This window comes from Bremerella sp. P1 (assembly GCF_028748185.1).
In the GTDB taxonomy this organism is placed as follows: domain Bacteria; phylum Planctomycetota; class Planctomycetia; order Pirellulales; family Pirellulaceae; genus Bremerella.
The window spans coordinates 3,573,652-3,631,322 of record NZ_CP118164.1 but is presented as its reverse complement, the minus strand read 5'-3'; the positions used below and the strand labels follow the sequence as shown (position 1 = coordinate 3,631,322).

At 55.3% G+C, this 57,671-nt stretch carries 39 protein-coding genes and 1 pseudogene (2 of these 40 only partly in view); 26 read left to right on the top strand and 14 right to left on the bottom strand.

The annotated features are described in order from the left end of the window. On the top strand, window positions 1–202 hold the 3' portion of the coding sequence (locus PSR63_RS15235; RefSeq protein WP_274326531.1) for an alpha/beta fold hydrolase. The gene continues 581 nt to the left of window position 1, outside the view; only the last 202 of its 783 coding nucleotides appear in the window; its start codon lies off the left edge, out of view; its stop codon occupies window positions 200–202. Between the two features lie 48 nt (window positions 203–250). After that, on the top strand, window positions 251–739 hold the full coding sequence (locus PSR63_RS15230; RefSeq protein ID WP_274326530.1) for a hypothetical protein: 489 nt from the start codon (window positions 251–253) through the stop codon (window positions 737–739). Here the strand turns inward: PSR63_RS15230 and PSR63_RS15225 are convergent. The 4 genes from PSR63_RS15225 to PSR63_RS15210 form a co-directional block, all read right to left on the bottom strand. Continuing rightward, window positions 736–1,539 (bottom strand): SDR family NAD(P)-dependent oxidoreductase, encoded by an 804-nt coding sequence (locus PSR63_RS15225; protein ID WP_274326529.1) that lies wholly within the window; start codon window positions 1,537–1,539, stop codon window positions 736–738. The two genes, PSR63_RS15230 and PSR63_RS15225, sit on opposite strands and share 4 nt — an antisense overlap. 73 nt (window positions 1,540–1,612) lie before the next feature. Then, a complete protein-coding gene (gene sdhB / locus PSR63_RS15220) occupies window positions 1,613–2,470 on the bottom strand; it encodes a succinate dehydrogenase iron-sulfur subunit (protein ID WP_274326528.1) in 858 nt (285 codons plus the stop codon). 83 nt (window positions 2,471–2,553) lie between these two features. Then, complete coding sequence (gene sdhA, locus PSR63_RS15215) at window positions 2,554–4,542, bottom strand: succinate dehydrogenase flavoprotein subunit (RefSeq protein ID WP_274326527.1); 1,989 nt, start codon at window positions 4,540–4,542, stop codon at window positions 2,554–2,556. An 80-nt stretch (window positions 4,543–4,622) separates the two neighbouring features. Next, window positions 4,623–5,429: a succinate dehydrogenase cytochrome b558 subunit gene (locus PSR63_RS15210; RefSeq protein ID WP_274326526.1), complete on the bottom strand. Its 807-nt coding sequence runs from the start codon at window positions 5,427–5,429 to the stop codon at window positions 4,623–4,625. Between the two features lie 506 nt (window positions 5,430–5,935). Here PSR63_RS15210 and PSR63_RS15205 point away from each other — a divergent pair. Continuing rightward, window positions 5,936–6,337, top strand: a complete 402-nt coding sequence (locus PSR63_RS15205; protein WP_274326525.1) for a response regulator — start codon at window positions 5,936–5,938, stop codon at window positions 6,335–6,337. A gap of 234 nt (window positions 6,338–6,571) precedes the next feature. Here PSR63_RS15205 and PSR63_RS15200 read toward each other — a convergent pair whose 3' ends face one another. Both PSR63_RS15200 and ftsH read right to left on the bottom strand, forming a co-directional pair. Then, window positions 6,572–7,078 carry a hypothetical protein gene (locus PSR63_RS15200; RefSeq protein ID WP_274326524.1) on the bottom strand — a complete coding sequence of 169 codons (507 nt, stop codon included), beginning with the start codon at window positions 7,076–7,078 and terminating at the stop codon, window positions 6,572–6,574. A 143-nt stretch (window positions 7,079–7,221) separates the two neighbouring features. Beyond that, a complete protein-coding gene (ftsH, locus tag PSR63_RS15195) occupies window positions 7,222–9,285 on the bottom strand; it encodes an ATP-dependent zinc metalloprotease FtsH (protein WP_338000648.1) in 2,064 nt (687 codons plus the stop codon). Window positions 9,286–9,702: 417 nt separating this feature from the next. Here ftsH and PSR63_RS15190 point away from each other — a divergent pair, with 417 nt between their 5' ends. Then, window positions 9,703–11,355 (top strand): hypothetical protein, encoded by a 1,653-nt coding sequence (locus PSR63_RS15190; RefSeq protein ID WP_274326523.1) that lies wholly within the window; start codon window positions 9,703–9,705, stop codon window positions 11,353–11,355. Between the two features lie 9 nt (window positions 11,356–11,364). Here PSR63_RS15190 and PSR63_RS15185 read toward each other — a convergent pair whose 3' ends face one another. Together PSR63_RS15185 and PSR63_RS15180 are read right to left on the bottom strand one after the other, a co-directional pair. Continuing rightward, on the bottom strand, window positions 11,365–12,570 hold the full coding sequence (locus PSR63_RS15185; protein ID WP_274326522.1) for a XylR family transcriptional regulator: 1,206 nt from the start codon (window positions 12,568–12,570) through the stop codon (window positions 11,365–11,367). Between the two features lie 237 nt (window positions 12,571–12,807). Further along, entirely contained in the window at window positions 12,808–14,637 is a 1,830-nt protein-coding gene (locus PSR63_RS15180; protein ID WP_274326521.1) for an alpha/beta hydrolase, read from the bottom strand. A 317-nt stretch (window positions 14,638–14,954) separates the two neighbouring features. Here PSR63_RS15180 and PSR63_RS15175 point away from each other — a divergent pair, with 317 nt between their 5' ends. Then, window positions 14,955–23,162, top strand: a complete 8,208-nt coding sequence (locus PSR63_RS15175; RefSeq protein ID WP_274326520.1) for a DUF6340 family protein — start codon at window positions 14,955–14,957, stop codon at window positions 23,160–23,162. 27 nt (window positions 23,163–23,189) lie between these two features. Here the strand turns inward: PSR63_RS15175 and PSR63_RS15170 are convergent, their stop codons facing one another. Continuing rightward, the gene (locus PSR63_RS15170) at window positions 23,190–24,326 is read right to left on the bottom strand and encodes an LptF/LptG family permease (protein WP_274326519.1); all 1,137 of its coding nucleotides are present in this window, start codon (window positions 24,324–24,326) and stop codon (window positions 23,190–23,192) included. A gap of 191 nt (window positions 24,327–24,517) precedes the next feature. Here PSR63_RS15170 and PSR63_RS15165 point away from each other — a divergent pair, with 191 nt between their 5' ends. The 21 genes and pseudogenes from PSR63_RS15165 to PSR63_RS15070 all read left to right on the top strand — a co-directional run bounded on the left by PSR63_RS15165 (window position 24,518) and on the right by PSR63_RS15070 (window position 52,298). Further along, the gene (locus PSR63_RS15165) at window positions 24,518–25,273 is read left to right on the top strand and encodes a ComF family protein (RefSeq protein WP_274326518.1); all 756 of its coding nucleotides are present in this window, start codon (window positions 24,518–24,520) and stop codon (window positions 25,271–25,273) included. A 203-nt stretch (window positions 25,274–25,476) separates the two neighbouring features. Then, window positions 25,477–26,436: a DUF502 domain-containing protein gene (locus tag PSR63_RS15160; protein ID WP_274326517.1), complete on the top strand. Its 960-nt coding sequence runs from the start codon at window positions 25,477–25,479 to the stop codon at window positions 26,434–26,436. 274 nt (window positions 26,437–26,710) lie between these two features. Beyond that, window positions 26,711–27,649: a hydroxymethylbilane synthase gene (hemC, locus tag PSR63_RS15155; protein WP_274326516.1), complete on the top strand. Its 939-nt coding sequence runs from the start codon at window positions 26,711–26,713 to the stop codon at window positions 27,647–27,649. A gap of 238 nt (window positions 27,650–27,887) precedes the next feature. Continuing rightward, window positions 27,888–28,655: a flagellar hook-basal body protein gene (locus tag PSR63_RS15150; protein WP_274326515.1), complete on the top strand. Its 768-nt coding sequence runs from the start codon at window positions 27,888–27,890 to the stop codon at window positions 28,653–28,655. A gap of 51 nt (window positions 28,656–28,706) precedes the next feature. Further along, window positions 28,707–29,507, top strand: a complete 801-nt coding sequence (flgG, locus tag PSR63_RS15145; protein WP_274326514.1) for a flagellar basal-body rod protein FlgG — start codon at window positions 28,707–28,709, stop codon at window positions 29,505–29,507. A 17-nt stretch (window positions 29,508–29,524) separates the two neighbouring features. Continuing rightward, a complete protein-coding gene (gene flgA, locus PSR63_RS15140) occupies window positions 29,525–30,424 on the top strand; it encodes a flagellar basal body P-ring formation chaperone FlgA (protein WP_274326513.1) in 900 nt (299 codons plus the stop codon). After that, a complete protein-coding gene (locus PSR63_RS15135) occupies window positions 30,421–31,122 on the top strand; it encodes a flagellar basal body L-ring protein FlgH (RefSeq protein ID WP_274326512.1) in 702 nt (233 codons plus the stop codon). Before flgA ends, PSR63_RS15135 begins: the two co-directional genes overlap by 4 nt. A 45-nt stretch (window positions 31,123–31,167) precedes the next feature. After that, the gene (locus tag PSR63_RS15130; RefSeq protein ID WP_274326511.1) at window positions 31,168–32,292 is read left to right on the top strand and encodes a flagellar basal body P-ring protein FlgI; all 1,125 of its coding nucleotides are present in this window, start codon (window positions 31,168–31,170) and stop codon (window positions 32,290–32,292) included. Window positions 32,293–32,312: 20 nt separating this feature from the next. Continuing rightward, on the top strand, window positions 32,313–32,738 hold the full coding sequence (locus PSR63_RS15125; protein WP_274326510.1) for a rod-binding protein: 426 nt from the start codon (window positions 32,313–32,315) through the stop codon (window positions 32,736–32,738). A 54-nt stretch (window positions 32,739–32,792) separates the two neighbouring features. Beyond that, the gene (flgN, locus tag PSR63_RS15120; protein ID WP_274326509.1) at window positions 32,793–33,305 is read left to right on the top strand and encodes a flagellar export chaperone FlgN; all 513 of its coding nucleotides are present in this window, start codon (window positions 32,793–32,795) and stop codon (window positions 33,303–33,305) included. Window positions 33,306–33,343: 38 nt separating this feature from the next. Further along, window positions 33,344–35,044, top strand: coding sequence for a flagellar hook-associated protein FlgK (gene flgK, locus PSR63_RS15115; protein WP_274326508.1), 1,701 nt, complete (start codon window positions 33,344–33,346; stop codon window positions 35,042–35,044). A 69-nt stretch (window positions 35,045–35,113) separates the two neighbouring features. Then, window positions 35,114–38,851: a flagellar hook-associated protein FlgL gene (gene flgL / locus PSR63_RS15110; protein ID WP_274326507.1), complete on the top strand. Its 3,738-nt coding sequence runs from the start codon at window positions 35,114–35,116 to the stop codon at window positions 38,849–38,851. Between the two features lie 117 nt (window positions 38,852–38,968). Next, window positions 38,969–39,409, top strand: a complete 441-nt coding sequence (gene fliW, locus PSR63_RS15105; protein WP_274326506.1) for a flagellar assembly protein FliW — start codon at window positions 38,969–38,971, stop codon at window positions 39,407–39,409. 214 nt (window positions 39,410–39,623) lie between these two features. Beyond that, window positions 39,624–39,848, top strand: a complete 225-nt coding sequence (gene csrA, locus PSR63_RS15100; protein ID WP_105354695.1) for a carbon storage regulator CsrA — start codon at window positions 39,624–39,626, stop codon at window positions 39,846–39,848. A gap of 693 nt (window positions 39,849–40,541) precedes the next feature. Further along, window positions 40,542–41,279: pseudogene (locus PSR63_RS28210) on the top strand (flagellin); the annotation flags it as partial. 429 nt (window positions 41,280–41,708) lie between these two features. Continuing rightward, a complete protein-coding gene (locus tag PSR63_RS15095) occupies window positions 41,709–44,111 on the top strand; it encodes a flagellin (RefSeq protein WP_443111097.1) in 2,403 nt (800 codons plus the stop codon). Between the two features lie 202 nt (window positions 44,112–44,313). Further along, window positions 44,314–48,081 (top strand): flagellar filament capping protein FliD, encoded by a 3,768-nt coding sequence (fliD, locus tag PSR63_RS15090; protein ID WP_274326504.1) that lies wholly within the window; start codon window positions 44,314–44,316, stop codon window positions 48,079–48,081. Window positions 48,082–48,183: 102 nt separating this feature from the next. Next, on the top strand, window positions 48,184–48,747 hold the full coding sequence (gene fliS / locus PSR63_RS15085) for a flagellar export chaperone FliS (protein ID WP_274326503.1): 564 nt from the start codon (window positions 48,184–48,186) through the stop codon (window positions 48,745–48,747). A 146-nt stretch (window positions 48,748–48,893) separates the two neighbouring features. Beyond that, window positions 48,894–49,757 (top strand): MqnA/MqnD/SBP family protein, encoded by an 864-nt coding sequence (locus PSR63_RS15080; RefSeq protein WP_274326502.1) that lies wholly within the window; start codon window positions 48,894–48,896, stop codon window positions 49,755–49,757. A 113-nt stretch (window positions 49,758–49,870) separates the two neighbouring features. Continuing rightward, window positions 49,871–51,139, top strand: coding sequence for a M20 metallopeptidase family protein (locus tag PSR63_RS15075; protein ID WP_274326501.1), 1,269 nt, complete (start codon window positions 49,871–49,873; stop codon window positions 51,137–51,139). A gap of 10 nt (window positions 51,140–51,149) precedes the next feature. Then, entirely contained in the window at window positions 51,150–52,298 is a 1,149-nt protein-coding gene (locus PSR63_RS15070) for a carboxylate-amine ligase (protein ID WP_274326500.1), read from the top strand. A 13-nt stretch (window positions 52,299–52,311) separates the two neighbouring features. On the opposite strand, the gene PSR63_RS15065 is transcribed toward PSR63_RS15070, so the two are convergent. The 5 genes from PSR63_RS15065 to PSR63_RS15045 all read right to left on the bottom strand — a co-directional run. Beyond that, window positions 52,312–52,905: a thioredoxin family protein gene (locus tag PSR63_RS15065; RefSeq protein WP_274326499.1), complete on the bottom strand. Its 594-nt coding sequence runs from the start codon at window positions 52,903–52,905 to the stop codon at window positions 52,312–52,314. Between the two features lie 103 nt (window positions 52,906–53,008). Next, window positions 53,009–53,791, bottom strand: coding sequence for a TatD family hydrolase (locus PSR63_RS15060; RefSeq protein ID WP_274326498.1), 783 nt, complete (start codon window positions 53,789–53,791; stop codon window positions 53,009–53,011). An 82-nt stretch (window positions 53,792–53,873) separates the two neighbouring features. After that, complete coding sequence (locus tag PSR63_RS15055) at window positions 53,874–54,314, bottom strand: hypothetical protein (RefSeq protein WP_274326497.1); 441 nt, start codon at window positions 54,312–54,314, stop codon at window positions 53,874–53,876. Window positions 54,315–54,336: 22 nt separating this feature from the next. Beyond that, window positions 54,337–56,022 (bottom strand): NADH-quinone oxidoreductase subunit N, encoded by a 1,686-nt coding sequence (locus tag PSR63_RS15050; RefSeq protein WP_274326496.1) that lies wholly within the window; start codon window positions 56,020–56,022, stop codon window positions 54,337–54,339. Window positions 56,023–56,039: 17 nt separating this feature from the next. Further along, window positions 56,040–57,671, bottom strand: the 3' portion of a protein-coding gene (locus PSR63_RS15045) for a complex I subunit 4 family protein (protein ID WP_274326495.1). 129 nt of this gene lie beyond the right edge of the window; the window shows 1,632 of its 1,761 coding nt (coding positions 130–1,761); the start codon falls outside the window, past its right edge; it ends in the stop codon at window positions 56,040–56,042.

Genomic DNA, 57,671 nt, shown 5'->3' with positions numbered 1-57,671 from the left:
GCACCTGCATCGGCTGGACGGCCCGGTACAAGTCATCTGGGGCCGTCATGACAAGCTGATCCCATTGGCCCACGGCGAGTACTACACAGAGCATTTGCCCAATGCCAAGCTGGCCGTCCTGGAAGAGTGCGGGCACATGGTCCCCTACGAAAAGACGGACGAAGCCGCCGCAATCACGTTGGATTTCTTGGGTTCGGTCTAGTAGCATTGGAGCTAGTCTCCAACCATCGACCGCTCACCCAACGCCACTATGACCAAGAACGACTTCATCATTCCGGCTGTCTTCGGGCTGATTCTTGTCGTGATCTATCTTGCGTCGCTGGATTGGATTTCGCCACCGTCACTTACCGTAAAAGTCTTTGGCAAACCTGTCGCGAACGCTCCGGTTGGGTTCTTCAATTCTCAATACGGTCATGCCGTGACCGACGCAAATGGTACCGTCCATTTGCCAAGCACGAGAGGTCCCGATACTAGTATCCGTGTTTCCCTTCCCGATGGCACCGGAGTATACATTCGTTTTCCAACATACGGAAATAAGACGGTCGACATCCAAGGCCCAAAAACGATCACCCGAACCGAGATCTATTACTTTGGAATAATCAAGTCGACAGAAGAAAGCTCGATGTACAGGTTCACCGGCAAGCAGGCCGATGCCATCAAGGGCAAGAAAATGACGATCGAAGAACTTCAGGAGCAGATCGATCGCAAAGTCGAACAGCAAATGTATCCCGCGACCTAAACATACCGATGCATCGGCAAGTCATAGTGCGGTGCCCAGCCCAGCGGCAGCGTGACGCCGGTGATCCAGCTGGCTTCTTCCGAGACGAGAAACGCGACGGCGTTGGCTACGTCGTGCGGCACGCCAACGCCCAACGGATGACAGGCTTCGATATCCTGGCGTAGCTGTTCGACTTCCTCGCGGGTTTCGCATTCTTCGGCGAAACGCATGGCCATCGGCGTGGTGACGATACCAGGAGCGACGGCGACGACGCGGATCTTCTTCGGCCCCAGTTCCCAGGCCAACGACTGCGTGAAGCCGTTGAGGCCTGCTTTACTGGCACTGTAAACCGAGAAGCCAACGCACCCACCCAGCCCCAGGGCTGAGGCCACATTGAGGATGACACCGCCGGGCGATGGCAGCAGCGGCAGAAATGCCCGGGTCATGCGAATCGCACCGGTCAGGTTGATATCCAACAGTTGTTGCCACTGACCTTCAGCGTAGTCTTCCAGGTTCTGGCAAAGCTCGATGCCGGCGTTATTGATCAGGTAATCGATCTTGCCGAACTTTTCCTCGGCCGCGGTCTTCAGTGCCGCAATCTGCTCGTCGCTGGTGACATCGCAGTTTTGATAGAGAAACGGGGTGCCTTGTCGCTCGAGCCGCTTGAGAACGCGTTTGGGCTCGTGGCGATTGGCAACGACAATCGAGGCTCCTTCTTTCGAGAGACGCTCGACAATCGCTCCGCCGATACCGCGATCGCTGGCCCCGGTAATCAGGGCCACCTTGCCGTCGAATCTTAAAGAACTGGAAGCATCTGTCATGCGCGGCAGCCGTGTACCTTCGTCGCCCCTCACCCTAGCCCTCTCCCCTAAGGGGCGAGGGAACCGGAGTGGCTTAGTGCTTGCTCGCGGGGCGATCGAACCATTTGCGAAGCGTGTTGAAGGTCGTATCACGCCCGATCTTGCCGATGCTCATCGTCAGCGGAATCTTCTTTGGGCAGACGGCCACACAGTTCTGGGCGTTACCGCAAACCTGAATACCACCTTCGTCGGTCAGTGCGTCGAGGCGTTCTCCAGCCATCATCTTGCCGGTGGGGTGCAAGTTGAACAGCACCACCTGGCTGATCGCCGCGGGGCCGACAAAGCCATGGCTGTAGGCATCGAGCTTACGCTTCTCGAAGTCGGCATCTGATTCGCCGGAATGCGGCATCAATTCGATCTTCGAGTACTGCGGGCATGCTTCCACGCAGCAGCCGCACGTCATGCATTCGCTCAGCGGGTAGGCCATTTCCTGGTTCCCGCGCGACTGCTTCGGACCTGGCCCCAGGTCGTAGTAACCGTCGGCCGGGATCCAACCTTTGACCTTCTTCAGGGCGTTGAACATGCGGCTACGATCAACGAACAGGTCCCGCACGACCGGGAACTTGGTCATCGGACGAAGTTCGATCTCGTTGCCGTCTTCCAGCAGCTTGTCGACCAGGCACGAGCAGGACTGACGAACCTTGCCGTTGATCACCATCGTGCAGGCACCGCAAACTTCTTCCAGGCAGCCACAATCCCAGCAAACAGGCGTGGTCTTCTCGCCGTTGGAAGTCTTCGCCTTGGCGGCGATCTTCTGCAGCACGCTGATCACGTTCAGTTCGGATTCGTAGTCGAGCTCGAACCGTTGCCAATAGCTTGGTTTCCCCGGACCATCCTGGCGAAGGATTTTCACGAAGAACGTTTTTGGCGTATTTTGCGAATGGGCAATCATATTCTTAGCTTTTCAGGTTCCAGTTTTCTGTGCTGTACGCTTGGCCTAAGCCAAGCCATCTCTGACACATTCGAAGGCGGAAACTAACCAGTCGCAGCGGCGGGATCGCCTTGGGCTGCGGCTTTCTTCTTCGCTTTCCGTTCCTTCCAAACTTCACTGATCTGTTCGGCTCCAACGAGGCCGTACAGGCGAGGCCGTGGTGGCTCGATGCTTGTATCGACTTCTTCGTAGCTGATATTGACGTCTTTTCCATCGTAGGTCGCGATGGTGCTCTTGAGGAACTTATCGACGTTTGCTTCAAACTTGTCGCACCACTCTTCGGCCTGACGACGATGTTCGACGGGATCGGTAGCGGTGAGGCCTGGTAGTTCAAACTCGGGCTTGTAGTGAGCACCGCGGCATTCGTCACGCTGCAACGCACCCTTGAGGATCGCCTCGGCGATCGGGAACATGTCTTGCAGGGCCTTGGTGAACAGCACGTTCTGGTTTGACCAGTTGCCCGTATCGCTCAAAGCACACTTCCAAGCTCGCTCCTTTAGGTCGGCCAGCTTGCCGATGCCTTCTTCGAGCTGCGCGTTCTTTCGCACGACCGTCGCAATGTTGGTCATCATATTGCCCAGCTCCTGATGGATCAGGTAAGGGTTTTCGTCCCCCTTCTGCTTGAGCAAGTTGTCGTGACGTTCCTGGTGTTCCTTGACGGCCGCCTCGTAAAGCGAAGCTGGCTGATCGGCAGCCGAGGTGCCTGGGGACATGCTGCTCAGCAAGGTCTCCAGACCCGGTGCGATGAACAACCCCGAGAAGATACACGACAACAGCGAGTTCGCCCCCAACCGGTTTGCACCGTGGTAGTGGTAATCGACTTCGCCGATGGCGTACAAGTTCGGGATATTCGTCTGCTGGTTGATCGGCGAACCGGCAACCAAACCGCCGCTTTCTTTCTTCTCGTAGTTAGTCCACAGGCCACCCATGCTGTAGTGAACCGCCGGGAAAATCCGCATCGGCGTGTAACACGGGTCGACACCTTGGAACTTGCGGTAGATATCGAGAATACCGCCCAGCTTACGATTGAGTTCGCTCGCTTCGATGTGCGTCAGGTCAAGGTAAACGCACTGTCGATCGGTCTCAACGCTGAGTCCGCCGTTCACACAGACATCGAAGATTTCACGCGTGGCGATGTCGCGAGGAACCAGGTTGCCGTATTCCGGATAACGTTCTTCCAGGAAGTAGTAACGTTCCGATTCGGGAATGTCTTTCGGAGCGCGAGAATCATGAGGGGTCTTGGGAACCCAAACACGTCCCCCTTCACCACGAGCCGACTCGCTCATCAGGCGAAGCTTATCCGCACCGGGGATGGCCGTCGGATGCACCTGGATGCACTCACCGTTACCGTACTTGGCACCGGCCTGCACGCAGCGACTGGCGGCCGAACCGTTACAGGTCATGCTCATCGTGCTGCGGCCATAGATCAAACCGCACCCGCCGGTCGCGACGACAACGGCGTCGGCCTTGAACGAGCGGATTTCCATGCTGTATAGGTCTTGAGCAACCGCACCGACGCACGTTCCGTCTTCGTTCTGGATTGGGCCAAGGAAGTCCCACATCTCGTACTTCTTGACCAGGCCTTCGACTTCCCAGCGGCGAACTTGTTCGTCCAGGGCGTAGAGCAGCTGCTGTCCGGTGGTAGCACCGGCGAAAGCCGTTCGCTTGTAGAGCGTACCGCCGAAACGACGACGGTCGATGAAACCTTCCGTCGTTCGATTGAATGGAACGCCCAGGCGATCCATTAGGTCGATGACCTTCGGAGCCCACATGGCCATTTCGTAGACCGGAGGCTGGTGATTCAGAAAGTCGCCACCGTAGACGGTGTCGTCGAAGTGCTTATATTCGTCGTCACCCAGTTGGCGAGTGGCGTCGTTGACACTATTAATGCCACCCTGAGCACACACACTGTGCGAGCGTTTGACCGGCGTGAGGCTCATCAAATCGACTTTGATGCCCAACTCGGCCAGCTTCATGGTGGCAGCCAGACCGGCCAAACCACCACCGACAACTAGAACTCGCTTCTCTGCCATTCCCGTCCACCTTTGGCTCTTGGGTTTTCAATTGGCGGCGTCTCTCCTTTCAGGGGTTAACCGAAAGGAGTCGCGTGGCTTTAACGCTTCGACTCGGCCTGGGCGGCGTCGTCCGATTCTTCCGCGTGGTAGTACTTCGACTCTTTGGAGTGCTTATGATCGTTCGGCACAATGTCGCCTGTTTCGACCAGCAGCTCGTAGGCTTTGTCTTCTTCCTTACGCACTTCGGCGATCTTCTCTGAACTCATCGAGTAAAGCCCGATGATCGAAGTCATGCCAACGACGGCCAGAACAACGAACAGCACGTTGGCCACAATCTTGGCCTTCTCCTGGGCCTTGGCACTGATCCAGAAACCCCAGGTAATCCCAAAGGTGAACAGACCGTTGGTGAAGTGGAACGTGGCCGCCAGCACGCCGATCGCGTAGAGAATCGGCACGATGATCGAGGCCTGCATCGCTTCGGCACCGCTACTGGCCGCGTTGTACGGCGAGAACTGAGCACCGAACAGCGGATGAGCAATGTTATTCACCCAGAAGCTGGCATGAATCCAACCGTGCATGTGAAACACGTGCCAGGCAATAAACAGGAACGCAATCAGCCCTGTTGCCCGCTGCATCGTGTAGCGGAAGTTGCTGTTATAGGGGTAGCTTTGCGTGTTCGGGTTGCCATCTTTCGTGATGATCAAGCCGTACACGGCGTGAAAGATGATCGGCAGAAAGATCAGCGACCATTCGACCAGCGGCAACAGTGGCCCCAGCGAATGGATATGAAACACTAACCGCTGAAACAACCGCGGCGAGCCGAACACGCTGGCGTTCACCGAGAGGTGCACCACCATGTAGGCACCGATGGGGATCAGGCCGGTTAAAGAATGCAGGCGACGCAACAGGAACTCGTTGCGTTGTAAAAAACTAGGTGCCGAGCTCACCACAGACCCTTTCCGAAATCGACATTTCGCTGGTAGGGCGAAATATCGCTTACAAGTGTTGTCTTCAGATCGCTTTTTGACGCAATCAGCGCCCTTCGGCCGCTACTCCGACCATCCATCGAAAGGGGCCGCTCGCATGTCACAAGTTATAGCGGAATCACGACTTAGTTATAAGTACCCCTTCATTAAGAGACCGAAAATCGAGGGTAGTATCAACATTGCTGATAAAGTGGGCAGGTTTTCCACATGTTCCTGTCAGATTGGCAGCAGCTGTCGGTAAAGTTGCCCTTAGCCGAATGTGAAAATGGCCGGAAGATACCGTTTTCTGTCGTATTTTCCGCATCCGATCGATCGGTATTGCACCTGGTGGGCTTTCTAGCCAAAAATGGGAACTACATTTGCATGTTAAAGCGTCGAAGCTTTTGTCCTGCCAACACGTTACGCGTGCGTAGCGACTCAGTGCCATGCGAAATTCTGAACATCCCACAATGTTGATCACCGACGACGATCGCGCCTTCCGCGAGACGATGGCGGAGGTGTTTGCTCGTCGCGGGTTTGAACCCATCCTGGCAGCCAACGGCGACGAGGCAATCCACGTAGCTCAGGGAACTACAGTTCACGTCGCACTATTCGATTTCCACATGCCCGAGCGAACCGGTTTGGAGTCGATTTCGGCCTGTCGCAGCCTGGGAATCAACATTCCCTACATTCTTTTGACCGGCGGACTCGACCAAGCCATCGCCAATCAGGCCGAGAGCGTGGAAGTCTTCTCACTGCTGGAGAAGCCTGTCAGTATTCAGATTGTGACCGGCGTAGTGAAAGAAGCGATGGCCAGCCATTACTCATGGTATGAAGCAGGGCGATAATGCCCGACCGTTGGAAATTTCTCTGTGCGGGCCCGGAAGACTCCCCGCTAGAAATCGAGGGCGTTCGCATCTGGCAGCACAAATGGTTACGTGTTGCCCAGGACCAAGTTGAAGTAATTGATCCGTTATACGGTCAAACCTATCAGCTTGAAATCTACGAGATTCACCACGATGACAGAACAATAAAGTTCGCCGCGGGTGAGTTCTCTGCCTCGGTATGGGGTTTCTATGTTGTCACGGATGAGTGTTAGCTGTTATCGCCGCAGCAACTTTCCAGACTCCATCATTCTGCTCGACGCGGTAACCGGTTAGATCTTCATCGCCAGCTAAGCCAATCAATGGTTTATCCTGCGAGTCATCCCCGCCGTAGACTTTGCCGATAGCCAGAATCGTCGTGTCGTCAAATCGTCTGGCCGACTTGATCATGAAGAGAACGATATCACCATCCGGATCGACTTCGCCGAACGATTTAATGACTTGTGGAAAATCTTGGAACCGGGCGACAAACTCGTCCGAGGGCGTATCACCAAAGACCATAAACAGCCACTGTGCCTTTTTGGCCTTACGTCCTGAAACCTCGTTCTCGATCTGATAACGCAGTATTGCCTCCGCAACGTCCAGCGCTTCTTCGTCCGAGATCGACCACGTATCGTAAGGTGGAGTTGGTCCAGGATTCAGTTGCCAAATGCTGATTGCAACACCCAAAAAGATCGACCCAACCGCTCCGATAACTCTCCACATAATCATCCTCGCTGAATCTCTAGGTGAGGGAATGAGCTCCTCGAGCGTCCGAACGTTGGCTTCGACCATACCTAAACAAAGAGCCAAGGGCTATTCCCTTGGCTCTTTGTTTTTCGTGATTAATCGTGGTGAAGCTGGTTCGACTAGCTTCCTTGATCCGCCGCACCGGCAGGCGGGATGTCGTCCGAGTTAATCTCCTTAGGCGTTCCGTGCCGCTTCACTTCGGTGCCTGGCACAATGCGAGGACCGCCGGAGGTTTCTTCGATGACGCGTTTCAGTTCCTCGGCATCGACGACTTCCAGTTCCATCAGACGTTCGGTCAAAGCAACTAATGCTGCTCGACGATCTTCCATCATCTCCTTGGTGCGTTTGAGCAACTGGTCGATGATGCGTTTGATTTCGAGGTCGATCTCGCGATAGGTTTCTTCGCTGTGCGACCGGGCTCGTTCTTCCGACTGCTCCGGAATGAAGGCCGAACGTCCGCTGGCACGGAAGTTCACCCGGCCTAAGCCGCTCATACCGTAGTCGGTGACCATGCTCCGAGCGATTTCGGTCGCCCGCTCCAGGTCGTTTTGGGCACCCGTCGAGATCTCTTCGTAGACCATTTCTTCGGCCAGCGTTCCGGCAAGCAGCACCTGAATGCGGCTTTCCAGTTCACTTTGCGTCATCAGAAAGCGATCTTCGGTTGGTCGCTGCATCGTGTAACCCAGGGCCGCCAAACCGCGAGGAATGATCGAGACCTTGTGCACCGGGTCGGTATTGGGAAGACAGTACGCGACCAGAGCATGGCCACTTTCGTGATAGGCCACACGCAGTTTTTCGTCTTCGTGCATCACACGCTGCTTCTTCTCGAGACCAGCGGTAACACGTTCGACCCCTTCATCGAATTCTTCCATACCCACAGCCGCTTTGCCCTTACGAGCGGCAAGCAGGGCCGCTTCGTTGACCAGATTGGCCAAGTCAGCACCGGAGAAACCGGTGGTGATCGCGGCAACACTCTTCAGGTTGACCGTATCGTCGAGCTTCACGCTGCGTACGTGGACGCGGAGGATGTCTTCGCGTCCGCCTGCGTCGGGTCGGTCGACCAGCACCTGGCGATCGAATCGACCAGGGCGGAGCAGGGCAGGGTCTAACATTTCGGGACGGTTGGTTGCCGCGATGATGATGATCCCGGCATTCGCTTCAAAGCCGTCCATCTCGACCAGCAGGGCATTGAGCGTTTGTTCGCGTTCGTCATGCCCACCGACAATGCCGCCGCCGCGGGCCTTACCCAGGGCATCCAACTCGTCGATGAAGATGATACAAGGGCTCTTCGCTGCGGCTTGTTGGAACAAGTCACGCACACGGGCCGCACCGACACCGACGAACATTTCAACGAAGTCGCTTCCGCTCATGCTGAAGAACGAGACGCCTGCTTCGCCGGCGATGGCCTTGGCCAGCAGCGTCTTACCCGTTCCTGGAGGGCCGACCAGCAGCACCCCCTTGGGAATGCGTCCACCCAGTTCCTGGTACTTTTCGGGCGAGCGGAGGAAGTCGACGATTTCCTTCACTTCGTCCACGGCTTCTTCGATGCCGGCAACGTCGTCGAAGCTGATGTTCAAATCGTCCTGCATGTGCAGCTTGCCGCGGCTTCGACCGAAGGCGATCGCACTGCCAGTCCCGCCGATACGGCGAATCATGAAGTAGCAGAACGCAATCCCCAGCCCAATCATCAGCAGCGGACCGCCATAGATTTCAAAGAAGTTCGGGGGGCCGGTCGCCTTGTAGTCGGTGAAACCCACTTCATCGAGCATCGTTTGGATCTTGCCGGCCGCGTTTTCGCTGCGGACCAGGTAGGTCACAATCTTCTGCCCGTCGGTCTTCGCGGTGCTTGGATCCTTACTGTCGTTGTTGTATCGATCCACAACGGCCGTGACCGAGCTGGGACCGATTTCGACATTTCGCAAATTTGAGTAGCGGATACTGGAAACTTTGCCGTCGCTATCCTTTCGCTTGACGGTTACGCCAGGCTCGACGCCTTCGGCGGGCTTATCGTCGATCGAAGCGATCAGTTTCTCCAGGTCAGGCTGGGCAAGCTCTTCGGAACCCGACTGCAACAAGTACATAGCAAGCAGGAACACGAGTGCCCCTGCCACCAAGATGTACCAGAGATTGCCAGAATTACCTTTATCGCCCCGCCGTTTGGGAGAATCGTCGTTGTTATCCATGGGCTTTCGCTTGGTTTATGTAGATTTAACGGGCTGCCCAGCGACTCGCGCTGCCTAGTGGGAATCTCATAGTATACCGGGCATGTCCTTACGACTATCTTCGCCATCAGGCAAAACAGGACAAGCTGCTAGCTCGCAACCGGAGGATAAGGGTTGGTCCGATTGTGCGGACCAGCAGCGAGATTAAGGGCTCTGAATGCGGCGCTGAACACGATCGAGAGCCACGAAACTTCCGTTTTGATACGTGCAATACCGCGCAAGCATCGTTATATTGAATAGCTTATCCCATGCCCCCAATGAGTTGCGATGACGACCAAATCGCGACTTCCTATCTTCTCAGGATGCTTACCCCACGTTCGGCGATGGAGTGCCGCTCAGTTTGTTTGAGACTCACGCACTTTTTTCGTAGGTTTCCCGATGCTACGCCAATATCTCTGCCCAGGTATGTTGCTCGCTGGCGTTCTTTTATTCAGTTCGCCCCTTGCAGCGGAAGACCGTTTCCTGACGGTCGGTGGTGGTCCGGTTGCGGACGGAAACCAGATCTCGCTGGAAAACAATGTTCTGTATTTCCAACGGGTCCTTTCGCAACTGGGACTCGAGAAAGCCGAGCACCGGATCTTGTTCGCCGATGGCTCGAATCCTGATGTCGACCTGCAATACGAAAATGTCGATCGCGACGACGAAGAGATTCATCGACTGATGGCTGAGATTGTCGGCCCAGGGCAGGGGATCAAGTTCGATTACCGCTCCAGCACCATTCCCGGCATCAACGGTGAAGCGACGCCTGAGAGTATCGAGAAGACACTGGCTGACCTGTCGCACCGCCTAAACTCGGGTGACCGCGTCTTGTTCTACTTCACTGGACACGGCGGCAAGGACCACAGCAAACCCGCACCACCGCCGAAAGCCAAGCCGGAAGATAAAGACAAGAAGAAAAAGGAAGAGGGAAAGTCGGACGACGCCGAAAAAGAAGACGCCAAGAAGGACGTTGCGAAAGAGGAAAAGTCCGACTCCCAAAAAGAAGAGAAGCCTGCCAAGAAGCATCGCACCGAACCAACCTACAGCGGCAACATCACGCATCTCTGGTACAAGGACAAGATGACGGCCAAGGATTGGACCGAGAAACTGGATGAATTGCCGGCCGATGTCCCGTTTGTGGCCGTGATGGTGCAGTGCTACAGCGGCGGCTTCGGCAACCTGATTTTCCAGGGTGGCGATCCGGACAAAGGCCTCGCTGACCATCTCCGCTGTGGCTTCTTTTCGACGGTGCCTGACCGCGTCGCCGCGGGCTGCACGCCGAATGTCGATCAGGCCGAGTATCGCGAATACTCCTCCTATTTCTGGGAAGCGCTGAGTGGTGTGTCGCGAACAGGCCAATCAATCGAGAAGCCTGACTTCGACCAAGACGGGATCACTTCGTTTTTGGAAGCACACGCTTACACCGCACTGCATGCGGACACGATCGATATTCCGACACGCACGTCAGACTTCTTCCTTCGCGAGTACTCGACGCTCAAAGGGGAGAAGGACCTGTCCACGATTCATACGCCAATCGATCAACTGATGGCCGGTGCCGACGCCAGTGAACGAGCGGTGATTGAGGGCCTCAGCAAACGATTCGAGTTTTCCGACGCCGACCGAGGCAAACAGGTTGAAGAAGCGATCCGCGACAAAAAGGGCGCCAAACGGAAAGTAGACGGGGACGTTCGCCGCAAGCTCGGGGAAATCAGTGGGTTCAAGCGAAAGATCCGCGACTCGCTGGAAAAGAAGTGGCCCGAGATTACCAACCCGTGGCATCCCAAGACGGTTACTCTGCTGACCGAAGAACCGGACGCGCTGCGAACGATCATCCTTGAGCACGAGCAGTACCCATCGCTGAAGAAAGCTGCCACCGAGGTGAAAGAACTCCGCCAAGACCAGGAAGCCCTGGATCTCGAGATCGTCAAACTGGAACGTCTCAAGTTCTGGCTCGAACGCCGTGCCAGAGTTCTGAACCTGGAGAAGACCGCCGACAGCGACCTGGTCCAGCGACTGCACGACTTGGTGAAGCTCGAGTCGCAATCCATTTAGCGATCATTCCTACCGCTCTTTGTGATACTCGCTACGTCGATTCTGCCGACGATATTGGCTCGGCACGTCTCCCATGGTTCGTTTGAAACTGCGGATGAACGACTCGGTGTGATTAAAGCCACACTGGTAGGCGATCTCTGGGATGGCCAGCTCCGTATCTCGTAGCAGCACGGCGGCGCGTTCCAAGCGAACACGACGAAGGATGATTGCCGGCGATCGGCCGACGGTCCGCTCGAAGCGGTTTTCCAGCACACGCCGCGAGACATTGATTGCCTTTTCGATGTCGTGAATGCGAATCGGTCGAGAGGCGTTGTCACGGATGAATTTGATCGCTTCGGCGACCACCTCATCTTGAAAACCGGTCGCATCGGATGACTTCCTTGCCAACACGCCGCGGGGAGGAATCTCGATCGGGTGCTCGGGAGCTGGCTCGCCTTGAATCATTCGGTCTAACAATTCGGCTGCCAGATAACCGACCGTACGCCCTGCCTGATCCAGGCTTGATAGTTCGACCGGGGCAAGCGCCGACATCAGTGCATCGTCCTCGATACCCAAGATCGCTACATCGTCCGGCACTTCTATTGTCGCATTGGCGCACTGCGTCATCACGGCCCGCCCAATCATGGCACTCCAGGTGATGACGCCCACCGGCTTGGGCAACTCGAGTAACCACTTACGCAAGAGGTGCTCGTTGGAGCGAATGCCGTGCTCGCGCGACTGCGTCTCTTGTTTGCCGTAGGAAAAGACGTGCAGCCTGGCCTCGTCCGCATCGGCCTTCTCGCGAATGGCATCTTCCAGCACCGTTCCATACGGCATATGCGGAGCGGGACCGATATAGGCAATATTGCGGAAGCCCCGATCGAGGAAATGCTGGGCGGCCATATGACCACAGGCACGCTGATCGGACACGACATTCGGATAACGCTGAGAGTGCTGACGCGTCCAGGATACGTTTACGCACGGGATCTTCCGTCGGGCAATTCCTCGCACGAGACCCGGGTTGGTTAACCGTCCAATGACGCCATGCCCTTTCCAATCACGCGGCAGTTGCAAGGTATCCCAGAATCCATGCGGCTCGATGAAGCAGTCCCAGCCTCCTTGTTCGCCGGCATAATCGGCCACGCCGCGCAAGACTTCGCGGCTCCACTCGGTCGCCGTTTGTACGACCAAGGCAATCGATCTACGGGCAGGCACACCCAATAGAGAAGTACTCATCACCCCAAACTCCGAACCGATCGCCATCCGTCGTGACTGGCATTTCGTTCGAATTGTCGTTCAACCCGAGGCCCAAGGGTCATAATGTTTCTCTTGGTGAGGCGAGAACCGCCAGTGCATTTCGTCAAACTCTATACACATTTTTTCACCTCGTAGATCTTGCTTCAAGGCGGCTATCAGCAGATACCGGGGAAACGAGCGACCAAGAAGTCTCGGGTGGCGACGGTACCCAACTGGCTACCGCAGCGGTGGGCTCGAAGGCGTTCGAGTCACCGCATTGTTGTACTGCGGGTCGAAGTACCAATACATGCCGCCTGGGCTGGAGATATCTCGCAGCCACTGGCGCTGCGTTGGCATCCGAGCATTTTGCATCAGCGCGTAGATATCGCTGATGACCGTCGTGTTGTCACCGTAGTAGGCGTGCCCCATCAAGCTGGTATCGATCTTCGTAACATCGATGGTGTCGATGCCGTTGAGAATCAGGATGTTCGCACCAACATCGCCGGCTCGTGGATAGCCATTGACCGCACGAGAGGCCATCAGGGCCATGTCGTTCTGAGAAGCGTACAATGTCACGTGCTGGGCCAAGCCGGTCAGGTTGGGCGCGATCTTTTCTTTGAAGACACGAGCGTCAACGTCGGGGGCTGCCAGAATGACTTCATTGAAGATCTTCTGATTCTGCTGAAGGTCCTGAGCCAAAGATTCCACCGCGGCACCAAACGCACGGTTCCCCATGCTGTGGGCGATCAGGTGCACCGACTGGGCGCCACTGTGTTGATGGACTTTCAGCAAGAACTCTTTCAGGTGGGAAGCTGTCCAAAACGAGTTACCACGATCAGTGACGTAACCGAGCAGTTCTCCCTGCGAGGGCCAGCTGAAGAAGACCGGAGCGCCTTGGAAGTCTAAGTCATGCGCGATCTGAGCCGTTCGTCTGGCCGCATCTTCAAAAGTCACGTTGTAGCCGTGGATGAAGATCAGCAGGTCGCGGTTGGGAGACTCTTCGACACGCAGTTTGAGCATATCAAAGAATTCCTGCTCCTCTTTTGATTTCACTTCCATCAACATGACGTGCTCTTCAGGCTTCTCCTCGAATTCAAAGTGGATGACCGAAGGAGATTCAAGCTGACCTGCCTGATGCGACTTAGGAATGCTGACCTTACAGGTACCCAGCTGCAGGTCGCCTTGCTCTTTGCCGTAAACAACGGAGTCACTGGAGAGGAAGCGGTCATATTTGTGGTACTGCACCCAACCTTCCTGCCCGACAACGACGGCTCCGCTGACGGCAACCACCATGGTCAGTCCCGCGATGACGTACTGCTTGAATTTGGTAAGCAGCAGCGCGACCGCAATGCCCAAGATGACGCACGTGATCGCTGGCAGCAGGGCATGGAACTTATGAGGCAGCACACCGCCGGGCCAGATCATCGGCGCGCGGTCGGTCCCGTAAAACACTTCGACGACGTCAAATGGATCTTCACTTTCCGCTTCCATCTGCATGGCTTCCACCTGCACCGGTTCAGGCTGGGCCTCCGCAACCATGGGCTGCATCTCGCCAGGTGCTTCCATCATGCGGGGCTGCTCCAGGGGAGCTTCGATACCGTACGGCTGCTGCATCTCCATCGGAAGAGATTTGGGCTGCGGAAACGGAACGTCCTCCGAGGCAGGACCTCGACGAATTTTCGGAGAACTACCTGGGGCCTGTGGAGACAGGCTCCGCGGAGTATATTGCGGCAGGGGACCGGTTTCGATTGGATCGGAATATCCGAACTCAACATCTGGCTTAGGCTGCGGCGCAGTCCCTTCTGGAACCATCTGTGGTTCGACGATCTCTATATTGAATGGCTGCTGCTGGGGCGGTTGAGCCGGATCTTGGACCGGTGCGGCATCGGCTGGAATGGACGGTTCAACGTATGGAGTGTCATCCGGGTCGCCTGACGCGACCTCTTGTTCCCCCTTATCTTGAGCACAGCCCAAGATAATCGCTAAGAGGAACAGACTAAGCGAAACCGTTTCCCAGTAGCTAAAACGTGATGGCGAGTTCTTAGCGTGCTTTTCGTTATTGGACATGGTCCAAACCCCTATTCGCATCCATGCATCCAGACCCCCGTCTGGTCAGAGTGGGGGTGAATCTTAGCGGCGTTATGCTGCAGGCAAAAGATCGATTTTCTTGACGACCCGGCCATGGAAAGGGGCGGCAAAGCCCCTCTGCAGATTGCATTAAAACATTGCTACTTCGCTACTTATGACCTAGAAATGAGGTAGACCAACCGACGACGTTGCCATCAAAAACGACGAAAACCATTTCCTGGCCCAATTCGTCTATGTCTGAGATAAAGAACCTAGTCGCGACACTCTTCTATCCTTTAGCCCCGGGGACTTCTCTGATGTTGCCGCTATTTCGACCGCTGGCGTGGAGTTTCGTATTTGCCCTCTGCCTCCCAATCATCGCGACAGCCGCAGAAGGGGACATTGAGGACGTAACCAAGGTTGACCAAACGCTTTACGTCCTGGCACCGACCGCCATTCGTGATGCCTTGCAGGATCGCAATTACGACGAAGCAATCCAGCTGATCGACGCGGATCTGGCCAAAGATGGGGGCGACAAAGAGCAGTTGCTCTACCTCAAAGGCCGAGCGCTGCATTTCGCAGGCAAGTATCAAGATGCCGTGCGCGTCTTCGAAGAACAGCTAAAGCGGTTTCCAGAGTCGAAATGGTCGCGTAAAGCTAAGTTTGCCATAGGTTTAGCCCATGCACGCCGGGGCGATTATCGCAGTGCCGAGGTGGCTTATCGTGAACAGGCTCGCTATCTCCTCTCGCTCGACCGCAAAGAAGAAGTCGCCGAGATCTACCTCAACCTTGCCAGCGTTGCCTACGAGTGCGGCGAGGAAACCAAAGACAACAACGAATACTCCAAGGCGTTACAGTTCTATCAAAAGGCCCTCGAGGTCGGACCAAAGCCGAAAACACGCGACAAAATCAACCTTCAGATCGCGCGAAGTCAGAAGCACCTCGGGCGTCATGGCGATGCGATCAACGTCTATGCGAATCTGGTTGCCAAGAGCACCGATCGTCCGATCCAACTGACCGCTCGTTACGAACTGGGTGACCTCTATCTCGCGGCAGGCCAACACGCCGCAGCCCGCAAGACTTGGGAAGACCTGCTGGCACTGCACGAAGGGGAAGATTCCAAACTGCTCCCGAAAGCAGCATTTCGCTTGGCCGAGACCTACAGCTTTCCCAATCCCCCTTCCGAACAAGACTTGGAACTTGGTGTCGCAGCCTTGGAAGAGTATTTGGCCAAGTACCCCGAACATGAAAGCGTTCCGGAAGCACACTTCCAACTCGCACGTGCTTTCTCGAGTCGCGGTCGTGGTGATGACGCGGTCAACGCACTGCAGTCGTTCCTGAAGATCGAGCAGTACGCCAGTACCGATGCCTACGCAGATGCCCGGTTCTTACTTGGTTCGATCTACGCCCAGCAACATAAATTCGACGAAGCGATCGCTGCCTGGAGCGAGTACCTTTCGAAGCACCCCACCCACTCGAAGTGGAGCGAAGCCCAGCAGCGGATTATCAACACGCAGTACCAGAAGGCCGAGTTCGCCTACGCCGAAGAGAACTACGACGAAGCTCGCAAGCTCTGGCGTGAATTCCTGGTGAAGTACCCGGTCGATTCGCGTTCGCAGCAGATCCAGTTCCGTATTGGCGAAAGCTTCCATCGAGAAGAAAACTGGTCTGAAGCGATTTCAGCCTGGGAGCAATTGGCCAGTAAGTTTCCTGGATCGCAGATTGCAGCCCAAGCGAAGTACAACATCGCACTCACCACCGAGCAAAAGCTAGAGAAGCTTGCCGAAGCAATTGAACTGTATAAAGAACTTGCCGGGACCCCTTTCGCATCGCAGGCGCAGCAGCGTATCACTTTGCTGACCGGCGAACAGTTGGAACTCGCGACGCTTCGTAAGTTTCGCTCGAACCAGAAGCCTTCGATTCAGCTGAAGACACGGAACCTCGAAAAGGTAACCGTACAGATCTATCCGATCGATCTGGAAACCTACTTCCGCAAGATGCAAACGACCGGCGGCATCGAAAGCCTCGACATCGCGTTGATCGATCCGGCTGAGAGCTTCACGTTTGAAGTGCCCGAGTACGAGAAGTACCGCCTCGACACACACAATGTCGAGATCCCAATCCCGATGCCGGGTGAGAAAGATGGCGATAAGGTCGCCGAAGCAGGTGTCGTCGCCGTCACCGTCACGGGCGATACGAAGGAATCCACAACCGTCGTGCTGCAAAGCGATCTGGACATGATCGTTAAAAGCTCGCGTGACGAGGTGTTTGTCTACGCTCAGAATATGAAGACCGGTAAGCCTTGGGCTGATGTTCGCCTGTTGATGTCCAACGGCAGCGAGGTCTTCGCCGAGGCAACCACCGGCGAAGATGGCGTTTTTCGGGCAAGCCGCGATGAGCTTCACGGCTCAGGCGATATCCGCGTACTGGGTGTTATCGAGGGGCATTCGGCTGCCAACATCGTGAACCTCAGCGGACTTGATGTCGCTCGAGGTCTCGAAAGACGCGGTTATCTTTACACTGATCGCCCGGCGTATCGCCCCGGTCAACTCGTGCACGTTCGCGGCATTATTCGTCACGTGAAAGACGACCGCTACACGGTTCCTGCGGGAGACACCTACCAACTGGAAGTGCTCGACCCACGCGGCCGTTCGCTGCTTTATCGGGAGGTGAAGCTTTCCGACTTTGGTTCCGCAGGCGGGCATTTGCTGCTGCCTGGTCAGTCGCCGGTCGGTTCTTACCAAGTGGTGATGAAGTCGGTTAAGAACAAAGACGAGGCTTACTACGGCAACTTCCAGGTCGCCGAGTTCCAGCTGCCACGCATCTTCCTGGAAATTGAAACGGAAGAAGACGTCTATTACCGCGGCGAGGTCGTCAAAGGAACGATCACCGCGAAGTACTACCACGGCGATCCGGTCATCAAACGCAATCTGCAGTACTTCCTGGATGGTAAACAGATCGACGCCCAGACCAACAACAAGGGCCAAGTCGAATTCGAATTGCCAACACGCGATCTGCGAGATTCCAAGGTCGTGCAGATTCAGGCCCGAATGCCCAGCGAGAACGCCTCGACGGCGAAGAGCGTGTTCATCTCGGCTGTTGGCTTCACGATCAATGCCTCAATCGTTCGCGACACGTACTTGAGCGGCGAATCGTTTGATGTTTCCGCCAGCGTCAAAGACCTGGAAGGGGAACCACTGGAAACCGATCTGACGCTTTCGGTAATGCGGCTGGCCGATGATCAGCCTGGCCGTGCTCAGGAGGTGCTCGTCTCGAAGCATGAGCTGAAGTCAAACGACAAAGGGGAAGCTCGACATACGTTGACCTTGGAGAAAGGGGGACGCTATGTCCTACGTTTCACCGGCGTCGATCGCTTCAAGCACGATATCTCAGCCCAGACCGCGGTGAACATCTCGGACGAAAACGATCGGATTCGTCTGCACATCTTGGCCGACAAGCATCTGCTGAAGTCGGGCGAGAAAGCCTCGATCGATGTCCACTGGCGTGGCGAACCAACGATGGCCCTGGTGACGTTCGAGGGTTCCAAGATACTCGACTATCGCCTGGTGGAACTGAAGTCTGGCAAGAATGCTCTGAAGTTCGACGTCGATACGTTCCTGGCCCCGAACTTCCAACTCGCGATTGCCGCGATGACCGATGTGAAGAAGAACATCAAGGCTGACGACGCGGAGGCCCCCATCCGGTTCCATACCGCCGAGAGTGTCTTCCAGGTTGAACGCGATCTGCGAATTCAATTGAAGCTGCCGAAGAATGCCCAGCCTGGCGATACGGTGAAAGCCGAGCTCAAGACAACCGATGCCCTCGGCAATCCGCTTCCCGCGGAACTAAGCCTGGCGCTGGTCGAAAAGAGCCTGCTCGATCAGTTCCCGCCCAGCTGGCCCAAGCCAAGTCACTTCTGGCAAGGCAATCCACGCGTCTTCGCGATGCGGGCAACGTCCAGCATCGACTTCCACTACCAGCCAGCGACCGAACAGATTGACGAGCAACTGTTAGCGGAAGAGGAGCGTCTGGAAGCGGTCGAGGAAATTCGTCTCGAACTGAGCGATTTCAATCGATCCGGTATGCGTGACTTTGATGGTGCCGCACCTGATCCATTCGGTGTCCCTGCAGATGCCGAAGCCGATGATTATGGCACCAATAGTAACTTCGGAGGTTACGCTGGTGGTGGTTTTGGAGGCAGTGGAGGATTCGGTGGCATGGCAGGACGCCCTGGAGAACCGGTGCCGAATGCTGCTCCAGCAATGCCACAGGGCGTACCAGAACTTGCGCAAATGAAACGGCGGCAATTGGCCAGTGGGCGAGAAAAAGAAGCTGGCAAGAAATTTATCGCTGATCAGCAATCGATGTACGACTTCCAACTGGGCGAACAACAACTGGGTTGGGCCGCCAAAGACGTGCGTTGGGACGACATGTCGACCTTCCAAGATCGCAGTTGGTACTTCGATTCCAAGGGGAATGCCAATCTTGGCGTGCAGGTTCTCGATGCGCGAGGTCGCTACTCGAATCGTGCCATTCAGCTGGAAGACGGCAAAGTCGCCAACAAGGCTTTGATGAAGTTAATCGACGAAGCCGAGAAGAATGGCGATCTTCTCTTGCCGGGCCTACCACCTCAGGAAACCGCCTTCTGGGCACCTAACCTCGTCACCGACGAGAAAGGGCTGGCCAGCGTTGACATCACGCTTCCTCCTAATTCCACCACGTGGAAACTGCTATCCAAAGGCATCACCGTCGAAACCTTGGCCGGCGAAGCTGAAGCGGAACTAACGGTCGCCAAGCCGCTGTTTGCTGACCTGACGTTGCCCATGGCACTGCAAAGTGGTGACACGATCCAGATTCCGGTACGGGTCTTCAAAACCAATGGCAAGCCAGCCAAGGTTGAACTCGCCCTCGAAATCAGCATCGGTGAGAAGAAAGTTACCCAAAAGAAAACGATCGAATTCAAGGATGAGACGGAGAAGGATCTCCTCATTCCACTAGAGCTCGATCCGGCGTCGGTGAAGAGTGCCGATCCGGCCGTGGCCGAATTCCGCTTGGAAGTTCGATCGGGCGACATGGCGGACGTGAAGCGTCAGTCCGTACCGATTCGCCACCGCAGCTATCGGATTGTCCGCTCTGCCGCCGGTCAGGCGACCAGTGATATGACGGCCGTGGTCAAGTATCCCGAAGGAATGCCTTGGGAAAACCCAATGCTCGATATCGTGATCGGTCCCAACGTCCGATCTGACCTACTCAGCGTGCTGGATCCTCCGGTGATTCCCATTTATCGTTGTGCCCCCATCGCAGTCACACCGATCGATACGCTGACGAGCGATATCCTCGCTGGCATCGCTTTGGAAAACTTGCTGAAGCAAAGCCCCGACCAAGGCGGCCCTTCGCTCGATACTGTGAAGTCGAAAGTCGATGCCGCGATCGCATCGTTGATCGTGATGCAAAACGACAATGGTGGCTTCAGCTGGAGCGGCTCGCAGTCGGGAACCAACCGTTACTCGACGGCTCGGGCTCTTTGGGCCTTGGCCGCCGCTCGCAAGGCAGGGCATCGGGTTGATCCCGACCTGATCCAGAAGACGGTCCATGCAATCAAGAACGAGATTCCTAAGTTGCCAGTCGGCGACTACGACAGCAAGGCCACCCTGCTGCATGCGTTGACGATTGCCGATGCAGGCGACTTCTCGTTGGCTAACCAATTGCATCGCAATCGCCAGTCGCTGACCGCTTCAGGCTGTGCCTACCTGGCACTTACCTTTGCCGAGATGAATCGGAACGATACGGCCCGTGAGTTGACGGACCTGGTCAAGAACAAGATCGGTCAGCAGGGCATCTCAGGGTGGAACAGTTCGGCTGTTGAGTCGAAGGCCTTGTATGCGTTGTGCGTGCTGGCAACCCAGCCGAAGTCGCCCGAGATGACCAAGGTGGCCAAGGACGTTCTGCAGGCTCGTAGTGGACATCGTTGGCATCCGGACAAAGCGACCGGCCCAGCCATGATGGCCATTTGCGGCTGGACCTCTGGTCAAGAGTTGCCTGCCGAAGAATATCAGCTGGCGATCCTGGTCAATGACAAAGAGATTAAGACCCTGAAGATCGACGCGAAGAGCCTCACGCAGACGGTTGAGATTCCTGCCGACTTCCTGAAACGCGATAAGCAGGAGACCGTGCGTTTTCAATTGACCGGCCGTGCTGAGTTCACCTATCGCTGCGAACTCTCGGCGGATGTTCCGCTGGATAAGCTTCAGTCGAATACCTCGCGTTGGTATGTCCGCCGCTACTACGACCCAGCCCCGCTGCGTTTCGACGGCGAAGAAATCCCTCGCGGTTTCGGCGTGGTCAGTGGTAGCTACCAGTCGTTCCGAAATGAACTCACCGAGTTGCCTTCCGGCGAACGAGGTCAGGTACGCGTCAACATCTATCGCAGCAACGTGCGAAATGATGAAGAAGAACAGCAGATGGAATACCTGGTCGTAACCGAGCCAATTCCAGCTGGGACGACCGTGGATCCAAGTTCTATTAACGGAAACTTCGAACGCTACGAGATCCATCCAGGCTACATCTTGTTCTACCTCGGCCCAAGCCGTGGCTCGCGATATCTCAACTATGAACTGGTCGGCATTCAGCCTGGCGAATACTACACTGGTCCTACGCTGGCCCAAGATGTGTATCGTCCTGAAAGCCTGGCCGTAGGAGAGTCGAAGTCGCTTAAGGTTCTCGCCAGTGGCGAAGAGAGTGGCGACAAGTACCGTCTCACGCCGCAAGAACTGTACGAACTGGGACGTCGCAAGTTCGAGAAGGGAGATCTCGCTGGTGCCGAGGCCAACCTCACCGAACTGTTCAGCAACTGGTCGCTCGACAACAATCCGTTCCGCGAAACGACCAAGATGCTGTTTGACATTCATCTTCAAGCCGATCATTCGGCCGAAGCGGTCAAGTTCTTTGAACTGCTGATCGAGAAGTTCCCGAACGAACAAATCTCCTTCGCCAAGCTGTTAAAGGTGGGTGACGCCTACAACGAACTGGGCGAGTACGAACGGAGTTATCTCGTCTTCCGAGCGACCGTCGAAGCCAATTTCATGGTGGAAAGCCAAGTGGCTGGTTTCCTGGTCGATCAAGGGGAAGTCATTCGCAGTATCAAGGTAATGGAAGACCTGCTGAAGAATTCGCCCCAGGAATCGTACACGGCAATTGCTGAATACGCTTTGGCAACAGACGTGTACGGCAACGCAGCCCAGGCGGCGGCGTCGCGAGAAGGGAAGAACCTGAAACTCACGAAGGTTCACTTCCTGAAGAAATCGCTGCAAATGCTCGAGCAGTTCCTGACGACGCATCCCGAAGATCCTTCGGCGGATGAAGCCGCGTTCGCGTTGGCCTCGGGCATGACCGAGCTCGAACAGTATGATCAGACGATCAAACTGTGCGACAAGTACACCGAGCGCTATCCCAAGAGCGACCACTTGAGCAGCTATTGGTACCTGACGGCGTTCTGTCATTTCGCACTGAGCGAACCAAAGCAAGCCCTGGAGATGTCCGACAAGGTCGCCCAGAGCGTGCCGGCCTCGCAGCGAAACTCGAATAGTGTCGCCGCTCAGAACCGCTGGCGAGCGATTTACATCATGGGGCAGATTCATCATTCGCTGAATGAAGCCGCCAAGGCGATTGCCAACTACACGGAAGTGAAAGATCGCTTCGTCGATGCGGCTCAGGCCATTAACTACTTCACGCGCCAGGCGATCTCGCTCGAGGAAGTAACGAGCTTCCTGCCGGACGAAAAGGTGCACCTGGAACTCGATTATCGCAACGTGAAAGACTGCGAAATCAAGGTCTACCGCATTGATCTCATGAAGTTTGGCTTGCTGCAACGAAACCTGCAAAAGATCACGACGATCAACCTCGCAGGCATTCAGCCTCTGCATGAAACGACCATCGAGCTTGGCGACGGCAAGGACTACCAGGACAAGCAGAAGGACGTTCCGCTTCCATTGAACGAAGAAGGGGCCTACCTGATCGTCGCTCGGGCAGATAACCTGCACGCCAGCGGCCTGGTCTTGATCAGTCCCTTGAAGCTCGACGTCAACGAAGACCAGGTATCGGGACGTGTTCGTGTTACGGTGAAGAACAAGATGAAGGACACGTACGTCGATGACGTCCATGTCAAAGTCATCGGCACGAGTAACTCCGAATTCGTTTCCGGTGACACGGACCTTCGTGGAATCTTCATCGGGGATGGCATTCGTGGACGCAGCACGGTAATCGCCCAGGCTCAAAAAGGAGAGTATGCGTTCTTCCGCGGCACGACCGACTTGGCTCTTACCGCCGAGGAAATGAATCGCCGCAAGTACTCTCAGCAACAGCAAGGGCAGCAACAAGCGGCTCCGATGAACCAGATGGATGCCAAGCAGGAATTGCTGGAAGGGATTCAATCGGGTAACGGCATGATTCAACAAGAACAACGCCGGAACCTCGATCGGTTCTACCGCAATGACGTCAAGGGCGGCATCAAGAACTTCAAGTTCTAATCGTCCAAGCCGATGGCACTGCTTCGCCTAATCGCGAAGTGGTGCCGCCATGGCTGTGGCGATCGGTACGAAGATAATTAGCGGAATGAATGCCGCCAGGGACGTGGGGCGAATCCACGAGGTCGACCCCATGGCCTTGCAGACCAACGTGACCGCATAAAAGCACATCACCAGCAGTAGGCAATAGCCGATTGCAATGAAGATGTTGCGGTTCTCTTTTCGCAGAACGATCGGCAGCCCTAGAAAGAGCAGCGTGATATCGAGGAAGGGCTGCACGATGCGGCTATGAATCTCGGTACGGACGTCGGCACCAACATCGAGGCTGCGATTGCTGAGCGTAGCGATCAGATCGTACGTCGAGGCATAGTCGCGCCATTGGCTACTGGCCGTTAGCTGCTCGAAGGTCAATTCGGTCACCAGGAAGCACTGGTTGGGCTCGAGCCAGTCGTTATCTGCGGGCATGAGCACCAGCGGTGTCCCCTCGAAGTCGACCGAAGCGACTCCTTCCGTCGTGGCCGGTCTGGACAGGTTCTCAATCAGAAACCCACTGGGATGATTTTCATTGGCGGCTTGGTAGAAAGCGTTCTCGCCATTGATCTGGTTGCCGATTCCTTCGTAGTTTTGATCCAGCCGAAAATTGGGGGACTCAATCCGCGAATCGCTGGCAACCGTCGCGGCACCATTCAAAAGGACGCCGGTGCGGTTATCGAACTTCGGCTGAAAGGTCTTCTTCGATTCGCCGAGCCAATCCTGAGCATTGCGCGTCAAACGATCCATGTAATGCGGAATCAGCAGTTCTCGGTTCAGCACACCTAAGATGGCGATCACGATCACGGCGATAATGACAGGCCGCACGATACGAGCCTGAGAGATGCCTGCCGCCATCAGGGCCGTCATTTCATTGTGCCGCTGAATCCAGGTCACCGTGAACATGGCCGAGATCAAGGTCAGGATCCCGCTGGTCATTCCAAAGAAGGTAAACACGCGAGGGCTGTAGTAATCCCACAGAACGCCAAATGTGCTGCCGGTTTGATCGCCGTACTTGAGGAACTCGTCGAGGTTGTTGAACGAGTCGATCACGATGAACAGCCCCGTGAAACTGATAAAGAATATCAGAAACGACTTGAGAAACTGAATCAGTAGGTATCGGTCGATCAGCAACATAGGTAGGGCCTTCCGGCCGGATTGCTAGCACGGGCAAAGTATAGATGGAGGGGATTTATACCGATTTTGGATCAATCTCCAAAGACGAAATGTCCTGTTTCGTTTGACGATGGGCCTCGCAAAGCGGATAAAATCAGCTGACCGTGACCGACTTCCCGTCCTTATTTACGACGCTGCGAGTTCAAAATTCCATGTCTCAGGGGGCCATCTCAAGCACGGTTCGCAGCTTCGGGCGGTCTCTGTCAGGCCTCTTGCTTCCCGGCTGTTGCTGTCTTTGCCGTGACGATGTCGTTGACTATCGAAACCCCAAAGTCCTCTGCCCGACGTGTGAGCAGGAGCAAGCCAAGGCCAAGAAGTGCGTCCGCTGCTCAGCAGTGCTATCGCATGAGAACGCTCTGCCGTCGGAAGATTGCCCGGCCTGCCACCACCTGAAGCTTCCATTCGAAGAAATTACCTCGGTCGGCAACTACGACGGTTTACTGCGCGAAGCTGTTCTTTCGGCGAAAAGTAACCGTGGCACGGCTTCTGCCTGGGATTTGGGGCAACTTCTTACGAGTGGTCTGGAGAGCCACCCGGCCGCCCAGCCGTGGATTGTGCCGGTGCCCATGCATTGGACACGGCGTATTCGACGCGGCACCGATACGGCCGCAATCTTGGCGAAGTCCTTTGCCCGGAAGACAGGCTGGTCATACCGTAAGCTGGTCACCTGCCAGCGTTCGATGGCCAAGCAAAGCGAGTTGCCAATCACCGCCAGAAAGAAAAATGTCCGAAATGCGTTTGCTGTTCAGGGTGTGGTCGTGCCAGATCGTCCGATTGTGCTGGTCGACGACATTATGACGACGGGAGCAACCTTGGTTGAGCTTGCCCGCATTCTTCGCAAGGCAGGGGCTTCGGAAATCCGCGTGGCAATCGTGGCGCGTTCCACTCCCCAGTACCTTAACGTTTAAGCAGACAATACCGGCAAATTTCATGAAAATACAACGGGATTGACTATTTTCTTCGCGTAGAAAGGATCGAAGCAAGAAGGAGGACATCCTCCCGACATTCGGGCGAGTGCCGTTATCAGCGCAGGAATTCCCTTAGCAAGGATGGCCTTTCCCCGGTCCTGAAAGATGTCTCGTTAGTAAACGAGCCGACAAGGTATCCCCCCATGGCCAATGAAGTAACCAAGACCGATCCGAAAACCGTGAGCGGATTCTATACGTTTCGCCGCGCGGTTCTCCGCGGCCTGGCGATCGCTGCGCCTCCGCTATTGACGATCGTCATCTTCATTTGGATCTTCTCCACGATCCAAAACTACATACTCGTTCCGATTGAAACGACTGCCCGAACGACCATCGTTTGGTTTATCCAGGACGTTCATCGTGACCTGCCGAATGTCGCTCCAGAAGAAACGCGGGCCGAGTACGACTCGAAGATCTATCGCAAGACAGCCAACGGGCAGTGGGTCCCCGAAAAGATCTACAACTTCGTGTACGAGCACGTTCATGACCAACCAATGCCTGCATCAGGATATGGCGTGTATGAACAGTACGTGCAATATCGCTGGCTGAAACGCGAGCTGACGATTCCGTCCCTTTTGGCCGTCTTGTTGCTAGCCCTTTATTTCACCGGAAAATTCCTGGCAGGGGGCTTAGGCCGGATGATCTGGAACGCTTCCGAGCGGCACGTGATGCAGCGATTGCCAATCATTCGAAATGTCTATGGTTCGGTGAAGCAAGTCACAGACTTTTTATTAAACGAACAAGAAATTCAATTCACCCGCGTGGTTGCGGTTGAGTATCCACGCAAGGGGATGTGGTCGCTTGGTTTCGTTACCAGCGAGAGCATGCTTGATATTAAAGACAAAGCCGGTGAACCAGTCGTTACGATTCTCATTCCGACCTCACCGATGCCGGCAACGGGTTTTACCATCAACGCCAAGAAGAGCGAAACGATCGAATTGAATATCACCCTGGATCAGGCGTTTCAGTTCATCGTTAGTTGTGGTGTTGTCGTTCCTCCCCAGCAGCAAACGCAAGCATCTCCGGTGGCAGGTCAGATACAAGCTCGCCTAAAACAAAAACAAGAATCGGACTCGAGCGACGAATCACAGCAGGAAAGCGGCTAACCTAGCCGTTTTTGATGCATCGAATTATCAGTTTTGGCGAATATCTAGTTTTACTTACCACCCCAACTCCCCCAATGCTCATTTGTTTTGTATGCTAATGACTTGTTCAGATCTTTAGCCAGCCTAATTACTTGACGAGCATGATCAGACCTATCGGTCTGAGTAGCCAAAAGTCTGAAAGCACCAACAGACGTCCGCCTTAGCCCAATCTTGTCACTGGGTCAGGCGACCTCCATCTCGTCCCGCCTTCGATTCATGGAACGAAAAAGCACGTATGAATGGTGAGCCTCTCCGCATCGGTACGCGCAGCAGCCCGTTAGCTCTGTGGCAAGCCCATTGGGTTGCCGAAGAACTCAAAAGAAGCGGCCAGTCCGTGGAAGTCGTTCATGTTTCGACCAAGGGTGACGTAACCACAGGCCCCCTTGGCGAAATTGGCGGCCAAGGTCTGTTTACCAAGGAGATCCAAGCGGCACTCCTGGAAAACCGGGTCGATATCGCCGTTCATAGCCTGAAGGATCTTCCTACAGATCCGACGCCAGGTCTCGCTCTAGCAGCCGTCCCCTCGCGCGAAGCTTGCGGCGACGTGCTAGTTTCGCGTGGTGGGTTCCATGTCAATACGCTGCCGCAAGGAGCGATTGTTGGTACCGGTAGTGTCCGTCGTCGTGCTCAACTTCTTCATGCCAGACCCGACCTCGAGATTCGCGATATTCGTGGTAACGTCGAGACGCGTCTCCGCAAGATGGACGAAGGCGAATACGAAGCCATCGTCTTGGCCGAAGCTGGACTTCGCCGCCTGGAAATGGCCGACCGGATCGTGCACGTGATCGACAAGCGTGTCATGTTGCCTGCGGTTGGGCAGGGGGCACTGGGAATCGAAGTGCGTGATTCCGATCAACGTGCCAAGGTAGCCGTTGGCGTGCTGCACCACCCGGACAGTTATCACTGTGTGCAAGCCGAACGCGTCTTGCTAGCAGAACTGCGCGGTGGTTGTCTGGCACCGGTTGGCGCTTGGGCTCGACTCGAGATCGAACGCGACCTGCTGCATCTCGATGGGGTGGTCATCAGCGGAGATGGCGTACAGAAGATTTCTGCCTATGCCTGCGGACCACCTACCAAAGCCGTGGAAATTGGACGTCAGGTTGCTTCGCAGCTAATTATTCAAGGTGCTCAGCGTATCATCAGCTACGCGAGAACCTCAGGCGGACGCGGCTAGGTTTTGCCACTTTCCGCAATCTTTGCCGACCATGCCCGGCAGCTTTTTCCGGTTGCCGGGCGTTCGGAATTTCTTTCCGCCATGCTGGCGGTTGTTGCTATCAGACAGGTATCTACCGTCTTCTGCTTGACTTAGATCAAATACAAAACTTTCTTGGCCTTGCCATGAATCTTTGGCACGCACATTGCCTTAGGAAAGAGCGTGTCCGGGGGGGCATGTTTCAGACCAAAGATTCATCATGGTTTACGGCCTGTATATTTCGGCAGAAGGAGCCCAAGCTCAATCGCGTCGCATGGAAGTGATCGCGAATAACTTGGCCAACGTCGACACACCAGGTTTCAAAAACGAATTTGCGATCCTCGAAGCTCGCGATTCGGAAGCCATCGACCAATATCTCGATTCACCCGGTTCCGGCAGCATCAACAACATTGGCGGCGGCGTGATGGTTCGCGATACGCAGACCAACTTCAAGCCTGGCCCCATTACCCCGACCGGCAACCGCGACGACATCGCCCTTCGCGGAGAAGGCTACTTCCAAGTGCAGCACGGCGATCAGGTCATGCTGACCCGCGGCGGCAATTTCGTATTCACTCCGGATGGACGTCTCACGACGCAGGAAGGCTACCCGGTCCTGTCTAGCGATGGCGATCCCGTCCAAGTCGATCCGGAAGCCAAGGCCGTTCATAACGGAGCCTACTACAACGAACGAGGCGAAGTCGTGATCGGCGGCGAAGTCATTGAACTGGGCATCGCCAAGCCTGAGTCGAATGCCGACCTCGTTAAGTTCGGTAAGAACCTGTTTCGCTCGCTTGGTCCTGTCGAGCAAATCCCTGAAGAGCAGCGTAGTGCTGCCCCAGGCATGCTGGAACGATCGGCTGCGAATCCCATCACGGAAATGATGGCCATGATCGAAACGACGCGAGCCTATGAATCCAATATCAACATGATCAAGTCGCAAGACGAAGCCCTGGGCAATTTGCTGGGCCGCGTCCTCCGTCAAAGCTAACATCCCCCGCGTAAAACACTCGCGAACTTAAGGCGAACAAGGAAGTAAGCCATGAGCGTCCAAACCCTTTACACCGCAGCCACCGGCATGCAGTCGATGCAAACGAAGCTCGACGTGATTGCCAATAACCTGGCCAACGTGAACACCACCGGGTTTAAGAAAGACCGAGCCAACTTCGAGGATCTGTTTTACGATCACGAAGTGCTGCCCGGCAATCCAGATTCGACCGGAAACCTCACACCAACCGGCACGGAAGTCGGTCTTGGTGTTCGCGTTTCCAGCGTTCAAACCGACTTCAAGCAAGGTGCGTTCACCAGCACCGACCGTCCTTTGGACATGCTGATCGAAGGCGAAGGCTTCTTTCAGGTTCTCGATCCAAGCGGCGAGATCTATTACTCCCGAGCCGGAAACTTCTCGGTCAATGCCAACGGCCAGGTCGTTACCGGTTCGGCAGGCATCGGTCGACCACTCGAGCCTGCGATCGTCATTCCTCAAGACGCCACGGCAGTTGAAGTCAGCCCCGACGGAATCGTTTCGGTTCAGCAGCCTGGTTCGAGCACCTTGAACGAAGTCGGTCAGATTCAACTGGCAACGTTCATCAATCCGGAAGGCCTCCTGAAACTCGGCGAAAACCTGTACGCCGAAACGGGTGCCTCCAGTGCTCCGATTACCGGCAATCCTCAAACCAATGGTTTAGGTCAAATTCGCAAAGGGATGTTGGAAGCCTCGAACGTCGAGCCTGTCCAAGAGTTGATCGACCTGATTACGACGCAGCGATCTTTTGAGCTGAACTCACAGACGATTCAGGCCGGCGATCAAATTCTGCAACTCATCTCGAACCTGCGTCGATAGGATCCGCGTTTAGAATCATGACGATTGTGACTTCAATTCGTTCCCTCTTCACTATCCTGATGGTTCTGACCATTTCCGTTGCGGCGATGGCTCAGTCCGGTCAGGTCGTGCTGAGGACATCCGCCATCGTCGACGGACCGCTGGTACGTCTGGGCGATGTGGCTGCGATCGAAATTCAAGATCGCGAACTTCGTGCGGAACTGACCGACATGGAATTGATGCCAGCTCCTGGCACCACTCACTCGACCTATCTCACGATCAACGATATCCGCTCGATCTTGGCGGCTCGCGGAATCTCGAGCGACGACGTCAGCGTCATCGGATCGAGCCGAGTTCGCATGGAAGCGGCATCCGTCGAAGAAACCGTTGAGCACGCCGCCGTCACGGCTAAGCGCGTTCCACGTCGTACTTTCGGCGGCCGAGTCGCTAAAGATCAGCCCATGGAGATCATGACCGTCGCTCACGTCGTACGAAACGTCCGCCGCGGTGAAGTCATTCAGGCAAGCGACGTTGAAATGCGAGAGCTGACCGTCATTCGTCGAGACGACTCCTACCCTTCGGCACTGCACAACGTGGTTGGCAAGGAAGCCACCCGCACCATCGCCGCCGATCGTCCCGTTTCCGCAGAGGACATTCGCGAACCGGTCATCGTTCGCCGCAACGACGTTGTTACGGTTTATGCTCACGCCGGCAACGTGGTAGTACGACGCGAGATGCTCGCACTAAACGATGCAGGCCTCCGGGAACTGGTCGAAGTTCAACCCATCGAACCCAAACATTACGGCCGTGCTCGCCAAGTGGAACGCTTTCAAGCTCAAGTCACCGGTCCCGGAGAAGCCCTGGTTCTGGGTGGCCATGTGAAGGTTCCTACCGCGAAACCATTGATGCCGCTGCCGCAACCGGAGATCAACCGATGAAACTTGCTACCGTAGCCTTAGTCTTGTTGCAAATGGTGGTCATCAGCGATGTCCTGTTTGCTCAGCAAAGTGGTCCGATCTCGAGCCTCGGTCAACGCAATATGCCAGAAGGCCAGATCGCCGAAGGCATGCCTTACAGCGGCACCACCAAAGATCTGAGCTGGATGTATCGTGAACTGCCGCCACCACGCGAAGTGCAAATTCACGACCTGATCCACATTCGTGTCGACGAACGTGCCCAGGCATTCTCCGACGGCGAAATCGATCGCAAGAAGAGCGGACAGTACGCTGCCATTCTGACCGACTGGATTCGCCTGGATGGAATCAATTCGATCAAACCGGCCGTTCAAGCCGATGGCGATCCAAGAATCACCGGTACGCTCAACCAGCGTCTGAAGTCGGAGGCCGAGATGGAAACATCCGAGGGCTTGAAGTTCACGATCGCTGCCGAAGTCCAAGAGATTCTGCCTAACGGCACGCTGAAGCTAGAAGCCCGTAAGACGATCACCGTCAACGACGAGATCTGGGTTTATCACCTGCGTGGCGTCTGTCGCACCGAAGACATCAATCCAAACAACACCGTGTTGAGTGAGCACCTGGCCGACCTGACGATCACCAAGGAAGATCACGGCTCGGTTCGCGACGCCTATCGTCGCGGCTGGCTTCTCACCCTTTGGGACAAAGTCCACTGGTTCTAAGCCAAGCCTGGTCACCCAAAACACAACGTCATCATGAGTAATCCAATGACTCGACACATCGCCTGCCTGACAATTTTCGCTCTCCTGATTTTCGCCGGTACTTCGGTCGAAGCTCAGGTTTCGCGTACGCAGTACAGCTCGATTGATTCGCAGCGATTTCAAATCAATCGACCGCTGTCCGACTTCGTCCGCGTCAAAGGACAAGAAGGCAACTACCTGCAAGGCGTTGGCCTAGTGGTTGGTTTGAAGGGAACCGGCGACTCGGATCTGACTCCTACGCATCGTGCGTTGTCGTTGATGCTCAAGCACATGGGCAACAACGCCGGCAGCGGCCCAGGCGGTGAGTACCTGCCTGAGGAACTGAAGAACATCAAAAACATGGCCCTGGTTCTCGTCCGTGCGAATATCCCTGCTGAGGGTGCCGAGGAAGGGGATTTCATCGACTGTGAAGTCAGCTCGCTGGGAGCCAAAAGCCTGGCCGGTGGCACGCTGGCGATCTCGACACTGCAAGGCCCCAACCCGCATGACAAAACGGTTTGGGCACTCGCCAGTGGTCCCGTTGAACTTGCGAAACAAGACATTCCCACTCGGGGCTACGTCATGAACGGCTGCCGCATCGAAAAGACGATTCGCAACCCATTCGTGACCCAGGACGGCAAGATCTTCCTGGTTATCAACGAAGGGCACAAGGATTGGCGAATGGCTCAGGAGATCGTCTTCGGGGTGAACAACCTGGAACAGAACATCAGCCGAGGCACCAGCGGCCAAATCGCCCGAGCCCTCGACCAGAAGACGATCGAGATCACGATTCCTCCTCAATACAAGGAAGAGCCGGTCTTCTTCGTTTCGATTCTGATGGAGACTCCGATCGTCGACAGCCTGCTGAACAACAAGGTGGTGATCAATAAGAACCAAGGGCTGATCGTGATTGGCAGCGATGTCGAGATCGGCCCGGTGGTGATCAACCACAACGGCATCAAGGTCGAAACGGCCAACCTGGAAGCATCGAAGTTTGTCACGGTCGACACGCAGAAGCAGTACGCAACGCGTCTGAAAGACCTGGAAGACGCCCTGACAACCTTGAAAGTTCCAGCGACCGACATCATCGACATCGTCGAAGCTTTGCATCACCAGGGCAAAGTGTACGGCGAACTGATCTACGTCAACTAACAAACGAAATAGCCCATCCCATGAACGTCAACACACTAACATCGGCATCCGGCGCGGCGGCCCCTCAAGGCCAGCTACGTGAGAAGTTCGACCAGTTTGTCGGCGAATCGATGTTCGGGCAGATGCTCAAGAGCATGCGAGAATCCCTTGGCAAGCCGGCCTACTTTCATGGTGGTCGAGCGGAGGAAGTCTTTCAGTCGCAGTTGGATCAACTGCTGGTCGAGAAGATTTCGGACGCGAGTGCCGAGCAAATCTCCAAGCCAATGTTCGAGCTCTTCGCCGCCAACATGGGTAATCGACACGAAGCTTCCGAGCTTTCTTCGTTTGTCAGCGAAGACGAAGCTCAGCAGGCAATCCAGCAGATTGAAACTCTGCAGCAGCAGAATAAGTCGCAAGACAGTGAAACCAGCTCGGCGGCCCTGTCGCAGTTGGACGTTTCCATTTAGTTCAGAATGTCTCCCACTCTCATGTAAGTGGTTTTGATCGATATGAATTCGCCAATGCCTTCCACCGCAGAACCATCGTCACCGCCGTTGAATCTCGAAAACGATACGGCGACCTTTCTGCAGGAACTTTCCGACGTCCAGGCCGACCTGCTGAACGTGCTGCATCGAAAGCGCGAACAAATGGTCGCGAACGACCTGGAAGCCATGGAGCAAACCATGATTAGCGAACAGGCACTACTTGAACGGCTCGATCAACTTCGCGACTCGCGCCAGATGCTTCTGGCCGATGCACGCGGCAAGGGATTGCCGTCCGATAGCATGCACTCGCTAGCGAGAGCTTTGGACGAGGATCAATCTGGCGAACTTGCGACAAAGGCGCACACGGCGAAAGATGCGATGCGTCATATTCAAAACGAAACGCTGACAAACTTCGTGCTAGCCCAGCAAACCGTGTTACATCTTTCGCAATTGCTACAAATCATTGCGACCGGAGGGAAACTTAAACCGACATATGAAGCGGAGAATGCCTCGAATCAGGGTGGAACCTTGGTGGATCAGGATGCATAGGTCGTGCTAGCGCGGCTCGCCTAACGAGGTAAACAAGGATGTCTCTATTTAGCTCACTACAACAAGCGAACAATGCCCTGCAAGCAGCCCAGGTCGGACTGCAAGTCACGGGCAACAACATCGCCAACGTCAACACGCCGGACTACCTTCGCCAGCGCGTGATCTATACGCCTGCGCCGACGCAGGCGATTGGCAACTTGCGTCTGGGGCTGGGCGTCCGAGTCGAGGCGATCGTTCAGCAGGTCGATCAATTCCTGGAAGAACGGCTACGTGGTTCACGAAGTGATCTGGCCAAGGGAGAGGCCGAAGAGAACACATTTACCCAACTGGATGCCCTGATCGGCGAACTGAGCGATACCGATCTCAGCACTTCCCTCAATAACTTCTTTGGTTCGATCAACGATATCCTCAACCAGCCGGAAGACTTGGGCGTTCGCAACTTGACCATTCTTCGTGGTCAAACGCTAGCGGACGATATTTCTCGACTGTACCAGCGTGTTCGCCAGGTACAACTGGATACAAACGATCGAATCCGCGACGCGGCCGGGACCATCAATGGACTGCTGACCGACATCGCCGAAGTCAACAAAAAGATCACGACCATGGAAGGGGGCATCACCAAGAGTGATGCCGTGGGTCTCCGCGATCAACGTCAACGGAAACTAACCGAACTTTCCGAGCTGATAGGCATCCGAGCCGTCGAGCAGGAAAACGGCTCGGTATCTGTTTTCGCCGGTGGCGAATACCTGGTCACCGACGGGATTGCCCGGCAAGTTTACGCCGATGAAGAACCACGCGATGGAGCCAACTTTGTCGACATCAAGATCGTCGACTTTGAATCTCCCCTACAAACCGACACCGGCAAACTAGCCGGCCTGGTCAATTCACGCGATCATATTCTCGGGGACTTTCTCGGACAGCTCGACAACTTTGCCAAGTCGTTCGCCTTTGAGTTCAACAAGGTCTTCAGCAGTGGTCAGGGTCTGACCGGCTACGAATCCATTGAATCCGAACACTTTGTCAGTGCCGAGCAATGGGATGATGCCCTCGACCAGGTGGGGCTTCCGTTTACGCCTGAGAACGGTTCGTTCCAAGTCAAGCTGCTCAATCGACAAACAGGCGTTACCGAAACGCACGATATCTTCATCCAACTCAACGGCACCAACGAAGACACTTCACTCGAAGATCTCCGAGCGGCACTGGACGATATTGATGGACTCTCGGCAACCATCAGCCTAGAGGGTCAGCTTCAAATCAATGCCGATCAGCCGAACATCGAGTTTGCTTTCGCGGATGATACCAGCGGCGTATTGGCAGCCCTGGGTGTGGGTACGTTCTTCACAGGATCGTCCGCGACCGACCTCGGCGTGAACGAGATGGTTAGTGGAGATCCTTCCAAGTTCGCGGCTAGTAGTTCCGGCATCGGCAAAGATACGGACAACGCGGTGGCTTTGGCATCATTCTCTGAACGAGCACTCGACTCATTCAGTGGGACGACTGTCACGGCATTTTATAAAGACCTGGTCGGTGGAGTCGCCCAGACCGCCGCGGTCACGAAGGGAATCACCGAAGGTTTTCGCGTATTCAAAGATACGCTCGAAGGACAGAAGCTCGGCGTAAGCGGAGTGAACTTAGACGAAGAAGCGGTGCGAATGATCACTTTTCAACGTCAGTTCCAGGCATCATCCCGAATGATTGCAACGCTGGATGAACTATTAGAGGTTTTGGTCAACCTGTAAGGAGGGCCTCGGTCTGCGAGTCCTTGTTACTGAGCCACAGCTCAGCCTCGCGGCCACGGACACATATTCATGACACGTATTATCCCGGTACCCACAGGTCGAACGAGCGACTACCTACTGTCGCAGCGTCTCACCAATCAGATGTCGGCTGACCAGCTCGACTTGCTGCGCTTGCAAACGCAGTTGAGTACCGGACGTCGTGTGCTTTCTCTGAGTGATGATGCGCCTGCTGCCATCCGTGGCGTCACGCTTCAGTCGCTGCTGGAACAAAAAACGCAGATCCAAACCAACCTGATCACGAGCCAGTCGTACCTTTCGGCAACCGACGTAGCGCTGGCCAACGTTCAAACAACGCTGAACGACGTCAAAGGTTTGGCCGTTCGGCTCGCTGATACAACCTTTTCAGATACCGAACTTGCCGCAGCCGGCGAGCAAGTCGAGCGTGCTATTCAACAGCTGATGGACCTGGCCAATCAGCAGTTCCGCGGACGTTATCTCTTCGCAGGGTCAAACACCACGACGAAACCGTTTCAGACGCTCGATAGCGGCCTGATCGAATACCTCGGCAATACAACCGGCCTGCAAAGTTTTGCCGACATCGACTTGCTCTTCGATACGACCGTTAATGGTCACGACGCGTTTGGTGCGATCAGCCAACAAGTCAAAGGCATCGGCGACCTGAACCCCATCGTAACTGGCTCCACTAAGCTCTCCGACCTCCGGGGAGGGAAGGGGATTCAGAAGGGAAGTTTCCAGATTTCGGATGGTCTTGCGCCGCCGGTTACCATCGATATCAGCAAGGCGAACACGCTTAACGACGTGGTTCGCTTGATCGAGGCGAACCCGCCTGCGGGTCGTAAAGTGACGGCCCGGATCAGCGATACCGGCCTGATTGTCGACATCGACGACGCCGGCGGTGGCAACCTCACCATCCGCGAGTTGGGCGGAAGCCGCGTCGCCGCACAATTGGGCATTCTCAAAACAGACGGCAATCTTACCAATCCGATCGTTGGGGCCGACCTGAACCCACGGGTCACGCTGACCACGAAGGTCTCGAACCTGCTCGGTACCAAGTCCAATACGATCATTGAATACCCTGGCTCGAACAACGACATCATCATCAAAGCCAATGCCAACGGTGAGTCGCTCAACGGCACCAAGATTCAGTTGGTCGACCACAACCTGCTCAAAGCAGGTACCGGTATCACCCGTGGCAATGAAATCGTTACCAAGGGTTCCGATCTACTACGTCCTCAAGCAACGCTGAACCTGGACGGAGCCGACAACGACCTGCTGCTCACAGCAAATTCGACCGACGGCAGCCTGGATGGCGTGGAAATCATCATCGATGCTTCCAATGACATTGGCGACTCGGCCGTTATTGGCCCAACTACATTGGTGGACGGTGTCCCGACCATCACAGTCCAGGTCGACGACACCGACGAGACAAGCCTCCAGACATTAATGAATGCGTTTGCCATCGATGGTCGTTTTGCCGTCGGCAAGGCGAACACGGGGGAAGGCTTCAACCCTGCGAGTGCCGTGACCGCCGCCAACGATGGCACCTCGTCAACCGCTACGGTTACCACCCAGGCCGTGAAAGCCAGAGCCTCGCTGCCGCTGGTGGGTGGCGGCAACGATCTGACGCTGATCGCGAATCAAGCCGGCGATCTGTTTAACAACGTTGAAATCGTGATCGACGCCTCGAACAATCTAGGCGACGCCGCGACCGCGAGCTATTCGGACGACGGCACAACACGTCGGCTGACGATTCAGATCGACGACGACAACGAAACGACAGTTCAGTCGATTATCAACGCGATTGCCGCCGATGGAACCTTTTCCGTCACTAGCGATAACGGGAATGGCGAGTCGTTCAATCTGGCAGCAACGGTCAACGTGGCAAGTGCCGGCACGATCGGCAACACAGGAAACACCGGCGGCGATGTCGACGCCTACTATGTCCAGGTCGCCTCTGGCACGACCACTGCGGACGACCTGATCCGGGCCCTAAACAACAACGCGGCGTTCTCAGCTGACTTTACGGCCAGCATTGATGCGAAGGATACAACGGCCGAATTCCTGACCGCCAGCGGCGTGGTCAGTACTTCGGTCATTGGCAAAACGACCGGCGGATCAGGCACGACATTCGACAGCGAATCAGGGATCCAAATCCAAAATGGCACGGTCACTACGACCCTCGATTTCAGCGAAGTAGAAACCGTTGAGGACCTGTTGAACGTCTTCAATGGAAGTGGTGCCGGCCTGGTCGCCGAAATCAACGCTAATGGCAACGGCATCAATGTCCGTTCGAGCGTAAGTGGTGGCGACTTCTCGATCGGAGAAAATGGTGGGCAAACGGCCACACAATTAGGCCTGCGAAGCTTCACTACGGAAACACGACTTTCGGAACTCAACTTCGGTCGGGGTGTCACCGGTACCGATGGCACGGACTTGACGATCACCCGTAATGACGGCGTCGAACTGGAGATCGAGCTTTCAACGGCCAAAACCATCGGGGACGTGTTGAACCTGATCAATAATCATCCAGACAATCTGGATGGTCCCAATGCTTTGGTTGCACGGCTCTCTGAGTTCGGCAATGGCATCGAATTGATCGACGACAACCCGCCTGGGTTTGGCCGTCTCACGGTATCACAAGGCGTGCTTAGTCATGCCGGCGTTGATTTGGGGCTGATTCCCCCTGGTCAAATCGAAGCAACCGTTTCTGATTCGCCCGATGCTACGCCAGCCACGGCAATCGTTCAATTTGCAGAACCAGACGACGTCAATAATGCCTTTAAGCTGACCGCCCAGAACCCTGGTACCAGCTACAACAATATTCAAGTCGAGATTGTTAACAGCGCCGCCAGCGGCAATCAGGCCCTTGTCACGTTCGATGCAGCGACACAAAAACTGACGATCGATGTCGATCCGACCCTGACTTCCGCAAACACGGTAATCGCCGCGATCCAAGCCGAGGGGACATTTTCAGCGGAACTTTACGCGGCAGAAGATGCAACCAATGCAGGGACCGGGCTGATCACGCAAACCGGTGTTCTAGCAACGACCAATGGCGGAACGCCGGTAGCCGATTCAGCCGCAGCGACGGCCGACATCTCGTTTGCTTCGCCCGACAACCTCAATACGGCGTTCTCCCTGGTGGCTAAAATCCCGGGCACGCGCATGAACGACGTGCAGATCGTCTTTGAAGACTCTCTGTCGGGCGGTGTCCCGAGTGCGGTGTTCAATTCAGCAACCAAAACACTGACCGTTCAGATTGAAGCTGGCGTGACGACGGCCAACCAGGTCATTGCCGCGATCGACCAACAAGGCGATTTCGACGCGAAGTTGAACTTCGCCAATGATCTGAACAACTCTGGTAGTGGTATCATCAACGCGACAGGAACCGTCGGAACGACCGATGGCGGAAGTCCGGAAGTACTTCAAGGTCGCAATGTGAATCCCCAGGAGACCAAGGGCATCTTCAATTCGCTGCTGCGACTGAAGGACGCGATCGCAGCCAAAAACGTCCAGGAGGTCTCGCGAATCGCTGGACTACTGGAAGAAGACATTGAACGGCTCAGCTTTACCCGCGGGGCACTGGGTGCTCGTGATCAGCATGTGGATGTGCTCAAAGCGCGTGGTGAAGATGAAATCCTGGAACTGAAAACGAATCTGTCGTTGGAAATCGATGTCGATATCGTCCAGGCCATTTCGGAAATGACCGCTAAGCAGGCTTCGTTTCAGGCCTCGCTACAGATGACCGGCCAGCTCTATCAATTGACCTTGTTGGATTTTATCTAGTCCGACTTTGACGATTCTATGGATTCCTCCGGGCAATCGGTCGATAGAGAGAATAGGGCGTTTTCCTCGCGCCCTCTACTATTAAGCCGACAAGACTGTGTAAGGACGCCAGGGGCTATGGAATTTACAACCACTCGCTTCGGCCAGCTCGATATCCGCCAAGATGAGATCATCACCTTCCCAAACGGTATGATCGGATTCGACGATCATACGAAGTGGGCCATTCTGGCAGATGAATCCAACGAGTCGGTTGGCTGGTTGCAGTCGCTGGAAGATCCAGGACTCGCCTTCGCAGTGGTTAGCCCACGGCGATACATACCGTCTTACAAGGTGCGTATCAGCCCCGAGCAAGCCAGTTCGCTGCAAATCGATGCCGGCATGGAAACCTTTGTGCTGGTCGTCGTAAGTCGAGAGGACAGCTTGGTTACCGTCAATCTCCGAGCTCCTCTTCTGGTAAATCTCTCGCTTCAGATCGGCCGTCAGGTCATTACCACCGACGAACAGCCACTGCGGCACGTCATTGCGACTGAAACAATCCCTCTGCGTCGCAGCGCGTGAACAACCGGACTTGCCGTCAGAACAGTATCCACGGATTGAAAAGTGAATCCGTATCTCTAGGTGTCCGATACTCAACACGTCGAGTCATAGCAATGCACTGCTATCATTGCTGGCGAGCGACTGCATTCAGTGCAGTCATTCGGGGCTGGACGGAATCTTACAAGCACCAAATGCCCAATACCCTGATTGAAATAAAAGTAGGAAGGAGCCAGAGATGCTGGTACTCTCGAGGCACCGTGACGAAAGCATCATGATCGGCGACAATATTGTCATCACGATTGTGGACATTCGTGGAGATAAAGTTCGCTTGGGCATTGCTGCCCCTCAAGACATTCCTGTGCATCGCCAGGAAGTCTACGAGGCGATCAAGCGTGAAAACATGCAGGCCTCCGGCATGCAGCCGGAAGACACGGCCATGATGAAAAAGGGTCGCAAATAATTGCGGCCTTGCATCGGAGGTCGTCTATCCGTCAGCCAGGCGACCTCCTGATCCCTCTCCCTGAACACGTGTCCGCGCAGCAAATCCCACCTTGCGCTGCATGAATCTTCGGCAAGCCGCACGCCGGTACCGCACAGATTCCTCTCCCAGCGGATTTTCGGCGAAATAGTTTCGCGCGTAGCCTGACTTTCGTTCTGTAGGTTGTCCTATCGATCGGTTACACGCTACGCATGCGCAAACCGCTGGAAAACACGGCCAATCTGGCCCCTACGAATGGGCTTCTGCCAATCGCTTATCTCTCGGAACCCACCAACTTCATGGTCCGGTCGTAACGTCTAATCTGACGATGCGGAATGAGCAAGGGAAACAACTTCCGTCAACTCATACGTCAATGAAAAAGAATGTCTTTATCTCAAGCTAGTGTCAAAGTGTGACGATCTTCCCATTTAGACGTTTAGGAATCCTCGCGGAAGCTGCGCCGACCACGTAGCTAGCTCGGATAACAAGCGTTAAGCGGGGGCAGGCCTAAACTGGCTACGACGTTCGTAGAAAGCAACCGTGGCCAAAACTCGAGATTGACAATCGTTCGTTCCCATATTTCGGGGCTGCGTTTTGCAGCCGCACCAGCTGAGTCACGACTCCCCGTCTCGGTTGGAACCAAACGTAGTCCTCAACTAGGAGGGGTGTCTCAAAATGACCCGAATCAATACTAACGTCAGCTCACTCATCGCTCAGAACACGTTATCGCGTTCGAACAACGACTTGCAAACCGCTCTGGGTCGTTTGAGCACCGGTCTCCGGATCAACCGTGGTAAAGACGATCCGGCTGGTTTGATCGCCAGTGAAGGTCTGCGTAGCGACATCATCAGCGTGGAAAAGGCCATCACCAATAGTGAACGTGCCAACCAGCTGATCGCAACCGCAGACAGTGCACTTGGCCAGGTGAGCCAGCTGCTCAATGACATCCGTGGCTTGACTTCGGAAGCCGCCAATACGGGTGCCTTGAGTGAAGAGCAGATCGCTGCTAACCAGCTGCAGATCGACTCGTCGCTGGAAGCCATCGACCGTATCGCACAAATCACTTCGTTCCAAGGCAAGCGTCTGCTGGACGGCAACCTCGACTTCATCACCAACGGTGTGGATACCAAGTCGATCGAAGGCCTCCGCGTCGACCAAGCCAACTTCGGTTCGTTCAGCGAAATCGGCGTCTCGGTCAACGTCGTCAAGCAAGCGACCCGCGGTCAGCTCAACTACAACTTCGGAGCCATCGCTGAAGATCTCGTGCTGCAAATCGGCGGCGGCAACGGTACCGAAGCATTCAACTTCGCCAAGGGTTCGACCATCGAAGAAGTCGCTTCGGCCGTCAACCTGGTGTCGGACGCAACCGGCGTGGAAGCCATCGTTGAAACGGCTGCCACCAAGGGTACGCTGGTCGCTTCGAGCTATGGCGAAAACAACGACGTCCTGATCACCGCCAACGAAGCCGGCTTCGATGCTGGTGATGTTCGCATCAAATACACCAAAGGCACCTCGAGCACGACCAGCGCAACCTACACCGCTCCGGTTGGCGAAAACGCTGCTCAGATCGAAGTTGCTCTCGGCGTTCGTGATTACGAAGCCGCATCCGTCACCGTCGATACGGCTGGCACGGACAACGACTTTACGATCACTGCTGATCAGTTGGGCGCCGACTTCAATGACGTCAGCGTTATCTTTGCCGACGGTGCTAACACCGGCGAAGAAACTGCTGTCTTCGATGCTGACGCCAAAACGCTGACGATTACGAAGAACGCTGCGTCGACCGCTGCCGACATCGTCGCCGCGATCAACAATACGCACACGCTCGCTGACACCCCAACCGTGGTTATTGGTACGAACTCGGGTGGCAACTCGCTGTTCACCTTGACCTCGGACACGACCGGCCTGGCCAACGACGGTGTCACGATCAACTTCACCGACACCGTTACCGCTGGTGGTGAAACGGTCGCCTACGACAACAGCGATCCTGATAACGTGATCATCACGGTCGGCATCGAAGCTGGCGTGACGACCGCGAACCAAGTGATCACTGCATTGAATGGTGACGCCACGGTCGGCGGTTTGTTCACGGCTGCTGCCAACGTTACTGGTAGCGATGGTTCGGGTACGATCGCTGTCGCCGATAGTGGTGCAGTGACCGCAACCTCCAACAACGCCGCTACCGCTGCCTTGTTCACCGCCGCCTTGGTCGAAACTAACGGTACGGGTGCGGGAGCTGTGACCTTCACTGGTACCTACGGCACGGCAACCTCAGGTGGCATTGACGGTGGCGATGTTATCGCAACGGCCAACGACGTTATCGAAGCGATCAACAACGCTTCGGGCAATGACAAGGTCACCGCTTCATTGCAAGCCGGCAACAACGGGTATGGTGTTGTCTCTGAGTTCACCGACGTTGCTTACAGCGGTGTCGCCGAACAGAACAACGCTCTGCAGTTCCTGGCTCCTGAATCGAATCCAAACATTCGATTTGTTTCCAACCCAGGTACAGGCCTGAGCATCGACACCTCGACCGATCCTCGCGTCGAAGGTTACTCGACCTCGGTTATCCAAAATGACGATGCCAACGGCAGCTTTGAAATCAGTGCCAAGCTGAAGGGCACCGAATTCGACGGCTATTCGATTAGCTTCGTCGATAACGCTTCAGTTACCGGTGGTGGCAATGAATACGCTGTTCTCGACAAAGAGAACAAGACCATCACGATCAACATCGAAGATGGTGTGTCCACTGCGGAAGACGTGCTGTCGGCCATCAACGATGACGCCTATGTGAGCCAGTACTTTGAAGCATCGAACTTTGGTTCGAGCGACGGGTCCGACGCGATCACGATTGCTGATCTCGACATTCCGACGGCTACCACGGGTGGCGTTTCCTCGGAAGGCACGTTGATCATCAACCTGGCCACCGACGAAAATGGAACGATCACGACCACCGCAAATGATCTGATCGCCTTCTTTGATGATCCTAGCCAGTTCATTGATGACGCGACGGAAGCTTCCAACACGGCTTCCTACCTGGCCGATCGTGGCATCAGCGTGACGAACGTTGGTGAAAGCGATGGCTCGGGCGTCCTGGCTGTCACCACCGAAGACATCACTTTCGCTACCAGTGGAACGGACCTCGAAGATGCTCAAGCATCCGGTACGACCACGGCAGTCAATGGCGAAAACGCTCAGCTGACGCTGACGGCCGTCAATGGTGGTGCCGACTACGACGACGTCACGATCCAGTTCGTCGCCGATGGTGGTGTGACCGCTGGTACAGACGAACGTGCTGAATACGACGCCGCATCGAAGACGCTGACGTTCTTCATCGAAGAAGGTGTGACGACGGCTGCTGACCTGGAAGACATCTTTGATTCCGGTGATGCAAACTACGATGCCGACATCGCAGCTCTGTTCAATGCTACCGCTGGCGGAACCGGTGCTGGCGTTGTTACCGTTGACGACACGGCAACGCTGACCGGTGGTGTTGTCGACAGTGGTAGTGTCCAAGGTGCCGCACTTCAGGGCAACTCAGATCTTGAAAACACTGGTTTGACCTTCCAGGCAACTCGATACGGTTCGGACAGCTTCGTGAGTGTGAAAGCACTCAGCGGAACGTTCCACCTGACGAACGAAAGCGGTGCCGCTGCTGACCGTTCGGAAGGTACCGACGTCGACGTCCGCATCAACGGTATCCAAGCCGTCGGTGATGGTCTGAAGGCTTCGATCAACACCTCGTCGCTCGACTTGAGCTTCTCGCTGAGTGCTACGGTTGGTGACAACACGAATCTGAGCTTCCAGATCTCGGGTGGTGGTGCCTTGTTCCAACTGGGCCCAGACGTGGTCAGCAACCAGCAAGCCCGCCTCGGCATCCAGAGCGTCAGCACGGCGACCCTGGGTGGTGTGAGCGGTCGTCTGTTCGAGCTGCGTTCCGGTGGTTCCAAGAGCCTGACCTCGGACGTTGGTGCTGCTGCCAAGATCGTTGACGAAACGATCACGGTTGTTACCCAGCTTCGCGGTCGCTTGGGTGCATTCCAGAAAACGACTCTGGAATCGAACATCTACACCTTGAACGACACGCTGGCCAACCTGACCGAAGCAGAAAGCTCGATTCGTGACGCGGACTTCGCCGCTGAATCGGCCAAGCTGACTCGTTCGCAGATTCTGGTCCAGTCGGGTACCTCGGTGTTGGGTATCGCAAACCAGAACCCACAAAACGTCCTGAGTCTGCTCCGTTAAGAAGCAACTCAGCTCCAATAAAAGGAAAACGCCCGGCCATTTGGCCGGGCGTTTTTCGTTGGTGACCGCATCGATCAAAACTACCTAATCGGAAAATTCCTCCAGCCTATGGCCGCAGATGGTCGATAAAGGAGACTAGCGCGGGGTAGATTTCTGCGGAACTATTGCGTGAGCGACGGCTCACCCATGCGACACGAAGCAAATGGCAGGCATTCAGGCCAATACTGGTTTAATCACGGGCATTCCCATCGCGGAAACGGTCAAGCAATTGCTTGCGATCGAAGCCCGTCCGCGCGATTTGCTGGTCACCCGCACTGAGGCTATCAATGACGAAGCAGCAGCGATTGCCGAACTAACAGCTAGTGTCTTGAGCTTTCAGTTCACGGCTAGGAAGTTCGAGAAGACCTCGCTCTTCAACACGTCTAAAGCGACCAGCAGCAATACAACGTTTCTCTCGGCCAATGTTACCGGTACGCCCAAGACGGGCAACTACCAGTTTACGCCCATCCGGACGGCTCAATCGCAACAACTGTTGAGCTCTGGCGTTGCTTCCCTTGATCAGCCGCTGTCTGCCGGAAAGATCCAGATCAGCCACGGTCCAAGGCTCGACGACGGGCTCTCGCTCGACCAACTCAACGGGGGACAAGGCGTCCAGCGTGGCAAGATTCGCATCACCGATCGCAGCGGAAGTAACGCTGCTGTCGACTTGAGCTACGCCCAGACGATCGACGATGTCCTGGATGCGATCAACAACAACGATGACATTCAGGTCACGGCAACCGTTGACGGCGATCACATTAAACTGACCGACAATACTGGTCTGACGACCTCGAATCTCATTGTTCAATCCGTCGGAAGTAGCAGCACGGCTGCCGACCTGGGTCTGGACGGAATCAACACCGCGTCGAACACGGCCACGGGTGCTGATCTACTGAGCCTGCATGCCAACACGCTGCTTTCCTCACTGAACGATGGAAACGGAATCAGTGTTAACCGCAGCGCGGCAGATCTTTCGGTTTCTTTACGTGACGGAACATCGCTCGAAATCGATCTGGGCAAAGCGGCTGCCCCTGAAGACTTCGCGACAGCCGCAGCGAAGTCAGGCGATGCCCGCCTCAGCTTCACATCGGTGCAAAATGGCAGCGCCTACGACGGCGTCCAAATCATTTTCCAAGACAATGGATCGGTGACTCAAGGCAGTGAAACGGTCGTCTTCGACGGCAATGCCAAGACGTTGACCTTTCAAATTGACGCCGGCAACACAACGGCAGCCGACATCATCACGGCGTTGGAAAACGACGTGACTGCTAGTACTTACTTCTCGGCCGAGACCGTGAACAATGGCCTCGGCGATGGGATTATTGACCCCAATAAAGACTCCGTAACTACCGCCGGCACGACCGGTACCGCCACCGCCACAACAACCTCGGTCGACCCGAACGCTGCGATTACCCTGACCGCCGCCGGTACCGGTGGAACTTATGATGACGTTACGATCGTCTTTGTCGACGACGCAGGTGTCACCGCAGGCGCGGAAACGGTCACCTACGACGACTCGGACCCGAACAACAAAACGCTTACAGTTCGGATTGATGCGGGCAACTCGACCGGCACGAACGTCATTGACGCCATCAATGGTGACCCGACGGCAAGTGCCTTGTTCACTGCCTCAAACGGCAGCGGCAGCGATGGAAGCGGCTTGGTGGACCTTACCGATACGGCGGTAACCACTGGCGGCGTGCTGCTATCTTCGGCGACCACGCCTGACGACGCTGCCAATGGCCAAGTCAACCTGACCGCCAAGGTGAAAGGCGCCGAATACGATGGCTATCAGATTTCCTACGTAGCCGATGGTTCGGTCACCCAGGGAAATGAAGTCGTCGAATTCGACGCAGATGCCAAAACAATCACTGTTCGGATCGCGGAAGGCGAGACGACGGCGGATGACGTGGTGACGGCCCTCAATGGCAGTACGGCTTTCGCAGCGACATTCACTGCCTCCAAGCCTACCAGTGCTACCGGCGACCGGATCATCGACGCCTCGATCGTTGCGACAACCGACAACGGTGAAGCGAGCGAAGCTTCGGAACCACAAACGCTCGGCGAATTGATCGACACCATCAATGCCATCGATCCTTCGAAACTGCGAGCGCAGATCAGCGACGATGGCGATAGCATCGAATTGATCGACCTGTCGACTGACAACGGCGGGACATTCGCGGTCAGCAGTATCAACAATAGTTCCACGGCAGAAGACCTGGGACTGACCGGAACGGCCTCAGGCGGCACACTTACCAGTCGCAGACTTCAGGCGGGCCTGAAAACGACCCTGCTAACCACGCTCAATGGTGGCCAAGGCTTGGGCACGCTTGGCACGATCGCACTTACCGATCGCAGTGGCAGTTCGGCAAATGTCGACTTGTCCTCAGCCGAAACGATCGAAGATGTGATTGAATTGATCAACGCATCTGGCCTGGCCATCAATGCCAAGGTCAATGCCTCGGGAACAGGCATTTCGCTGACTGAAACAAGTGGTTCTTTCACCAGCAACTTTATTGTCGCCAACGCCGACGGAACCAACAGCGCCGAACTGCTCAATATCGAGCATGACTCAACCAGCTTGACCGTAAACTCAGGCAACCTCGGGCGTCAGTTCGTCAACGAAGACACCAAGCTCGACGATCTCAAAGGTGGTGAAGGGATCGAGCGAGGCAAGTTCCTGATCAAGAACAGCGAAGGCAATACGCGACTCTTCGACCTGACCGATACTTCGATTGAAACGGTCGGAGACCTGATCGATAAGATCAACGCCGAGCTGTCGCTGAACGTCGAAGCCCGTATCAACGATCGTGGTGACGGCATCGTCCTGATCGACAAGACCTCAGGCTCAGGCACGCTGACCGTAACCGAAGGCAGTGGCATCAATACGGCCGCAAGTCTCGGAATACTTGGCTCCGGTGTCGAAAAGGAAGTGGACGGCGTTACCCGAACCGTCATCGAAGGATCAGAAGTCACGACCATCGACATCGAAGCCGGTGAAACCCTGCAAGATGTCATCGACAAGATCAACGATGCCGACATCGGACTTTCCGCAAGTTCGCTCAATACGGGTTCTGGCACGAACCCAATTCGCATGTCGTTGACCAGCACGATTTCGGGGCGCAAAGGACGAGTCGTCATCGACTCGAGTCAGTCGCAATTCCGTTTTGATGAGATCGTCGAGGCTCAGGATGCCCTCTTGTTGTTTGGCTCTGCCAGTAATGCAGCCGCCGGTATCCTGACTTCGTCCTCCACGAACAAATTCAGTGAAGTGTTGGAAGGCGTCTCGCTGACCGTCAATGCTCCGTCCGAATCGGCCATCAACGTAAACGTACAGGTCTCGGACGAACCGCTGGTCAAAGCTGCCCAGGAATTCGTCGATCAGTACAATGCCTTGCGTGACAAGCTCGATGCACACACCTTCTTCAATGAATCGGACAACTCGACAGGGATTCTGTTTGGATCGAACGAAGCGCTGCGAGTCGATACCGAACTTGGCAACCTGATCACTTCCCGCTTGGTTGGTAACGGCAAGTTCCAGTCGCTTGAACAGCTTGGCTTCGAGTTCAACGATACCGGCAAGTTAAGCCTCAACTCGACCAAACTCAAAGCTGCATTTGAAGACGATCCGGAAGCCGTCGAGACTTTCTTTACTCGAGAAACAACCGGTTTCGCTCATAAGGTCTTCAATCTAACGGAACAATTTGCTGGTGCCGGCAGTTCGTTGCTGGTCAGCCGGGCCCAAACACTGCAGGCCCGTGCCGAACTGAACACCGATCGTATCAAGGCCATGACCGATCGATTGGAGCGCAAGTCCGAGCAGCTTCTCAAAGAGTTTTATAACCTGGAACTGACCATCGGAAAGCTGCAAAACAACCAGACGGCACTGAGCCAGATTCAGTATATTGCGCCCGACGGTAGCGCAGGGTAATTGCCGCGTAGGTGGATGTTTCCTCGCAAGACATCCGGCGTACTGGTCGATATTACCGATAGACCCAACTCTTCGACCCTCGACTGACCCAAGTTGGTATCCATGAGCTTTGCTAGCGATTCGACAGAAAACTATCTGGAAACGGAAGTCCTCACGGCAACTCCCCAAAAGCTTCAGTTGATGATGATCAACGGGGCGATTCGTTTTGCCTATCAAGCTCGGCAACTGAGCGAACAGCAAGAGAAGGAAGAGGCCTGGGAACGCCTGATGCGTTGTCGAGAAATCGTCGCGCAGATTCTGTGCAGCATCAAGAATGATGGCAGCGAATTGATGCAGAATGTTGCCGGGATCTACTTCTTTCTGTTTCAGGAACTCACCGATCTACATGCCAAAGACGAGTACAACCGTCTCGATGGCGTCCTGAACGTTCTAAATGAGGAACGGCAAACCTGGGAAGAGCTCTGCCAACAGATGCCCGAGGCTCCTGAGCGTCCCAGTGAAAGCGAGCGAGAAATCACCTCTTCCGATGCGGAAGAAATGATGGGAACGCCCGAAGAGATTACCAATTCCGAGGCGATCGAGCAGCGTCCACCTAGCTCGTATGGCTACGATAGTGGTGCCGACTACTACCCCAACTCTGGTGGCGGCATCTCATTTGACGCCTAATCGCGTTACAGAGCGTAACTTACGCCCAAAAAGGCGTGTTATCCGGCCAGATTCGCACCGGTTCCCTGGTTGATGGAAAACACCAATCCACGCAACAATGGATGGTTTGATTTTTACTGCTTCACCCCAACCAGGGACCTAGTATCTTGGCCGAGAAAAAACTGATCCGCGTTGGGCACAGTCCTGACCCGGACGATGCCTTCATGTTCTACGCTTTGGCCTGCGACAAGATCGATACCGGCAACTATCGGTTCGAGCACGAATTGGTCGATATTGAAACGCTCAACCGGCGCGCCTTTTCTGGCGAGTTGGAATTGACCGCGATCAGCATCCATGCGTACGCTCACTTGCATGACAAGTATGCGATCTGTTCGTGCGGTGCAAGCATGGGGGACAACTACGGCCCCATGGTGATCGCCAAGCAGAAGTTCACGCAAGATGAGTTGAAGACCAAGACGATTGCCGTCCCCGGTACGCTGACATCGGCCTTCCTTGGATTGCGGATGTATCTGGGACAGGAATTTGAGCACGTCGTGGTCCCTTTCGACGAAATCATCGAAGTCACCGCGGCCGGCGAGTACCAAGGCAAGCAAGTTGATGCCGGTCTGATCATTCATGAAGGTCAGCTCACCTACCAACGCCAAGACTTGCAATTGCTTGTCGACCTGGGCGTGTGGTGGCACGATCGTACCGATGGCCTTCCACTTCCGTTAGGCGCCAACGGCATTCGCAAGGACCTGGGCGATGAGACCATTCGGGAAGTTACTCGTCTGCTGAAAGAGAGCATCGTCTACGGCCTGGAACATCGTCAGCCAGCGCTCGATTACGCGTTGCAATTCGGTCGTGGCCTCGACAATCAACTCGCCGACAAGTTCGTCGGGATGTACGTCAATGACTGGACGATCGACTTCGGCGAGCGTGGCCGCGAGTCGGTGACTCGCTTCTTGAAGGAAGGCTACGAAGTAGGAGCCATTCCTGAATTGATCACGCCGGAATTTGTTGACGGCTAGTCGGCCAAGGTCAGCGCGGAATTCCTTTCCAAATTGATGGTGATCGGTACTCCAATTGCATGTTAATATTGGAGTACCGAGATTCACTGACTTGACAGGAAAGTTCCCGCAGCATGACAGCTTGGCAATCGCGACTGAGTGCGGAGATCGACCAGAATAGCGATCACCTCGTTCAATTTCGCCGTAACTTGCATCGCTTTCCCGAAGTTTCTGGCGAAGAATTCCAGACTAGCCTCTCTCTCTATCAAATCCTGGGCGACCTAGGTCTATCGGTCCGCATGGGACCCGAAGGTCGTGGTGTTATCGCTGATCTCGACACCTTTGAAGGCGAAGGTTCTACCGCCATCGCACTACGGGGTGACATCGACGCCCTCCGTATTCATGACTGCAAAAAGGTCGACTATTGCAGCCAGGTCGACGGCGTCATGCATGCCTGCGGTCACGACGCCCACACCACGCTGGTCCTCGGGGCGGCAGAGGCGATCCAAGCGTTAGCGAAGAACAACGAACTGCCCTGGCCGGTCAGGGCTCGCTTTATCTTTCAGCCTGCGGAAGAAACCTGCGTGGGCGCGAAAGCGATGATCAAGGCCGGAGCTCTCGAAGATGTTTCGGCCATCTTCGCGACGCACATGGAGCCTGGCCTTCCCTTTGGCAAAGTCGGATTTCGCAAAGGTGAGCTTACCGCCAATTGCGAAGAGATTCGCATCACTATCCATGGCTCTAGTGGCCACGGAGCCCGGCCCTACGAAGCCAACGATCCAATTGCCGCTGCGGCTCAACTGATCAACACGCTCTATCTGGCGTTACCTCGCGTCACGCAAACACACGAAGCGGTTGTCGTCAGCTTTGGACAGATTCATGGCGGAACGAGTGCCAACGTCATCCCTGAAACAGTCGAACTGCAGGGCACCATGCGAACCCTGCAGGCTCAGACACGCACCGAGACGATCCGCCACATCCACCGGATTGCCGACGGTATTGCGATGGCCACCCAAACGGAAATTGAGGTCAGCTTCGACCTGGGAACGCCTGCGGTTCGAAATGATGGCAACGTGATCGACTTGCTAAGAGAGAACTGTGTCGAGCTACTAGGCATGCCTGCGATCTACGATGTCCCGCGCGCCAGCATGGGAGGGGAAGACTTCGCGTTCTACCTGGACCATGTGCCGGGAGCCATGCTTCGGCTCGGTTGTGCCATCCCAGGTTCAAGTAACTGGCCGCTTCTGCACAGCACAAAGTTCGATATCGATGAACGTGTTTTGCCCCTGGGAGCCAACTTACTTGCTCGCAGCGTGATTGCCTGCTTCGAGCCTGGCTCGCGATTCAATACCCGACTGCTACAGTCTCGGACGACTTCTTCTCCCGATTCGGCTTCAGACTAGGATGCCCCACATGTCGAAAATTGAGTTTCGCGCCAACAATTACCCGACCCTTGGTGTTGAGTTGGAATTAGGTCTGGTCGATAGCAAGACGATGCACCTATCGTCCGCCGTTCAGACGATCCTCGATCAATTGCCGGAAGAGGAAAAAGGGCAGTACAAGCCCGAACTGATGCAGTGCTGCCTGGAGATCAACACAGGCATATGCCACACCGTTGGCGAAGCCGAACAGGATCTTTCCGACAAGATCAAGCGCATCGAGACGGTTCTCGACAAGTTGGGGCTGAAACTTTGGTGGGCTGCCACGCATCCCTTCTCGCGATGGAAGGATCAACAAGTCACACCCAACCAGCGTTACCTGGACTTGCTGGAGCTTCTGCAAGAGATGGCCAGACGCCTGGTCACCCAAGGTTTGCATGTGCATGTCGGGGTCGAATCTGGCGACAAAGCGGTCATGCTCTGTGATCGCATCATGCAATACCTTCCTCTGCTGTTGGCCCTTTCCAGTTCGAGCCCTTACTGGGAAGGACGCGACACAGGCCTGTCATCTCATCGCAGTAAGATCATGGAAGGATTGCCCACCGCTGGCATTCCGACCCTGATGCGTAACTGGAGTGAATACGTATGGATCGTGAATCACATGGTCGATACTGGCTTTATCAATACCATCCGGGAAATCTGGTGGGACGTTCGCCCTCACCATAACTTTGGAACGGTTGAAGTTCGCATCTGTGACATGCCGGGCAGCCTGGAAGATGTGCTGGCTCTGACCGCCATGACCCAGTGCCTGATCGTGTATCTTTCGCGACAGATCGACGAAGGAGCCTACCAACACGATTGTCACCCAATGATGGTTCGACAGAACAAGTGGCGTGCGGCCCGCTTTGGCACTGCGGCCCGCTTGGTTAACTCGTTCACGTTCGATGTCGAAACGGTGCCTGAGATGACCAAGCGTCTGGTGACCAACCTGGCACCGGTCGCCAAACGGCTTCAATGTGCCGACCAGCTTGAACACTGCAACGTCATCGCAAATCGCCCTAGCTGGGCAGCGCAGCAGCGGAAGTTGTTACAAGAAACAGGATCAGCGGCCGAGATGGTCCGCATCCTGTCTGAAGGAGCAAGACTATCCAAGGCCGCTGGTTCCGAAGAATCAACCGTTTGACCGAATCGGTCCACTAAGCCGCACCGGCGGGATTGAAGTATTCCGGTTCCTTCCCGGCGATCCATTTGATGTTGCAGCCGATGCTGGGCATGTGTGGTTCCGGCACAGGATTGCCTGCGGCTACGGCATCAACCGCCTTGCGAAGATCGTCGCCAGAGACAGCGATGTCGTTACCTGGACGGCTGGCGTCGAACTGCCCGCGATAAGCAAGCTTCATCTCGCCGTCAAAGACATAGAAGTCCGGCGTGCAGGCCGCTTTGTAGGCTTTGGCAACACTCTGATCTTCGTCATACAGGTAAGGAAACGTGTAGCCGCGGTTTTCGGCTTCGTGAACCATCTGTTCTGGGGAATCGTCCGGGTAGTTGGCAACGTCGTTGGAACTGATCGCCACTACGGCAACACCCTTCGCCTGGCATTCACGACCAAAGTCGGCCAAAGCATCTGCCAAATGTTTCACGAATGGACAGTGATTGCACATGAAGATCACGACCAATGCCTTGGCATCTGCAAAGTCAGCAAGCGAGACCGTCTTCGAGTCGACGTTCAGAAGGGAAAAATCGGGAGCAGGCGTTCCCAGCGGAAGCATGGTACTGGCGGTCTTAACCATCGGAAAGTTGTCCTAGGGTAGGGGAAGCAAAAAGTCGTGAGTCGATTCCGTATTCTAACGCAGTCGCAGGCTCTCTCAACCGCAGGCAGTCGTAGCGGCAACTTTACGATTCCGCGATGCCGAACAGCTTTCGCGCGTTTGCCGTCGTGATACTTGCCATCTCCGAGGGTTCAACACCCCGCTCATTCGCCAGACATGTTCCCGTGTGAACAACGAGTGCCGGCTCATTGGGCCTCTGTTTACGGCATGGCTCAGGGCTCAGGTAAGGACAGTCGGTTTCTACGAGTAAACGATCGACTGGAATCGTTTTCGCCACGTCGCGAAGCTCCTGGTTCCTCTTGAACGTCAGCATTCCTGCAAAGCTAATATGCATGCCACACGCGACACCTAGTTCGGCCAACTGGGCGTTGCCAGTATACGAATGCAGAATTCCGGAAAGCGGCCCCTCTTTCTTCGAGGACTCTAACCACTCGATGATGTCATCTTCACAATCTCGCATGTGAATCACGAGCGGCTTCTTGTACGCCCTCGACTTTTCCACATGCCACTGCAGGTACTCTTTCTGAAGTTCGATCGGGGCGAAGTCCCAGTATCGATCGAGGCCTGTCTCTCCAACGGCGACCACCTTGGGATGAGAAATCAACTGCTCAACCTGATCGAGATCGCCATCTTTGGCCTCGGCACTATGATTGGGATGAATCCCCACCGAAGCGTAGACCTGTGGAAATCGCTCGGCCAGCTCGACGCAGATCCGGCTATCTTCCAGAGTGGTACCGATGGCCACAATCGTCCCCACGCCCGCCTCTTGGGCTCGAGACAATACGTCCTCAATTTGCGGCAGGAGCCCTTCGTCGAACAAATGGGCGTGCGTGTCAATCCATTCCACGTTGGTTACTCTTCTCTCAGCTTAAAACAGCGAATAAGAAACGGTCCATGGTAACGCGGACGAAGCTGCGACGAAACGACCGTTACGCTTTCATCGCAGGCGAATCGCCGTTTGCCTCGGCCAGGTTCTCCAGATGCCCCATAGCCATCCCAATCGCCATATTCACCAAGAGATACGACGACTGATCTCGATCCATCCAGCTGGCAATCTCTTCCAAAGTCTTCAGCAGGCGACGCTCGTAATGCATTAGTTCCTGCAGAATAAAGTCGAGAGAAAGATCGTTCAGGTCGGTATAGTTCATCGGAAAATCGCCCAGCATCACGGGCCGGTCATCCGCTTCAAGAACTCGCAGAATTCGCTGGACCAGGTCGTGATGGTCGGCTGCGATATCTTCGATGATGGCCGCGTTCGCTTCGCTACCGCTCCTTACCCAGGGACGCGCATACGTCAAATAGGTCGGCAATGAACGATGATGCAAAGCGGCGACCTGGTTCAGCAATTCAAATTGTTTGGCAGGTAACATTAGCAGCAATACACCTTCAGCATCACGAGATCAAACCGAGAACGGCCTGCTGAATCCAAACGTTCAGAAAATCCCAACCGACAATCAACACCATGACAGGCACCGCTAACAACCACAGATAGCCTGCCTGCAGAATACTCGGCGAACTTCGCAACGGTGCCGTGTCCGCTTCGGCCGAGTCGATCGTCATCGTTTTCACGATCCGAAGATAGTAGAACAAGCTGATCGCCGTGTTGACGCAACCAATCACAAGCAAAGCGACCAGGTACGTTTCGCCACTTGCCAGGTATCCGCGAGCTAGTCCGGCAAAGACTGCAAACTTGCCAATAAAACCGGCCAGCGGCGGAAGACCGACGAGACTGACCAGCATCACCGTCAGGCAAATCGTGAACGACTTGCTGCGATGAATCATCCCGGCATAGTCGCGAATCTCTTCACTTCCGGTGACATCACGGACCATGGCCACGACGGCGAACGCTCCGAGATTCATCAATAGATAAACGGCAATATAAAGTGCCAGATAGCCAACACACTGGCCGGCCACGTAGGTATCGATTGAGACGAGAGCGAGCACGGCAGGCACAGCCATCATCATGTAGCCTGCGTGCGCAATTGTGGAATAAGCCAAGAGCCGCTTGATGTTTGTCTGAGCGAAGGCTGCTAGATTTCCAAACGTACAAGTTACCGCCGCCATCACGGCAATCACCCAAGCGACTAAGTTTTGCACAGAACCCAATGCCAGGCCAACTAACTCGGCAGAGTCAGGAACGTTCAACTCACTTCCATCGCCCCATGAAATCAACTCAAGGGGAGCACTTTCCAAGCACGTCAGTCCGACTGACAAGCGAACCAAAAGTGCCAAGGCGGCAGCTTTCGATGCCACCGAAAGGAACGCGCCAACTTCGGCGGTCGCCCCTTCAAACACATCGGGACACCACTGATGAAACGGAACGGCCGACAGTTTGAACGCCACACCCACCAGAATCATCAGCATGGCCATCACCAGGATCACGCTCTCAGCCGGCGTGATTCCGGCGGCTGCCATTTGCGCGAGGTGCAACGCCATCGTTGGCACATGCGCCGAATTCAGCATGCCGGCCAGTAGACTGATTCCATATAACATCACCCCAGCGGTGCCTGCCCCGTACACGGCATACTTCAGCGCGGCCTCCGATCCTTTTCGATCGTGACGATGGATCGCCACCATGGCATACGAAGGAACCGAAGCCATCTCGATCGCAAGGAAGATCATCAACATATGGTTGGCCGACACCATCAGGCACATCCCCAGGGCCGAACCTAAGACAAGCGTCGAGAAGTCAGGGCTATCGGGCTTGCGATGTGCCCGGGTCAGCTTTACGAGAACAAAGAAGAGCAGCAGGAAGACCAGTAAGAATGTCTTGATGACAACCGTGAATCCATCGTGAACAAGCATGCCGGTGAAGATTTCTACCCGCGGCATCTCACCGATGCTGACCATGCGAGCCGGACTTTGCGAAATGTCCCAAGGGGCCAGCGGCGACAACACACAAAGGGCAACCAGCGTTCCTAGCAGAGCGAACCAGGTCGAGTCGATTCGCTCAGAAAACGGGAACATGCGAGCCAAGAGAATCACAACAATCGTCACGCACAATACCAGCTCTACCCCAAACCCGGGGAGGCTGGCAAAGGTATCGGACGTCAGGTGATTCACAAGGGTGAAGAACATGCAGGCTGTGATTCTACTTAGGGAGCGTTCGCGGCAACGTCTTTATCAGCTTCTTCTCGTTCGGCTCGAAGCTTGGGAAGCTTCACGTCCTCGGTCCACTCGACCAAGTCGGATACCTGTTGATCCACCGTGGCATCCATGTATCGGAACATCGTCGCCGGAAAGATCCCTAGGACAACCGCAAGGACACAAAGGGGCAGGGCAATGGCCATTTCTCGCAGATTGATCTCCGATAGCTCTTCCTGGTGCGGGCCTCGGTATTCGGGCCCCAGATAAACGCGCTGGATCGCCCACAGGATGTACGCCGCCGTCAGGATGACAACCGCTGCCGAAATCGCCGCCAATGTGGCGCTCAGTTTCCAAACCGAAAGGACAACGAAGACTTCGCCAATAAAGCCACAGAGACCCGGCAACCCTAGCCCAGCGAAAAACAAGAGCATTGCCATCGCGGTATAAACAGGCATCTTGCCGTATAAGCCTCCGAACTGATTCAAATCACGATGATGGACGCGGTCATAAATCACACCGACCATGAAGAACATCCCGGCTGAACTGATTCCATGACCGATCATCTGGAACAATGCGCCTTTAACGCCCATGCTCCACGAGACCGGGTCAAAGACGGCTCCAGCCGTGGCACTCCACACACCCAGCCCCAGCACGACATAACCCATATGGCTCACCGAACTGTAGGCAACCATTCGCTTGAAGTCCGATTGGGCCAGAGCCGCAAAAGCCCCGTAGACCATGCTGATCACCCCGATCGAACATACGACCCAAACCAGATCGTAACCCGCATCTGGGCAGATGGGATAGCAGATCCGCACGATGCCGTAGCCCCCCATCTTCAGCAGCACGCCAGCCAAGATCATCGAGATGGGGGTAGGAGCTTCGACGTGGGCATCCGGCAACCAGGTATGCAGTGGCACACTGGGGACTTTGATGATGAAGCCAATAAACAGCAGGACAAACGCCCACCACTGAATCGACTTACCGAACATGAGCACCTGGTCGAATACGTCGGTGTGCTGACCGAGTTGCTGGAGAGCCAGAATATTGAATGTGTGTACCGGATACTCGCTGGCATCAATCTTGGTTTTGTAATCCTCAGCCGATAGTAGTTGGCCAGCTTCATCCCAGGCAGCGATATGCGCGGTGGCAAGTTGATCTGCCGAGAGCTGTCGCAGATCGCTATTGAAGTACAGCATCAAGAGCGCGATCAGCATCAACACACTACCAAATAGCGTGTACAAGAAGAACTTGATCGCCGCGTATTCTTTACGTGGTCCGCCCCACACACCGATCAAGAAGTACATCGGCAGCAGCATGACTTCCCAGAAGATGTAGAACAAGAAAAAGTCGAGCGACAGGAACACCCCCATCATGCCAGCCAACAATAACAGGTAAAGCACGCAGTAGCTCTTCACGTATTTGTCGATCGTCCAACTAGCACCCATCGCCAGGAAGGAAATCAACGCCGTGAGCATCAGCAGCGGAAAACTAATCCCATCGATGCCCAGAAAGAATTGAATATCGAACGATGGAATCCACGAAGTTTGAACGACGTTTTGAACCCCGGCTTCATTGATCTCAAAACTAAGGGCCTCACTCCATGGCAGCGCAATCCAGAGCGTCGGCAGCAAGACGAG

Bases quoted from the DNA above. Each gene is read 5' to 3' on its own strand.
- PSR63_RS15230 (WP_274326530.1), top strand. From the start codon at position 251: ATGACCAAGAACGACTTCATCATTCCGGCTGTCTTCGGGCTGATTCTT.
- PSR63_RS15225 (WP_274326529.1), bottom strand. From the start codon at position 1,539: ATGACAGATGCTTCCAGTTCTTTAAGATTCGACGGCAAGGTGGCCCTG.
- sdhB (WP_274326528.1), bottom strand. From the start codon at position 2,470: ATGATTGCCCATTCGCAAAATACGCCAAAAACGTTCTTCGTGAAAATC.
- sdhA (WP_274326527.1), bottom strand. From the start codon at position 4,542: ATGGCAGAGAAGCGAGTTCTAGTTGTCGGTGGTGGTTTGGCCGGTCTG.
- PSR63_RS15205 (WP_274326525.1), top strand. From the start codon at position 5,936: ATGCGAAATTCTGAACATCCCACAATGTTGATCACCGACGACGATCGC.
- PSR63_RS15200 (WP_274326524.1), bottom strand. From the start codon at position 7,078: ATGTGGAGAGTTATCGGAGCGGTTGGGTCGATCTTTTTGGGTGTTGCA.
- ftsH (WP_338000648.1), bottom strand. From the start codon at position 9,285: ATGGATAACAACGACGATTCTCCCAAACGGCGGGGCGATAAAGGTAAT.
- PSR63_RS15190 (WP_274326523.1), top strand. From the start codon at position 9,703: ATGCTACGCCAATATCTCTGCCCAGGTATGTTGCTCGCTGGCGTTCTT.
- PSR63_RS15185 (WP_274326522.1), bottom strand. From the start codon at position 12,570: ATGAGTACTTCTCTATTGGGTGTGCCTGCCCGTAGATCGATTGCCTTG.
- PSR63_RS15180 (WP_274326521.1), bottom strand. From the start codon at position 14,637: ATGTCCAATAACGAAAAGCACGCTAAGAACTCGCCATCACGTTTTAGC.
- PSR63_RS15175 (WP_274326520.1), top strand. From the start codon at position 14,955: ATGTTGCCGCTATTTCGACCGCTGGCGTGGAGTTTCGTATTTGCCCTC.
- PSR63_RS15170 (WP_274326519.1), bottom strand. From the start codon at position 24,326: ATGTTGCTGATCGACCGATACCTACTGATTCAGTTTCTCAAGTCGTTT.
- PSR63_RS15165 (WP_274326518.1), top strand. From the start codon at position 24,518: ATGTCTCAGGGGGCCATCTCAAGCACGGTTCGCAGCTTCGGGCGGTCT.
- PSR63_RS15160 (WP_274326517.1), top strand. From the start codon at position 25,477: ATGGCCAATGAAGTAACCAAGACCGATCCGAAAACCGTGAGCGGATTC.
- hemC (WP_274326516.1), top strand. From the start codon at position 26,711: ATGAATGGTGAGCCTCTCCGCATCGGTACGCGCAGCAGCCCGTTAGCT.
- PSR63_RS15150 (WP_274326515.1), top strand. From the start codon at position 27,888: ATGGTTTACGGCCTGTATATTTCGGCAGAAGGAGCCCAAGCTCAATCG.
- flgG (WP_274326514.1), top strand. From the start codon at position 28,707: ATGAGCGTCCAAACCCTTTACACCGCAGCCACCGGCATGCAGTCGATG.
- flgA (WP_274326513.1), top strand. From the start codon at position 29,525: ATGACGATTGTGACTTCAATTCGTTCCCTCTTCACTATCCTGATGGTT.
- PSR63_RS15135 (WP_274326512.1), top strand. From the start codon at position 30,421: ATGAAACTTGCTACCGTAGCCTTAGTCTTGTTGCAAATGGTGGTCATC.
- PSR63_RS15130 (WP_274326511.1), top strand. From the start codon at position 31,168: ATGACTCGACACATCGCCTGCCTGACAATTTTCGCTCTCCTGATTTTC.
- PSR63_RS15125 (WP_274326510.1), top strand. From the start codon at position 32,313: ATGAACGTCAACACACTAACATCGGCATCCGGCGCGGCGGCCCCTCAA.
- flgN (WP_274326509.1), top strand. From the start codon at position 32,793: ATGCCTTCCACCGCAGAACCATCGTCACCGCCGTTGAATCTCGAAAAC.
- flgK (WP_274326508.1), top strand. From the start codon at position 33,344: ATGTCTCTATTTAGCTCACTACAACAAGCGAACAATGCCCTGCAAGCA.
- flgL (WP_274326507.1), top strand. From the start codon at position 35,114: ATGACACGTATTATCCCGGTACCCACAGGTCGAACGAGCGACTACCTA.
- fliW (WP_274326506.1), top strand. From the start codon at position 38,969: ATGGAATTTACAACCACTCGCTTCGGCCAGCTCGATATCCGCCAAGAT.
- csrA (WP_105354695.1), top strand. From the start codon at position 39,624: ATGCTGGTACTCTCGAGGCACCGTGACGAAAGCATCATGATCGGCGAC.
- fliD (WP_274326504.1), top strand. From the start codon at position 44,314: ATGGCAGGCATTCAGGCCAATACTGGTTTAATCACGGGCATTCCCATC.
- fliS (WP_274326503.1), top strand. From the start codon at position 48,184: ATGAGCTTTGCTAGCGATTCGACAGAAAACTATCTGGAAACGGAAGTC.
- PSR63_RS15075 (WP_274326501.1), top strand. From the start codon at position 49,871: ATGACAGCTTGGCAATCGCGACTGAGTGCGGAGATCGACCAGAATAGC.
- PSR63_RS15070 (WP_274326500.1), top strand. From the start codon at position 51,150: ATGTCGAAAATTGAGTTTCGCGCCAACAATTACCCGACCCTTGGTGTT.
- PSR63_RS15065 (WP_274326499.1), bottom strand. From the start codon at position 52,905: ATGGTTAAGACCGCCAGTACCATGCTTCCGCTGGGAACGCCTGCTCCC.
- PSR63_RS15055 (WP_274326497.1), bottom strand. From the start codon at position 54,314: ATGTTACCTGCCAAACAATTTGAATTGCTGAACCAGGTCGCCGCTTTG.
- PSR63_RS15050 (WP_274326496.1), bottom strand. From the start codon at position 56,022: ATGTTCTTCACCCTTGTGAATCACCTGACGTCCGATACCTTTGCCAGC.